Consider the following 57,671-nt stretch of genomic DNA (forward strand, 5'->3'; position numbering starts at 1 on the left):
CCTCCATCGCTCCTATTTTTGTATAGCTTCGTTTGCTCATAACAATACCCCCTGATGTAGTTCTATTATCCTACATCAGGGGGCATTTTGTCATTGTCCGTTTTTACTGGGGCTGTTCAACGGATGGGGCTGCTTTTTTTCAAGAAGCCGCGCCCTATCCGTCATGCGTCCTTCTGACAAAGAACCCCCGGGGCTTCTTTGTCAAGCTGAGGAAAAACGGCGCCCCATGCAGAGCATGGGGCGCCGTTTTTTCTATTTGGGTCCCGTCACATCAGCGGCGCGAAGACCCGCAGCACCGCCCGCAGAAGCCTGCGGCCCACCGAATGCTCCCGGCAGCGCTCCAGGGTGATCTCCTGGCACTTGTTCTGCGTGTTCAGAAAGTCGGCCTTCACGTCCAGCACGGTGGGATCGCCGCACAGCCAAACCCCGTCCTCAAAATGCAGGAACATGCTGCGGTAGTCCATGTTGATGGACCCCACGGTGGCGTACTTGTCGTCCACTGCGAAGTTCTTCCCGTGGACGAAGCCGGGGGTATACTCGTAAATCTTGACTCCCGCCTCCAGAAGCGGCTCGTAGTGGGCCCGGGTGACCTCGAAAATAATCTTCTTGTCGGGGATGTGGGGCGTCATGATGCGCACGTCCACCCCCTCCTTGGCGGCGTTGCACAGGGCGGTATTCACGCTGTCGGAGACGATGAGGTAGGGCGTGGTGATATAGACGTAGTCCCGCGCCTTGTTGATGAGGTTGAGGTACACCGTCTCCCCCACCGGCTCGCCGTCCAGGGGGCTGTCGGTATAGGGCTGGACATAGTACCCCGCCCCGGCCCCGGACGCCTCCGGCAGGTGGGCGGGGCGGTATTTGTCGTAGGGCTCGTCCACGCCGCAGATATAGTCCCACATGGTGAGGAACATCACCGTCATGCTCCACACCGCCTCGCCCTGGAGGCGGATGGCGCTGTCCTTCCAGTGTCCGTACTTCCCCCGTTGGTTGATATACTCGTCGGCCAGGTTGATGCCGCCGGTGAAGCCGGTATGGCCGTCCACAATGCAGAACTTCCGGTGGTCCCGGTTGTTGAGCCGCACGGAGAGCACTGGGACGAAGCGGTTGAAGACACGGCATTTGACGCCCTTGTCCTCCAGCTCCGCCGGGTAGTTCTTGGGCAGGGTGTAGAGGGAGCCGATGTCGTCGTATATCACCCGCACGTCCACCCCGGCCTTCGCCTTCTCCTCCATGATGTCCACAATGGAGTCCCAGAAGACGCCGTGGTCGATGATGAAGTACTCCAGGAATATATAGCTGCGCGCCCTTCGGAGGGCCTCCAGCATATCCGGGAAGGCGTCGTCCCCCAGGGGGTAGTACCTGGTGGCGGTGTTGGTGTAGAGCGGGCAGTGGGCATACTGCTCCAGATAGCGGGACTGGTTCACCGCATCCTTGCCGTAGGGGGCCAGGTCCTCCGCCTTATAGTCGTCGGAGAGGACCTCCACCAGCTTGCGGTCCATGCCCTCCATCTTCCGCCGGGTCCGGGCGGAGAGCTGGTTCCCGCCGCAGAGGAGGTACACCAGGCCGCCGAAGACCGGGAAGACCAGAATGGGGATAATCCAGGCGATCTTATAGCCCGGGTCGCTGCGGGCGTTTACAATCCACAGCACCACCAGCACCGAAACCGCCACGCACAGGATGTAAAACTGCACGAAGTAGTCGGCGAAGCCCACCATCATCACCACCAGCAGCACAACCTGCACAACGAGCAGCAGGCCGACAAGGGCCGTCCGGTGGAACACCAGGGAGGCAATCTTTTTCAGTAAGGTCATCGTTTCCTCTCCAAATACACGTTTTGCGGGCAGGATACGCAGAAGAAAAACCCCTCCGGGCGGCTTTTCGCTCCGCTCCCCGCTTAGTCCCCTGCTCACGGGCGCTCGGCGCTTCTCCTTGTCACGCCTCGCACCCTCCGCGACGGGTCCTAAGCCGTACGACTGCGCAAAAATCCTCCGGACGGCTTGCGTGGGACGCCGCACTGCGGCTTTTCACTCCGCTCCCCGCTTAGTCCCCTGCTCACGGGCGCTCGGCGCTTCTCCTTGTCACGTTCGCGTTGGGCCCATGGCCGGGGCGATAAGCCGCCATTCCGCGAAAAATGCCGTTGGGCTTGCGTGAGACGCCCAACCTGTTTTTTCGGCTCCATGCCGTCTTATCTCCCCTATGCGCCTACGCTCACGCTTCCTTGTCACGCTCGCGTTGGGCCCATGGCCGGGGCGCCTTCCCGACGACTCCGGGCAAACCCGGACAACGCCTCGCGGGGTCCGGCCTTTTCCGGCTTTCCCCGTCGCTCTGGTCCAGGCTCCCCTATGCGCCTACGCTCACGCTTCTTATTTCACCGCCACGTTCTCCTCCCCCAGCATGTCCCGCAGCTCCTGAATCAGGCTGGGATGGACCATGCAGGGGATGGGCGGCGCCCACTGCTGGGCGTCCAGGAATTTGGCCTTGAAGGACTCCTGACCGGGGAAGAGCTCCAGAATGAGCTGAATTTTCCGCCACCTGGGGTCGTCGGCGGAGGGCAGGCGGACGAAGAGCTTCTGCTGCGCTTTGCCGCTCTCCCCGCCGTCTCCGGCGGGAGGTTCTCCGGCCTGGGTCAGGGGACGCACCGAATCGGTCATAATCTGGGGCGCTTTTTCGTCCCGGACGGAGATCTTTCCCGTGACCAGCACGGGGGAGTTCTCCTTGATATAGCTGCCGCTCTCCCCCAGCACGCGGGAGAAGACCAGCAGCTCAATCGCGCCGGTGTCGTCCTCCAACGTCACATAGGCCATCAGCGTGTTGTTCTTGGTGGTCTTGGTCTTGGACGCGGTGACGACGCCGGCCAGGGTGACCTTCTGGTCGTCCCGGTAGTTTTCCGGCCCGTCCTCCCGGGCGAAGTCGGCCATGATGGCCCCGATGGGGGCGGCGTGGCAGCGCCTGGCCGTCTCCCGGTACTGGTCCATGGGGTGGCCGGTGAGGTAGAGGCCGGTGGTCTCCTTCTCCATGGTCATCAGCTCCTGGGCGGTGAACTCGGGGATGTTCTTCAGCGCCATGGCCGGGGCGGAGGACTGGACCTCGTCCGCCCCGCCGCCGCCGAAGAGGTCGAACTGCCCCTCCAGATTTTTCTTGCGTATTTGGGCGATGGAGTCCACCACCTGGCCGTAGGCCTCCAAAAGCTGGGAGCGGTAGACGCCGAAGCCGTCGAAGGCCCCGCACTTGATGAGATTCTCCAGCACCCGCTTGTTGAGGTCTGCGTCGTTCATCCGCTGGCAGAAGTCGGGGAAGGAGGTGAACGCCCCGTGCTCCTCCCGCTCGTCCAGCACCTTCTGGATGATGCCCCAGCCCACGCCCTTGACGGCCGCCAGGCCGAAGCGGATATTCTCCCCCGAGACGGTGAAGGACGCCCCGCTCTCGTTGATGTCGGGCGGCAGGAGGGCGATTCCGCAGTCCCTGCACTCGGCGATGTACTCCGCCACCTTTTCGCTGGAGTCCAGCACGGAGGTGAGAAGGGCCGCCATATATTCTCTCGTAAAATGGCATTTGAAATACGCGGTCTGGTACGCGACGATGGCATAGGCCACCGAATGGGCCTTGTTGAATGCGTACTGGCCGAAGGCCTCAATCTCGTCGTAGATGGCCTCGCCGACGGCGGCGGGGATGCCGTTTGAAACGCAGCCGCAGATGCTGCGCTCGCCGTCCCCGTGGACGAAGGCGCTGCGCTCCTTGGCGATCTGGGCCTTTTTCTTTTTGGAGATGGCCCGGCGCACCATGTCGGCCTGGCCCAGGGAGAAGCCGCCCAGCTTGCGGAAGATCTCGATCACCTGCTCCTGGTAGACGATGCACCCGTAGGTGACGCTCAGGATGGGCTCCAGCATGGGGTGGCGGTAGGTCACCTTCTCCGGGTGCTTGGCGCACTCCAGGAACCTGGGGATGGAGTCCATGGGACCCGGGCGGTAGAGGGCGATGATGGCGCAGATGTCCTCAATGCTCTTGGGCTTGAGGCCCACGCCCACCGCCGTCATGCCGCCCGACTCCATCTGGAACACGCCGGAGGTTCTGCCCTCGGAGAGCATCTTGAAGACGTCGGGGTCGTCGTCGGGGATGCTTTTCAGGTCAAAGCCGGGGATGCGCTTCTTCACCAGCTGAACCGCGTCGTCCAGAACGGTGAGGTTGCGCAGGCCGAGAAAGTCCATCTTGAGCAGGCCCAGCTTCTCCAGCGTGGTCATCACGTACTGGGTAACCACCGATTCGTCATTTTTCGCCAGGGGGACATACTCGTACACCGGCCGCTTGGTGATGACCACCCCCGCGGCGTGGGTGGAGGCGTGGCGGGGCATCCCCTCGATGGCCTTGGCGGTGTCGATGAGCCGGCGGATGCGCTCGTCCCCCTGGTAGGAGTCCCTGAGCTGCTTGGAGAGCTTGAGGGACTGGTCCAGGGTGATGTGGAGCGCGCCGGGGCCGCTGGGCACCTGCTTGGCCACCACGTCCACGTCGGCGTAGGGCACATTCAGCGCCCGGCCCACGTCCCGGATGGCGCCCCGGGCGGCCATGGTGCCGAAGGTGACGATCTGGGCCACATGGTCCGCGCCGTACTTGCGCTGCACGTAGTCGATGACCTCGCCCCGCCGGCGGATGCAGAAGTCGATGTCGATATCGGGCATGGTGACACGCTCGGGGTTCAAAAACCGCTCGAAAAAGAGGCTGTACTTGACCGGGTCCACGTCGGTGATGTCCAGGCAGTAGGATACCATGCTGCCCGCCGCGCTGCCACGGCCCGGGCCCACGGGGATGTCCCTGCCCTTGGCGTAGCCGATGAAGTCGGACACGATGAGGAAGTAGTCCACAAAGCCCATCTGCTCGATGACGCCCATCTCGTACTCCAGCTGCGCGCGGTACTCGTCGTTCCCCCCGGGGTAGCGGCGCTGGAAGCCCGTGCCGCACAGGTGGCGGAAATAGGCGGTGGGGTCGGTCCAGCCCTCGGGGAGCTTGAACTCGGGCAGGTGGTATTTGCCAAACTCAAAGTCCACATTGCACATCTCTGCGATTTTGGCGGTGTTTTCAACCGCCTGAGGCCAGTCGGGAAAGAGGGCGGCCATCTCCGCCTCGGATTTGATATAGAACTCCTCGGTCTCGAACTTCATGCGGGTGGGATCGTCCACCGTCTTCCCCATCTGGATGGCCATGAGGGTGTCCTGCATGGCGGCGTCCTCCCGCCGGGTGTAGTGGGCGTCGTTGGTGACCACCAGCGGGATGCCGGTCTCCTGGTGGATGCGCGTCAGGCCCCGGCATACCTCCATGTCCTCGGGCAGCTTGTGGTCCTGAAGCTCCAGATAGTAATTCCCCTCGCCGAAGTGCGCCTGCATCTCCAGCGCCGCCCGCTTGGCCCCCTCGTAGTTGCCCCCGCGGATCAGCCGGGGGATCTCCCCTGCAAGACAGGCGGAAAGGGCGATGAGGCCCTCGGTGTGCTGCCACAGCAGCGCCTTGTCGATGCGGGGCTTGACGTAAAAGCCCTCCAGGAAGCCCTGGGAGACCAGATAGCAGAGGTTGCGGTAGCCCACCTCGTCCTTGCACAGGAGCACCAGATGGTAGGCCGAGCTGTCCAGCTCGTGGACCCGGTCGGTCATCTTCCGCGGGGCCACATAGACCTCGCACCCGATAATCGGCTTCACGCCCTCGGCCTTGCAGGCGCGGTAGAAATCCACCGCGCCGTACATCACCCCGTGGTCCGTGACGGCCACGGCGGACTGCCCCAGCTCCTTGACGTGCTTCGCCAGCCCCTCAATCCGGCACGCGCCGTCCAGCAGGCTGAATTCGGTATGGACATGCAGGTGGACAAAGGACATAGAGACCTCCTAAGTAAATAAAAAAGGTAAAAGGAACCGTGAAAGCGCCGGGCAGGCCCCCGGAGGGTCCGCCCGCCGGCGGCCTTCAGGGCCTCTGAGGCGCCCCGGGCCGCCCCGCCGTCTTACTCCAGCGGCATGGTGGCGCCGCAGTGGGGGCAGCGGATCATCCCCACCGCCATGCTGCCGCTGTCGAGCATCCGGCGGTTCAGGCTGCGGCGGCAGTTGGGGCAGCGGAAATTCTTCCACATGAGGATGGCGCTGACCACTTCCAGCACCATGCCGCCCGCCACCAATGCCACGCCCGCCGTGAACATGCCCTGCTCCAGGATCACGATGCCCGCCAGCAGGCAGACCACCAGCACCACCCAGCTGAACAGGAACTGCGTGCTCCAAAATTTCTTGACCTTCATTTCCTTATCCTCCTTGAGCGCGCCCATTCGCCGCGCCCTAAATTTGCCGTCGTTCAGATCCGCATCTTCAGCCGTTCCTCGCCAGCTCCATGAGCTTTCTCAGCCGGTGGTTCAGGCAGCTCTTCGTCACCGGCGGGTCGCACAGCTCCGCCAGCTGGGTCAGGGTCAGCTCCGGGTTCTCCACCCGCAGACGGGCGGTCCGGGCCAGCTTGTCCCCCAGCTCGGAGAGGTCCATCCGTTTTTCCAGCGCGCGGATGGCGGCAATCTGCTCCATGGCGGCGTCCACCGCCTTGTCCAGGTTGGCCGCGTCGCAGTTGACCCGCCGGTTCACGCTCCCCCGGAGGTTCTTCTCCAGCTTGGCGTTCATTATCTCCATGGCGGCAAGCGGCGCGCCGATGGCGGTCAAAAAATCCTCAATGTACTCGCTCTGCTTGAAGTATGTCATATAGTTGGACTTGCGGGTGGTCTCCTTGGGGCGGAAGCCCGCCTCCTGGAGCAGGACCGGCAGCTCCCGGCTCACATTATAGTGGGAGGTCACCAGCTCCAGGTGATAGCGCTTGGCCGGGTCGGTGACGGAGCCCCCCGCCAGAAACGCCCCCCGGAAGAAGGCGGTGCGGCAGTGCTCCTCCTCCAGGACGGCGAAATTGATGTGGTGGGCCAGGGCGTCCGCCGGGTCCTGGCCGAACGCGGAGAACACGGCGGCCAGCTTGTCCGGCGCGGCGATGGTAAAGGCCCGCTTTCCCCCCTCGCCGCCGGCCGGCGCGCCGTCGAACTCCACGCGGAAGCCCTTCCTGAAGAGCTGCGGCAGCCGGGCTGCGAAGTCGGCGCTCTCAGTGATAATCCGCACCTCCCGGTGGGTGAAGCTGTTGCAGAACAGGAGCACGCCGTAGGCCTCCGCCTGGGCGCAGCACCGCCGCGCCAGGGGCACCCGGCACAGCTCCGCCTTGGTCTGGCTGGCAAAGGACAAAGAAACACCCCCAAATATCAGAAAGGCAAAGAGAGAAAAACGCGCGATGGGGACAGCGCGCCAAGGCCCCCGATGCGAAAACCGCCGGCAGTTATGGCCTGCCGCCGGGGCGCGCCCCTCCCGTTCTTCATTTTTCCCGCCGCCCTTTTCGTCAGAATACTCTCGTCTCCGCCCGTTCGCTGTAGATCTCCATCACCGCCGCTGAGAGCCGGGCGATGGAGTGCCGGGCGTAGTCGGACGTCTCGGAGGAGAGGGGCCGGGTCACCGGCTCCACGCCCAGGGCCTCGATGTCCGCCTTGTCCACCGTGATGGGGACGGCGTCCTCCTCCCGGTAGCGCTCCACCAGCCGGGGACGCACGGGCGCGGAGTTGCACAGGCACACATCCACCAGCCCCGGCCCGGAGTGGGTCAGCAGGGCCCTTACGTGGTCGGAGGCCGTCATGCCCTCCGTCTCTCCGTCCTGGGTCATAATGTTGCAGATGTACATCTTCAGCGCGTCGGAGGCGCAGATGGCGTCGGCCACGCCCTCCACCAGCAGGTTTGGAATCACGCTGGTGTAGAGGCTGCCCGGACCCAGCAGAATGAGGTCCGCCTGCGCGATGGCCTGGAGGCTCTCGGGCAGGGCGGGGGGACGCTCGGGCAGGAGCCGCACGTTTTTGATGCGGCAGTCCTGGGCCTTCTTGAACCGGCAGATTTTGGACTCGCCCACCACCGCCGTGCCGTTTTCAAAGGTGGCCTCCAGCTGCACGTCGGCGTTGGTCACGGGCAGAATCCGGCCCGAGATGGCCAGGACCTGGCTCATCCGGGCCACGGCCTGGTCGAAGGAGTCGGAGATGCCGTTGAGGGCGGCCAGAATCAGGTTGCCGAAGGACTGCCCCGCCAGACTCCCCGAGTCCTTGGGGAAGCGGTACGACAGCAGCTCCGACATGATGGGCTCGGCGTTGGCCAGCGCCTCCATACAGTGGCGGATGTCCCCCGGCGGGGGCATTCCCAGGTCCTGGCGCAGCACGCCGGACCCGCCGCCGTCGTCGGCCACGGTGACGATGGCGGTCAGGTTTTTGGTATAGCTCTTCAGTCCCCGCAGCATGGTGCTCAGGCCCGTCCCGCCGCCGATGGCGACAATCCTCGGCCCAAACTCCCACCGCCGGTCTGTGCGGCTATAGGGTTCGGTCATTTGCACACCCCCAAGTCAATCGGAAAACGCGCGCGCCGAGCGAGAGCCGCCCGCGGGCGCGGGCGGCGGCTTATACCGGCCCTTGCCCGCTTCGCCCGGGCGGTCTTCCCGCTGCCGTTCATTTTTAAGCTCTCGTCATATCCCTGTGGTTCTCGCCGGCGCTGTACCCCTTCTGCTTGACGAACTCGGCCAGGGCCCGGGTGACGGCCACGCTGCGGTGCTGGCCGCCGGTGCAGCCCACGCCGATGACCAGCATGGTCTTTCCCTCCTCCACATACCGGGGCAGGAGGAAGCCCATCAGGTTTTCCAGGTGCTTCATAAACTCCCGGGTCTCCTGGTAGCCGAAGACGAAATTATAGACGCTCTCGTCCAGGCCGGTCTGCTCCCGCAGCTCTGCGATGTAGTAGGGGTTGGGGAGAAAGCGAACGTCGAATATCAGGTCCGCCTCCAGCGGAATGCCGTACTTGAAGCCGAAGGAGATCACGTTGACGCTCATGGCCGGGGTGGCGTCCCCGCTGCCGAAGAGGCGCAGAATCTCCCCCCGGAGCTTGGCCGCGGACAGCGCCGAGGTGTCCACAATGTACTCCGAGCGCTGGCGCACCGGGGCCAGGTCCGAGCGCTCCTGCCCCACCGCCTCGGCCAGGGTCCGGCCCCGGCCCAGCAGGGGGTGAATCCGCCGGGTCTCCTTATAGCGCTTGATGATGGTCTCGGTGGTGGCCTCCACAAAGAGGATTTTGTAGTTGCAGCCCATTTTCTCCAGGGCGGTAAGGGCCTCGAACAGGCCGTCAAAGGTCTGTCCCCCCCGGATATCGGTCACCAGGGCAACCCGGTCGTACTTCCCCGGCCCTGCCATGCACAGCTCCGCGAACTTGGGGATGAGGGGCGCGGGCATATTGTCCACCACATAGAAGCCCATATCCTCCATGAAGGAGGCCGCCTTGCTCTTCCCCGCCCCCGAGAGGCCCGATATTATCACAAATTCCATAACCTATCCCCCGTCGTCGCAAAGTCCGTGCCCTTCAAAACGGCCTTACGGCCATCCCGCGCGCCGCGTCCCTGCCGCTCCTCTCCCCGCGTCCGCCCGCTTCGCCGGGCCTGCGGGGGCCTTGTTCGGCCCGGCGTCCTTCGTCGCCTTCAGCTGATTCCCAGCGTGCGCACTTCCATCTCCAGCGTCACGCCGGTCTCCCGCAGCACGGTCTCCCGCACCAGCTCCGCCAGCGCCAGAATGTCCGCGCAGGTGGCGCCGCCCCGGTTGACGATGAAGCCCGCGTGCTTCTCGGAGACCTGCGCGCCGCCCACGCGCCGCCCCTTCAGGCCGCACCGGTCGATGAGCGCGGCGGCAAAGTGCCCTGCCGGCCGCTTGAAGGTGCTGCCCGCGCTGGGGTACTCCAGGGGCTGTTTGCTCCTGCGCCTCTCCATCAGCTCGTCCATCCGGGCCTGAATCGCCGCGCCGTCGCCCCTTTGGAGCTGAAATTTCGCGCCCAGAATCAGCCTTGCGCCGCCGGAAAAGGCGCTGTGCCGGTAGGAAAAGTCCTGCTCCTCCCCGGCGACCGTCTCCAGCTCCCCCTCCGGGGTCAGGACCGTGGTCTCCACGCACACCTGGCGGATCTCGCCGTCGTAGGCCCCGGCGTTCATGGTCACCGCGCCGCCCACCGAGCCGGGAATCCCGTGGGCGAACTCCAGTCCCGTAAGGCCCAGCTCCCGGGCGAAATTGGCCAGCCTCACCAGCAACACGCCGCTCCCGGCGGTGATGGCGCTCCCGTCCGCCTCCAGGGCGTCCAGGCCGGTCTGGGTCTTGATGATGAAGCCCTCCCAGCCCCTGTCCGCCGCCAGCAGGTTGGAGCCGTTGCCCATGAAAAAGGGGGTAATCCCCAGCGCGCGGGCGGCCTTCACCGCGGCGGCGGCCTCCGTCCCGCTCTTCGGCAGGGCCATCAGCCGCACCGGCCCCCCCACCCGGAAGGTGGTGTGCCGCGCCATGGGCTCGTTCTCCCGCAGCTCCAGGCCGGGACAGGCCGCACGCAGATCATTTGTAAGGGTGGAATAAGAATCCATTCCCTGCCTCCAAAATCCGTTATTGAGTATAGTCGTGCCAATTATGATATTATAGCAGAAAAGGGAACAGATTAGAATAGAAGCTGAAAAGAAATGCGAAAAGGAGGGGAGGGCCTGCACAGGCCCTCCCCTCCCCACGCCGGGCACCGGGCGAAGGCCGCCAGCTATCCGCCGCCGCCGGGGGCAGGAGAAAGTCCTCGCTGTCTATGTACGGTACAGGCCGGAAGGTCTCCTGTATCGTGTTTTCCGGGAGGGCGTCGGCCGCAAAGCGCGGCCCGTCGTTGTCGGACCCCGGGGATGCGGGGCGCGTCATGGCGCGCAGCTCTTCCGGGCCGCCCCGGAAGACGTTCAGGTCGATATACCGCTCCGTGCCGTCGTAGCCGTCCAGGACGGCGTGGTGGCTGTACTGCCAAAAGGTCCACTCCCGCCAGAACGGGGAGAGGATGGGGAAGCTGCACCAGAGGGGGTAGCCGCCGTACCGGCCCGCAACGTAGAGTCGGTAGGACTCATTGGTCACGTAGAGGATGGGCTTTTGTCCGTAGTGCGCCTCCAGACGGACCAGGAGCGCGTCCAGAATGGGCCGAACCTCCTCCGCGCTCTTGGGATGCTCGATATAGTCCCCATAGAACTCGATATCCACCACGGGCGGCAGCGCCCCGGGCGATACAGGGACCGTGGCGATAAAATTGTCCGCCTGGGTCTCGCCGGGGCTGTCGTAGCTCAGGAAATGGTACGCCCCGGCCAGCACCCCCGCCGAGCGTGCATTCTCCCAGTTGGCGGAAAACCGCTTATCCACCAGGGAGCTGCCCTCGGTGGCCTTGAGGAAGGCAAAGTCCACTCCCTGCTCCGCCAGGGCGGGCCAGTCCACGGTCCCCTGGTAGTTGGAGACGTCCACGCCGAAGACCTCGTACCGTCCCGGCGCGGCCTCGTCCCAGAACAGAATCGCCCCCTGCCAGCGCAGGAGCATATAGATTGCCAGCAGCGCCGCCGCCAGCACCAACAGGATTTTTATCATCCGTTTCATGTCATCACCGGAGTCTATTATGGTCAGATTTTCCACGGCTGACAACAACAAAACAGAAACAAAACAGGTTTTTAATTGCCGCCGCCGATAACGCCTACCCGGGTTCTGACAAAATGCGGCCCGCCCGGGTGCGCCCCCGGGTAAGGGCGTGGGCCGGGAGGGCCGCGCCGGTAAAATCCGTCCGTCCAATGCGCTGAGCGCCCGTTTTCCCGGCAAAGCAAAGAGGGGGGCACAGCCGGCACAGCCGGAAAACCGGCGGGGCCGGCCATGCTCCCTCCCATGGCCTGGACTGTATTTACAGCAGCTTGACGATGCGCTCCACGGCCTCCTCGGTGGCCTCCGCGCCGCCGAAGGCGGTGAGGCGGATGTAGCCCTCGCCCGCGGGGCCGAAGCCCGCGCCGGGGGTGGTGACCACGCAGGCCTTGTGGAGCAGGGTGTCGAAGAAGTCCCAGGAGCCCACGCCCTCCGGGGTGCGGGCCCAGATATAGGGGGCGTTCACACCGCCGTAGACGGTGAGGCCCGCCTGCTCCAGCCCGGATTTGATGACCCTGGCGTTGTTGAGGTAGTAGGCGATGTTCTCCCTGGTCTGGGCCCGGCCCTCGGGGGTGAAGACGGCCTCCGCCGCCCGCTGGACCACATAGGACACACCGTTGAACTTGGTGCCCTGCCGGCGGCTCCAGAGGGCGTTCAGGCTGACGCCCTCCCGCTCCAGCGCCTTGGGGACCACGGTGTAGGCGCAGCGGGTGCCGGTGAAGCCGGCGGTCTTGGAGAAGGAGCGGAACTCGATGGCGCAGGTCCCGGCCCCCTCCACCTCATAGATGCTGTGGGGGATGCCCGGCTCGGTGATGAAGGCCTCGTAGGCGCTGTCGTAGAGGATGATGCTGCCGTGGGCGTTGGCGTAGTCCACCCAGGTCTTGAGCTGCTCTTTCGTCGCCGCCGTGCCGGTGGGGTTGTTGGGAGAACAGATATAGATGAGGTCGGGCACCTTCCCCTGGGGCAGCGCGGGGAAGAAGCCGTTCTCCGCCGTGCAGGGCAGGTACACCAGGTCGGTCCACTTCTCGCCGTCGAAGTCCCCGGCCCGGCCCGCCATGGCGTTGGTGTCCACGTAGACGGGGTACACCGGGTCGCACACGGCCACCACGTTGTCCACGCTGAAGATGTCCCCGATATTGCCGCAGTCGCTCTTGGCGCCGTCGGAGACGAAAATCTCGTCGTCGGCAATCTCCACGCCGCAGTCCCTGTAGGAGCCCTGGATGGCGAAGCGGAGGAAATCGTAGGCGCAGCCGGTCTCCTCGCAGTAGCCGCGGAAGGTCTCCCTGCGGCCCATCTCCTCCGTGGCCTTGGCCATGGCCTCCACAACGGCGGGGGCCAGGGGCAGCGTCACGTCGCCGATGCCCAGCTTGATGAGGGGCATGGGGGGATTCTGGGCGGAGAAGGCCTTCACCCGGCGGGAGATCTCGGGGAACAGGTAGCCCCCGGGCAGCTTGAGAAAGTTCTGGTTGATATGAGTCATCCTTGACTCCTCCTTAGTTGAATTGACCCTCGAACACCGTGACGGCGGGGCCGGTCATATAGATGTGATTATCCGCGATATCCCAGCGAATGTCAAGATCCCCGCCCCGAAGCTGGACGGTGGCGGCGCGCCCGGACCGGCCGCTGAGCGCCGAGGCGCAAAGCACCGCGCAGGCCCCGGTGCCGCAGGCCAGAGTCTCCCCGCTCCCCCGCTCCCAAACCCGCATTTTCAGACGGTCCGGGGAGACCACCTCCACAAATTCGGTGTTGGTGCGCTCCGGGAACGCCGGGTGGCGCTCGAACTCCGGGCCCAGGGCCGCCAGCTCCAGGCCGTCCACGCCGGTGAGGTAGGTGACGATATGGGGGTTGCCCACCGAGATGGGTATGACCTCCCACTCCCTGCCCCGGACCGTCAAAGTCCGGGGCGGCGCGGGCGCGGGCTCCCCCATGTCCACGGTGACGGTCTCCACCGCGCCGTCCCGGGCGTGGAGGGTCAGCCGCTTGACCCCCGCCAGGGTCTCAACGGTCAGCTCCGTCCGGTTGGCGAGGCCCTTTTCGTAGACGTATTTGCCCACGCAGCGGATGCCGTTGCCGCACATCTCCCCCTCTGAGCCGTCGGCGTTGAACATACGCATCCGGAAGTCCGCCCGGCGGGACGGAAAGATGCAGATGAGGCCGTCGCTCCCCACGCCGAAGTGCCTGTCGGACAGCCTGACGGCCAGCCCCGGTAAATTCCCCGGCGTCTCTTTCGTGCAGTCCAGGTACACATAGTCGTTGCCCAGACCCTGCATCTTGGTGAAGCGCAGCATGAAAACCTCCTGTTTCCGCACAGTGATGGGAGTGAGACGGAAAAAGCGGCGCGGGTCTGAGCCGCGCGCATCGGTTACGGCGGGCGCGGGAAAAACGCTTCACGCCTGTCTCCCCGCCGGACAGCGCCCCGCTGCGTTTTTGCGTCTCAACTCTCACTCAGGCCCCCGCCCCTTCCCGGCTGATGAAAAGCCGGGCGGCAGTCGCTTGGGACTGCCGCCCGGCCGGACCGACTTCACTGCCGCATATCCGGTTGTGGGGGCGCACAGTCAATCCTATGCGTTCCAGGAGCCGTCCAATACCATCTGCGCGGTCTGAATGAGTTTGGCGCCGGTGTCCATGCTCCGCTTCTGCAGGAAGCGGTGGGCCTGCTCCTCCGTCATGCCGTTGCGGCCCATCAGCACCGCCTTGGCCTCGCTGATGACGCTCCGCTCCTCGTCGCTGCGGCGGGGCCGCACGAATTTCTCCAGCCGACGCCCCATCTGGAGGAGCAGCCGCACCGACGCCGCCAGGTCCCCCTTGGACACGGGGGCGGCCAGCTTGAAGATGTCCTCGTTTTCGCACAGCTCCAGCAGGCTCCGGGGCGCCACCAGCAGCATGGCGCAGCTGGCGGGCAGGTCGTCGAAGAGGTCCTCGGCGGACTCGTCCGGGAATTTATAGCCGCAGACCACGGCGGTGATATGGAGCTTGTTCACCACCCGCTTCACCTCCGCCGAGGAGCGGCAGACGATGCAGGAGGCCGTGCCGGCGGCCTCCAGTATATCCTTGATGCGCCGGCAGCTCTTGTCGCTCTCAAAGGCGACGATTACCTTTTCCATAGTTCTTCAACTCCTCTTCGCTAAGGAGTCGCCGGAGACGCGGGACGGCGCGAAGGCCGTCCCCTACAAGACGTAGGGCGGGGGCTCTGTCCCCCGCCGCGCAATCACCTGCGCGCCGGGTTTAATAGTTGATGATGTACTTCTCCCGCTCCCAGGAGCTGACGCGGGTGCGGTATTCCTCCCACTCCTTCTTCTTGCCCTCCAGGTAGTTCTCCGCCACATGGGCGCCCAGGGTGTCCAGCACGAGCTGGTCGGACTCCATGGCCCTGATGGCCTCCTCCAGAGAGCCGGGCAGGTTGTCGATGCCCCTTGCGGCGCGGGCCTCCCGGTCCATCTTGAAGATGTTCTCGGTGATCTCGGCGGGCGGGACCATGCCCTTCTCAATGCCGTCCAGCCCGGCGGCCAGGCAGACGGCCAGCTCCAGGTAGGGGTTGCAGGAGGGGTCGGGGGAGCGCAACTCCACCCGGGTGCCCTGGCCCCGGCTGGCGGGGATGCGGATGAGGGCGGAGCGGTTGGAGGCGGACCAGGAGAGGTAGCAGGGCGCCTCGTACCCGGGCACCAGGCGCTTATAGGAGTTGACAAGCGGATTGGTGACGGCGGCCATGCCCTTCACATGGCGCAGCAGTCCCGCGATAAAGGCGTACGCCTCCTTGGAGAGGCCCTTCTCGCCGTCGGGATCGCAGAACACGTTTTTCCCGTTCTTGAAGAGGGACATATTGGTGTGCATGCCCGAGCCCGCCACACCGTAGATGGGTTTGGGCATAAAGGTGGCGTGGAGGCCGTTCTTCTGAGCCAGAATTTTGACCGCCAGCTTGAAGGTCATGATATTGTCGGCCGCCTTCAGCGCGTCGGTGTATTTGAAGTCAATCTCGTGCTGGCCCTCGGCCACCTCGTGGTGGCTGGCCTCGATTTCAAAGCCCATCTGCTCCAGCGCCATGCAGATCTCCCGGCGGGTGCCCTCTCCGTGGTCCAGAGGGCCCAGGTCGAAGTAGCCGGCCTCGTCGTTGGTCTTGGTGGTGGGCTTGCCCTCCTCATCGGTCTGGAAGAGGAAAAACTCGGCCTCGGGCCCCACGCAGAAGGAGTCGTAGCCCATCGCCTCGGCCCGCCGCAGGACCTGCTTGAGCACGCCCCGGGGATCGCCCACAAAGGGCGTGCCGTCCGTATTGTACACGTCGCAGATGAGCCGGGCCACCTTGCCGTGCTGGGGACGCCAGGGGAATACCACGAAGGTGTCCAGATCGGGATAGAGGCACTGGTCGGACTCCTCCAGCCGGACGAAGCCCTCGATGGAGGAGCCGTCGAACATAATCTGGTTGTTGACGGCCTTTTCAATCTGGGAGGCTGTAATGGCCACATTCTTCAGCTGGCCGAAAATGTCGGTAAACTGGAGGCGGATGAACTCGATGTCCTCTTCCTTTACCATTCGGATGATGTCTTCCTTGGTATACGCCATGATGGGTATCCCCTTTCCTCTTATAATAGAGTGGACATTCGTGAAATTTGCCTCTCCCGCCCCATCGGCAGGTATGAAAAGAAGGCGCTCCGCCCTTAGGTGGAACGCCTTCGTCCTCAACTGATGCTATGAGTATAAGGACTTCAGCGCTCTCTGTCAAGTCTGATTGGAAGGTTTTATCGCTTTCCTGCCAACAACAGGACCTTATCCCGGGCAGCCCCCGCGCCGATGCGGCGTCACAGGGTGTATGCTGCAAATCCGGGAGAGCCGGCCGCCAGGCCGGAGACAGTTCCGTACCATGAAAAATACTAACACAGCCCAACCGTGTTTACAATCGGCAAATCTGTGCGCTTTTTTGGTCAATTGTCCAATGTTTATGGTTTTGTTGACAGTGTGGGGCCGGTCGGCGGGGACCGTATACGGCGCATGGCGCACCGGGAATTTGACAATTTCCGACAAGCACCGTATAATCGTTACAGGCGGCAAGTATCCCGGCCCGCCTGTCAATGTCCCCGGCCGCCGGAAGCGGCACTATAATGAGAGGACGTATGAAGTATGAATCGGAAAGCTCTTGCCCTGCTCCTGAGCGGAGCGCTCTGCCTCACCCTGGCCGCAGGCTGCAGCAGCGACGGCGGCGGTAACGCCGCTAAGGACAGCACGCCCCCCAGCGCCGCCCAGCAGACCCCCTCCGCAGCTCCCTCCCCCTCCGGCGACCCCGCCCCTGTGGAGACCCCGGACGCCGCTCCCGGCGACACGCTGGAGAGCAGCGGGACGCTGGGGGATTACGGCGTCGAGATAAAGGATTTCGCCCTGGCGAAAGACTACACCGGCGCGAGCGCCATCGTTATTACTTACACCTTCACCAACAACAGCGAGGAAGCTGCCGCCGCAATGGTCGCGCTGAGCGAGATTGCCTACCAGAACGGCCTGCAGCTTGACGCCGCCGTCATCGCGGACTCCAGCGTGTGCGACCCTCAGAGCGCCATGCTGGAGGTCAAGACGGGCGGCTCCATCGACGTTCAAAAGGCCTACGTTCTGGTCAGCGAAACCGCGCCGGTCAGCATTGAGATCGGCGAGCTGTTCAGCTTCTCCGGCGATAAGCTGGGCAAGACCTTTGAAATCTCAGAGGGCGGCGTCACCGAGCTGGCCACCATCGATGTGCCCGCCGACGCCGTGACCGGCTCGGTCGGCGATTATGAGGTCTCCATCATCTCCTGCACCGCCGTGAAGGACTACGAGGGCGCCGACGCCGTCGTGATCACCTACGGCTTTACCAACCACAGCGACAAGGCCGCCAACTTCATGACGGCGGTCCGCGACATCGCCTATCAGGACAGCGTCCAGCTGACCTCGGCCGTCATCGGCGATACCGACGTGCACGAATCCACCGACGTTATGCGCAACGTCCAGCCCGGTGCGTCCGTCATCGTCACCTCCGCCTACACCACCACCAGCACCTCCCCCATCGAGGTAGAGGTGGGCGCGCTGTTCGGCGGGACCTCGATCACCCGGACCTTTACCCTGGAATAACAGAAAAAACAGCCCGCTCCAAGTGGAGCGGGCTGTTTTTAAATATCCGTGTCTTACTCCCATTCGCCAAGTCAACTCTGGTTCTAAACGATATTGTTTAGAGGATTTGACTTCTTTTTGCTTGATTTGATACCGATTATCCAACAAACACAGTGTTGCCGGATTCCTGTTATCAAAAAATGATCAGTCCGTTGGTTATCAAAGATGTTGATTTTACCGTAAAATGCGGAAAAGCGCAAACTACACTTTTCCGCATTTTCTACCCCGTTTTCTATCAATATAGGCCCGTAATAAGTTCAACACACTTTTCAATACCGAAAATACCGCTGTCCAAGGAAATATGATAATTGTCCGCAACGCCCCATTCTGTATCCGTGTACATCTGATAATAGACTTTGCGCCGCTTGTCCTTATCCAGTAATCGCTGCTCTGGCTTTTCGTCACGCTCTCCATAGAGCTTGACGATCCGTTCAGCTCGTTTTTCCTTAGAGGCATGGATGAACACAGTAAGGCAATCCGCGGTATCCTTTAGAATGTAATCTGCGCATCGGCCCACAATCACACAGGGGCCTTTTTCTGCCAGCTCTAAAATGATTTCCCGCTGTATTTTCCATAAATCATCACTGATAGAGTGTCCGTTATAGTCCCGGCCCCCAAACATATTTACAAACCAGTTGACAGAGGGGGCATACTCGCCCCTATCTGCAATATACTCTTTGGCGAAACCACTTTTTTCGGCAATTTTATTGATTAGTTTTTCGTCATAGCAAGGGATACCCAACTTTTCAGCAACCTCCTTGCCTATTGTTCTTCCGCCACTGCCAAATTCACGACTGATGGTAATAATACGGTTTTTCATAGTGTATTTACCTCTTTTCTGTTCAGTTCTTTGAAAGTGCCAACAATCAACAATACCGCAACAATAAAGGTGAGAACGTCTGAAGTGGGCATGGAATACAGAACGCCGTCCAACCCAAAGAAAGCAGGCAGCAGGAGTGCAAATCCCACGCCAAACACCACTTCCCTGATTAGCGAGAGGATTGTTGATGCGGCAGCCTTTCCCATTGCCTGCAAGAAAATAAAACAAGCCTTGTTGATGCACGCCAAAACAATCATACACAGATAAATGCGGAAAGACTTCAAGGCAAACTCTGTATAATAGACGCTTTCATTCGCTGCACCAAAAATGGAAATAAGCTGTTGGGGGAAGAACTCAACAAGGACGAAACCAACAGCGCCAACGATGGCCTCTGAAATCAGCAACTTTGTAAACAGCTCCTTGACACGCCCCTTTTTTCCCGCGCCCATATTGAAGCCGACAACGGGGATACAGCCAGCAGCCATACCGACAACGATAGAAATGACAATCTGGAAGAACTTCATCACGATTCCTACCACCGCCATGGGAATCTGCGCGTATTGCGCCTGCCCAAACACAGCATCCAAAGCGCCGTATTTTCGGAGCATATTGTTGATGGCAGCCATAGCGGCCACCAAGGAAATCTGCGAAAGAAAGCTGGTCATACCAAGGAGAAGCGTTCTCCCGCTGATTTTTCGATCTATTGAATAATCAGCTTTGGCAGGCCGGATTAATTTCATGTTGAGCAAATACCAAATGGCTAAAACAGCGGTGATGATCTGCCCAATCACGGTTGCGACTGCGGCACCCATCATGCCCCAACGGAACGTGAAAATAAAAATGGGATCGAGGATGATATTTGCCACGGCGCCGGCCAGCGTGGAAACCATCGCAAACTTTGGATTACCATCGGCTCGGATAATGGGATTCATGGCCTGCCCAAACATATAGAACGGAATGCCAAGGCTGATATAGAAGAAATATTCTTTGGAGTGGCGGAATGTTTCTTCGCTGACCGTTCCTCCGAACATGCCGATGATCTGATCAGAGAAGATCAAGTAGAGAGCGGTCAACACCAAACTGCTGCACACAGCGATAACGACAGCGTTTCCAACGCTCCTTTTTGCCGACTGCCCATCGCTTTTCCCCAAGCTGATGCTGACGAACGCGCAACAACCATCACCAATCATCACAGCGATAGCCAGAGCCACCACCGTCAACGGAAACACAACGGTATTGGCTGCGTTGCCATAGGAGCCGAGATAAGCAGCGTTGGCAATAAATATCTGGTCAACGATATTGTATAAAGCGCCGACGAGAAGTGAGATGATGCAGGGAACGGCGTATTTCCCCATGAGCTTGCCGACCTTTTCGGTGGAAAGACATTGATTTGGTTCTGACATTTTTGGTTTACCTCCCGTTTTGCACAAAAAAATAATGCGTAAGTCCGGATAGTCCGGACTTACGCATTTGCGGCTCGACATAGATATTATAGTATTTGACAACGGTTTTTTCAAAGGGTATTTTTCACAAATTATCTTATGCGTATATTTGAAGAAACTGTGCCTGTAAATATAGTTCTGTAATGCCCTGTTATTTCAAATAATCGCCCACAGGGGCGCTATTGTACTGCTTGATGACCTTGACCATGATGGAGCCATCCGGCTGGACAGACTGGCCGACCATCTTGTATTGGGTATGGTTGCGCTCCAAGTTTTTCCTGTACTGCTCAACCTCCTGCTCAACTTGCTTCACGGCCAAATCATGTGCAACATCTTCCTTCAGCAAGAAGTGAAGTGTCTGACAGATACAGGCTGCTTTCACGCGTTTCATAATAACTGTATCCTCCTTTGATATCATATACAACGCCGATTAAGAAAAGTTGTCGCATATCCTATAAATATTATAGTTAATTTTTTGTGCAAATTTCAAAGGCCATTTTCACCAAAATTTAGCACGTTAAAGTTGGCTATATTAAATGCTTTTTCTATCAGCGAAAAAAGACTTGAAGAAATATTAAATGAAGCAGACGAGTAGTTTGCTATTTGGAAAAGGCATATTACAAGACCGCATGTAAATCAACTTGCTTACCGAGTGTCATGGTCTAAAGAGCGCCGGGGTCGTTTCCGTATTTTCTCCGCCTGCTCCCGCTGTTTGTCGGCCTCAACCGCCTGTTCTACCTCCTGGGAGCCAAAGGCCCGCCTGACCCGCTCGTAGTTAGCGGAGACACCCCGCATGGTCTTGTTCTCCATCTTCAACTCCTGCAAGCAATCTGACAGGCGCTCGTTGCTCTCCCGCACCCGGCCATAGTCCCCTTGCAGACACTCAAACTTTCCCTTTAGGTCGATATAGGCCCGGTACAAGGAACGCAGCACCTTGACGATTTGGGCCAGCAAAGGCTTTGCTTTTTTCTCCCGGTAGGCCCGTCCCGTTTCCAGCGCCCCCGGCTCCGGTAAAATCTGCTCCGGGTCTGCCGAAAACTCCGCCGCCAACCGCTCCATATTCTTCACAGCCGGGGCCAGCTCCTTTCGCCTTTGCTCTTGCTGCTCCACCTGGCTCTGTTTCTCTGTTTTTTTCCATTTTCAGGGCGGCGGTCTTCTTGCGCCCTCTGCTCTTTCTTATCGTCCAGCACGGACAGGTGTTTGTCGTTATCCTCCCGCTCGATGCCGTGGCACTCCATCACAAGGGAAAGCTGTTTTTCTCCGAGCGCACCCACTGGTTCCACTCCGTGTCCCCCCTGGCGGCGCATACTTAGCATATAAGTTTAAGTAAAAATTTATATAGAATATTACCAACACACAAAAAAGAGCTGACTGGCACTCAAAACCAATCAGCTCTTTTTCTATGAATAGTTTACAATCGTGTTGTCGATGTTGCCAAATCGTTGCCAAGAGGGAAATTGCAAATCCACAAACGGCTATTTGCAAGGCTTTGCGGACTTCACAGGGTCATTCCCACTCGATGGTGCCGGTGGGCTTGGGCGTAAGGTCGAAGAGCACGCGGTTGACGCCCTTCACCTCGGCGGTGATACGCCCGGTGATGTGCTGGAGCAGCTCAAAGGGCACGTTCTCCACGGTGGCGGTCATGGCGTCCACGGTGTTGACGGCGCGGATGATGACGCACCACTCGTCTGCGCGCCTGTTATCCCGCACGCCCACGCTCTTGATATCCGGTATTGCAGTGAAGTACTGCCATACCTTGCCCTCCAGGCCGTTCCTGGCGAACTCCTCCCGGAGGATGGCGTCGGACTCCCGGACGGCCTCCAGCCGGTCCCGGGTGATGGCCCCCAGGCAGCGCACCCCCAGGCCGGGGCCGGGGAAGGGCTGGCGGTAGACCATGGCGTCGGGCAGGCCCAGGGCCTTGCCGCAGGCGCGCACCTCGTCCTTGAAGAGCATCTTCAACGGCTCCACCAGGGCGAAATCCAGGTCCTCGGGCAGACCGCCCACATTGTGGTGGGACTTGACCGCCTTGACGGTCTTGGTGCCGGACTCGATGATATCGGGGTAGATGGTGCCCTGGCCCAGGAATTGAATGCCGCAGAGCTTACGGGCCTCCTCCTCGAAGACCCGGATGAACTCCGCGCCGATGAGCTTGCGCTTTTGCTCGGGATCGGCCACGCCGGAGAGCTTATCGAGGAAGCGGTCCACCGCGTCCACATAGACCAGATTGGCGTCCATCTCGTCCCGGAAGACCTTCACCACCTGCTCCGGCTCGCCCTTGCGCAGGAGGCCGTGGTTCACGTGCACGCAGGTGAGCTGCTTGCCGATGGCCTTGATGAGGAGGGCGGCCACCACGGAGGAGTCCACGCCGCCGGAGAGGGCCAGGAGGACCTTCTTGTCCCCCACCTGCTGGCGAATCAGCTCCACCTGGTCGGCGATAAAGTTGTCCATGTTCCAGTTGGCCTCGGCGCCGCAGACGCCGAACACGAAGTTGGAGAGGGCGGTTTTCCGCTCCGCGTCGTCGGCGGGCCAGGGCTTGTCCCCCTTGTGGTCGGCCAGGAGGACGGGCGCCTCGTAATTATAGATATCCCTGGAGACGTCGATCTCCACGCCGTCCACCACCCGGTTGGGGCCGCCGTTGAGGATGACGCCCTTCACGCCCGGCAGGGCCTTCAGCTCCTCCAGCGTGATGTCGTGGGGGTGGATCTCGCTGTACACGCCCAGCGCGCGGATTTCACGGGCCAGCCTGGCGTTCTCCTCGCTGCCCAGGTCCAGAATGACAATCATGTCCTGCTTCATTGCAGTACCTCCATCTTTTTATTGAATAGGCCGGGGGAAAATACCTGCGCCCTGCAGCGGCCGGTCCAGCGCGATCCAAGCGCCGTTGTCCAGCTTGCAGCGGCTGAGAAAGCGGTTGTCAAGCACCTCCACGCCGTCCAGAAAAGCCCGCACGGAGGAGATGACGGCGCTGTGGCAGGCCACCAGGGCCGTGCCCCCGCCTGCGTTCTGGAGGCGCGCCAGGGCGGGCAGCACCCGGGCGAGCAGCTCCCCATAGGACTCCCCCTCCGGAGGCCGGACGGTCCGGCGGTCCGCCTGGTAGGCGGCGTACTCGGCGGGCCACTGCGCCTCCACCTGTGCCCAGGTGCGGCCCTCCCAGGCCCCGAAGCTGACCTCCCGCAGGTCCTCCACTATGGTGATTTCGTCCAGCTCCAGCGCCCGGCAGGCGATGCGGGCCGTCTCAAGGGCGCGGATTTTCGGACTTGAGTAGCAGCGTTCGATCTTCTCTCCGCTCTCCCGGAGCCGCCGCCCCAGTTCCTCCGCCTGGGCCCTGCCCCGCCCGTTGAGGGGGACGTCGTGATACCCCTGAATCCGCCCGTCGGCGTTCCACTCGGTCTCGCCGTGGCGGGCCAGCAGCAGCCGCATCATGGTCTCACGCCCCTTTCCGCCGTTTTTCGCCTTTAACCGTATTATCCTACCACAAACACCCCCGGGACCGCAAGAAAAAAAGCGGGGCCGGGCCTTATTGGATAAATGGCAATATGCCCGGCGGCGCGGAATTTTTTCGGCCGGCAGGCAGCTTTTTCGCAGAAATCCTGACGGTTTTAAGGAAAACAGCGCCGTATAGTCGGGAAAAGGCCCGCCGGTTGGGCGTGTTGATATGTTTCAGAAAAGTCCTAGGCGCGCTCCGTCCCAATCTCCAGCCCGGCCGTGTCGTACATCACCCTGGCGTGGTTCTCCCGCAGGAGCAGCCGCTCCTCAGCGGCGCCGGTGGCAGGGTCCAGCGCGGTGCGCCAGACCTGGCCCACCCGCCACACCGCCCCGTCCTCCCGGACGAAGCCCTCCCCCGCGGCGCAGATATGGTACTTGAGGGGCTGCGGGGCGTCTGCGCGCAGCTCGCCGCAGAGGTGCCTGTCCGTGATGTGGACGAGAATCTGATAGGTCCGGTCCGTGGAATTGCGAAAGCGGTAGTCCAGGTAGTTATAGAAGATGGAGGTCCCCGTCCCGAAGGGGATCTGGCGGTTGAAGTCCGGGAAGAGGTCGTACCCGTCGTGATGGTGGTGCTCCACAATCTCCAGGGGCGTGTGGAGCACCATCCAGTGCAGGAGGTTGGTGAACTGGCACATCCCGCCGCCCACGCCCCGCCGGGCCTCACCGCCCCCGATGGTCAGCCCCTCCCGGTAGCCCCGGCGTGCGGTGGGGTTGCCCACCAGCCGCCAGAAGGAGAAGGTCTCCCCCGGCCGGATCAGAATGCCGCTGACCCTCGGCGCGGCAAGGGCCAGATTCACGGCCTTGTTCTCCTGCAGCTGCATGTCTACCTGGCCCAGCCGGCGGCGGATGAGGGAGTTGTGCCGGTAGATGACCACGGGCAGCGGCTCCGGGCTCCTGTCCGCCGCGAAGCGCCCGCCGCGCACCGTGTCCGACAGGCGGCGCACTGCCCGGCATTTGGCCGTGGAGATGGCGTAGGCCGCCGGGCCCAGCTGATAAAATCGCTTATGTGCCACGTCGCGCCGCTCCTCCTCCCCAGTGCTCCGGCCTGCGCAGGGCGGGCGGCAGCTTGGTTTTTTCATCCCCCCTGGCCCCGTTCACCTGCCCCTGGGTGAGAAAGACGCACTCCGAGAGGTCCGCGCCGGAGAGGTCCGCGTCCCGCAGGTCGGCCCCCAGCAGGCTGGTCCCCCGGAGGGAGCAGCCCCGCAGATTGGCGGCGATCAGCAGCACCATGCTCAGATCCCGCCCGGCTGTCTCGTCTCCCCGCAGCCGCCTGCCGGCCAGATCCCCGCGCCTGGGCCTGCCCCTGTCGCACACCAGGGCGACCGCCCGCTTGAGGACGGCGTTCACACGCTCCTGAAAGGCGTCGATATCCTCCGCGCCGCCGCTCTCCGCCATCAGCGCGTCCAGCTCGTCCCGCAGGCCGCCGCAGGGCTTCAGCGAGGCCGCCTGCGCCAGATACCAGCGCATCTGCCGCAGGCGGAAGAGGCGGTGGAAGTCCCCGCCGCCCTCACAGGCGGCCTGACCCGCGCCGAAGCAGTCGTAGGCCATGCAGCCCTTCAGCCCCCGCTCCGCCAATTCGCCGTGGATATCGCAGCGGAAGCCGGCCGTCAGATGAGCGCAGGGCACCCCCGCGGCCTTGTCCGCCGGAAAGCCGTCGCACCGGGAGAAATAGAGCTCCGTGCAGCACAGGCCCCGGCACCGGCTGCAGTCGGCGGCCATTTCACCCATCAGCGCGGCATAGGGGCTCTCCCCTCTGATCTGTCCCATTCCCATGGCTCCTTTCACAGCGGCGCTCTGCCGGGCCAAGGGTCCGGCCCGGCGCATAACGGGTACATTATAGCGCATTCGGCCGCAAAAGGAAAGAGCGGCCCATATGGAATCAGAGCGGAACGGGCCGGGACCTATTCAGAAGGTCCCGGCCCGTTCCGGCTCTATTCCACGTTCAGCGGGTCCACAGTCAGCTCGGACCGGGCGCGGATTTGGCCTTGAGCGTCCGTGATGACGAGGCGCACTGTAAAAAGGCCGTCCGCCTGACGATAGCTGACCTCGGCGTCGGCCCCCAGGCCGCTGGTATAGGCCCCGTCCCCCACCAGGGGCAGGCCCCCGATGGTTATTTTTCCGCTGCCGTCCGTGCCGAAGGACACATTGCGGCCGAAGGCGGCGCTGTCGAACTGCGCCGCGCCGCCGTTCTCTCTGGGCGCGGCGGCATACCGCAGCTCGTCGGCGATGGCGGTGGAGAGGGTGGAGCAGAGAACCTGGGCCTCCGCACTGGCCGTCACCTGGCGGTAGGCCCGGACGGCCGTGGGCAGGCCGACCCCCAGGGCCGCCGCAATCAGGCCCAGAATCGCCACGGCGGTGAGCAGCTCCGTCAGGGTGAAGCCCCCTTTGGAGCGGAGCTTCCTTCTCAAGGCGCCACCTCCACGCCGGCCAGCCGGTAGGATTTCAGCTCGCCGCTGCCGCCGGAGATGACAACCGGCAATTCTCCGCTGCTGCCGCCGACGGTCAGCGTAATCGCGGCGTCCCCGTCCTCTCCGCGGCCCGCCTCAGCGGCGCTCAGCTCCTCATAGAACTGCGCGTCTGCCGCCTCGGCCCGCTTGGTGAGCCGGGCGGAGACCCCCACCATCGTGGCCAGCAGGGCCGAGGCCATGGCGATAATGAGGATGGACACCAGGGTCTCGGTCAGGGTCTCGCCCCGTTTGCTTTTGAGCTTTTTCATGCGGCGGCCCCCTTTGTGATGGCGCCCCTGGGCCATGTAATCTTTTCGACCGACCGGTAGGTGTCCGTCTGCACGGTTTCACCCGTGGCCGGATCGTTCTCCGTCACATGGCGCTCCTCATCGTGGGACGCCGAGGCGGCGGGGACGGTCAGCGTCACGCTCTGACGGCCGCCGTCCGTCCCGTCGCCGACGCTGAGCGTCACGGTGACGGTGTATTTGTCATCCCCCAGACCGTCGCTGACTGTGAGGCGGGCGGACACATCGTCCAGCCCCTCCGCCTCTATCGTCAGCTCGACCGGAGATGCCGTTTCCCCCTTGGAAACAGCAGCGGCCGCCGCCGCCAGCGCGGGCTGTAAGGCCTTCGTTTCGGCGGTTTCCAGGTTGCGGGACACGATGCTTTCCTCGCGGGGAATGCCGTCTGCGCCGGTCACCACGGTCGTGGTGGCGGTGATGGTAAAGCTGGTTTCATTCAGGATATCCCGCAGCGCCTCCGCCGCGGAGGAGGCGGTCAGGTAATCCTGCTGGGTCTGCCGCTGGCTTGCGATCCGGCCCGCGCTGGCGGTGGCGGCGGTGAGGACTACGCCGCCCACTGTCAGGCAAAGCAGAAAAAAGACCATGGCCAGGAGGATGGAGGCCCCCCTCTCGCTCTTCAGTTTGGCCCGCAGGCAGTTCATGGGGCCGCCTCCTCTCCCTCTTATTTCCACCAGCTCCCCCAGTGGGTAAACGGCTTCGTCCCGCAGCCCGCGCCGGAGAGCGCGGGATAGGGGTATTTCTCCCGGCTCTGGTAGTAGAGCATATTTTCCAGGGCCGGTCCCATGGAGGGGAAGGCCTTCAGCCGGTTCTCCGCTTTGGCAAAGTCCCCGTCCGTCCAGCGGGTAATCCCGATGTACCCGTAGTCGCAGTAAGGGTCGGCCCCCGGCGCGCCGGCGCCGTAGTTGACCGCCCCGCCGGCCCCGCCCGGCTCGGTATACCGGAAATAGCCGTTGATGGTCATGGTGGCGGGCATGTCGTGGGGCTTCCAATCCATCGGCGGGTCCGCCTTCAGGACGTAGTAGCGCGTTCCATAGGCATTGGAGGTCCCCACATTCATAAAGCCCTCGTAATACTTTTGCTCCGAGTTCACATAGCGGTAGGCCGGAATACGCGCGCTTTTCCCGGCCTCGGCCTTCCCGGCGTACGCCTCCAGGTCCTCCGTGCACCAGTACACCACAATGTCCTTCCCCTCTCTGCGGGCCATCCAGGTGCCGTCCTGAAGCTCGGGGTAGCGCTGCATGGTCTGAACCACGTTCCAGGTGACCGCGCCGCCGGGGGATTTGACCAGCCCGGTGCCGCGGTCCCACTCCCCCTTGACCAGGCGCTCCTCGCCCACGACGTTGGAGTCAATCTGGATGGTGCTGTCGGCCAGGTACTCGGTCACGCTCCTGCAGTCGTCGTCGTTGAAGGTGACGCTCCCGTCGTCGTGGAACTCGGCGGTGGCGGAGGAGTCCATCCGGTTGATGACCTTGGTGGTCTGGAGCACATTGTAGAAGGTCGCCATCGCGGCCAGGATATGGTTCTTTTCGGTCTCCTCGGCGGCCAGGCCCACGCCCTCGCCCAGGAAGCCGCCGGTGCTGCCCGACCGTGCGCCGTCCGGGACGGTCACCGTGCCAACGGAGTAGGCGGACAGAATCGTCCCCGCGTCGGAGCGGCCCACAAAGCCGGCGGCGGCTCCTTCGCCGGACACCGTCACGTTTCCTGCGGCATAGCAGCCCGTCAGCAGCGGAATTACCCCGCCCTCCCCGCTCCCCTTCAGGGTATGGCCCACAAAACCGCCGACCAGGCCGCCCTCAGCCTCTACCCGCCCGGAGGCGTAGCTCTGCTCCACGCGGCCGGAGACGACCTGCCCGGCAAAGCCGCCGGTGCCGCCCTTCTCCCCGCTCACCGGGACGGCGGCGAAGCATTCCAGGATATCGGCCTCTCTGCCCGTGAGGGAGCCTGCGAAGCCGCCGGTGCCGCCCGACCCGTGGCCGGAGACCACAATCCCGCCCTGGGAGCCCCGCGACTTCAGCCACCCGGACATGCGCACGTCGCAGCTGCGGATTTCGCCCTGGGTGATGCTGCCCACAAAGCCGCCCGTATCGCCCCAGCCCTCGACCCGCTTCACATTGTCCACGGAGCAGTCGGAAAGGATGCCCGCGCTGGCGCCCACAAAGCCGCCGGTGCCGCCGCTGCCGCCCGTCACGGAGAGCATCCCGCTTTCTTCATTTTTACCGCAGAGCACTGTATTTGCGCCCAAAAGCACCGTATTCCCGCCCAGACGGCCCAGGAAGCCGCCCACGTCGGCGGTCCCGGTACGGCTCAGGTCCAGACTGACGCCCGCGAGGCTCCCGCCGGGAAGGGTGACGATCAGCTTGTTGGTGCTGTCCGCGCCCGCGCCGGCTGCCAGCGAGCCGATGTATCCGCCGAAAGCCGCGCCGCCGGCGCCGCCGGTCTCCCCGCTCCAGAACAGAGCGCAGTCTTCCGCCTCCAGGCTCTCTTCCGTCAGGGTGATGGGGCACAGCGCCCGGATGCGGCCGAAGAAGAGGCCGTAGGCGCTCTCCCCCTCCGCTCCGGAGGCATAGACCTCGCAGCCGTCCAGCTCCACACTGCCCAGGGTCAGGACGGCGTCCTTGCGGTCGTTATAAAGGTTGCCGATGAAGGCGGCGCCGCCGTGGCCAATCAGGTTTTTGCTGCCCGTCATCCCCTCCACCGTCACCTTGGTATCCTCCACGGAGATCTCCTCCAGGGAGACCGCCCCTCCGCCGCGGGTGTTCAGGATGAGCGCCCCGGCAAAGCCGCCGGTGCCGAAGGTGATGTTCCGGTCGCTGCTGGTGCCGACGGCGGGGATTTCGCTGAGGGTGCTCACCCGGGCGTCCTCCAGCTCAATGTCGCCCTCCAGCGAGATCGCCGCCTCGTTGATGATCTGGCCGAAGACGCCGCCGGCCAGGCGGGATGCGGCGACCGCCGCGCCGGTCACCTCCAGATCCGCCACCGTCCCACCGGACAGCCGTCCCACCGCGCCGCCGGCCAGAGCGCCGGCGGTAATTTCGGCCCGCTTTACTTCAATGTTCTCCAGAACGGTCTCCGCACCGCTGACACTGCCCGCCAGCCCGCCAGCCCGGGTGCCGGACCGGTGGCTGACGGATACGTTTTCCACCGTCAGGCCGGTAATCTGCGCGTTCCTCACATAGCCGAACACACCGGAGCCGTCGGCGGCGGTATAGGTCAGATTGGCGAGGGTTCTCCGGGACTTTTCCCCGTCCTCCCCTTCCGCCGCCTTGCCATGGTAAGCGCCCTGGAACTCCACGGCGGCGGAGCCGATGGGGTCGGTCAGCACCCGGTACGGCTGATAGCTGGCGTCGGCGGTCAGGTTGGCGTCGAAATAGGTGGTGGTATACCGGCAGTCCTCTCCCAGATCCAGATCCCGCTCCTGCACGTAGGTGCGCTGCGCACCCCAATAAGCGCTGTTGACCTGGGCCGCCAGGGAGGCGAAGTGCCGCTCCGTGCGGATACAGGCGGTGACGCCGCCCTCCACCGACGGCTCCTGGTTGACCGCAATGGCCGACTTGGCAAAGTGGGGGCTGTACCAGAAGGTGCGCTCCCGCCCCGCGGCGTCCCGGACGGTCAGGTACTGGTAGAAGCGGCGCTCCGCCGTCCCGGCGGACACCGTCATCCGCCCGGAGAGGAACAGGGGCAGGTACTCCGCCTGCACGCCGTCCTTGGTGAGGCTGATGGTCTTGCCGCTGCCCAGCGGCTTCCCTCCATACTCCACGTCTATGTTCTTCTTGGCGTCATGATAGGTAAATTCCGCGGCGGTCTTCAGGTAGTTTCTGGTGAGCACGGTGCCGGCTCCGCTGCGCCAGCTGGCAGTGAGGTATTTCTCATTGGTCAGCTGAGGGAAGGGGATGCCGTTGTAGTGATTGCTGTTTTTCCCGTCCTCCCGGAACAGCAGCGCATAGCCGTCCTGGATGATGGGCAGGTCGTCCCGCAGCTGCGACTCATCCAGCCCCAGGCCGGGATGATAAAACGCGATGGTGTAGCGCCCGTTCTTCTCCCGATAGACCTCATAGTACGCCATCTCCAGATTGGCAAGGTCGCTCAGGGGCCAGTCGCCGTAGTGGTCCAGGGCGGAGATGAGGGGGAAGGGGTACGTCTTGCCCTTCAGGGAGGCGGACTCCGGATGGGACCGGGCGGCGGTGGCCTTGGTCCAGGACGCGCCCAGATTCAGGGCGCTCAGCTCGTCATAGCTCATCGGCACGCCGGCCTCGGCCCTGGTGCTGGCGCTCAGGTCCTCCTGCTCCAGATAATAGCAGCTTCCGATATTCAGGGACCCGCTTTTGTACATAAAATTGTTGATTTCCCTGCCGGAGATGGAGGAGAGCGCGGCATAGCACCGGGACAGGCTGCCGCCCCATGAATTCTCCAGCAGGAAGCCGGCTGCACTGTCGGCGGCCTCCACGCTGAGCAGGGCATAGCAGTCGCTGATGGCGCCGGTACTGCTGACGGCGAAGCCCGCAGCCTGCCTGCCGGAAACATGGTTGTCGGCGTAGCTGCCCTGGACTGCACCGTTGACGACGCCGCCCACCAGTCCGGCGGCGGAGCCTTCCGGCGCGGCGACTTCGGCGTTTGCCGCAAAGCAGTTGACGATTTTGCCGTCCCTGCTCTCGCACACCAGCCCGGCGGCCATGCCGCCGGAGGCCTTCACGCTCACGCCGTCGACCCCGCAGAAGCTTATATTGCCGTTTATGTTTTGACCCACCAGCCCGGCGGCCGCGCCATTGGGAACGCTGATGGAGGAGTCGGCCACGGTGCAGTTTAGGACGGAACCGTTGTTGAGCTCGGCCAGAATGCCGCCGCTGCCGCCATTCAGAGTCATATCCGCCCGCTCGATACGGATGTTCCGCACCGTGACGCCATAATTTATGCCGGCAAAGAGCGGCTGGTCCAGCCCTGTGATCTTCTGGCCTTCTCCGCCGTCTATCACGCTGCCGCTCCAGGTCGTCGGGGTGACAGAGGTCCACTGCTCCATCCGGATATCATGGGTCTGGAGCCAATAGGAATTGCCGCCCGCCTGAATGCTCATATTGGAAATCTGGGGCTGAGTCCTCAGCTCAAACGGATAGTCCGAGGTGCCCAGCTTACCGACGTCCTCCCCGCTGACAACAGTTTTCGCAAACAGGGGGTTAAAATAATAGGTTGCCGCCAGCTTCCCCGACCAGAAGCCCTCCTCTTTCTGCTCCAGAGCCACATAGCGGCCGGAATTGGTTTTCTTGGAGAGGATATTCAGCGTCTCGTCTGTAAAGGGATAGAGGACTCCGGCCTCCTCCAGCGGTATCGCGGCTGCGAACAGATTGGTAAGGGTGGCGCCGTCAGCCACATAGTAGTATTTATCCGGGGCGGCGCCGCCGCTTGAGGCCAGAATGCCGTACGACGCGTGGATAATGGATACCTCGTTGCCCTTCAGCGTGGACACGTACTGCCCGCCTGCGAGACCCGCCAGGCCGTAGGCGCCGTCGCTGTACGCTTCATAGTAGACGACCCCCTTGAACGCGCCGTCATCCTCGGGCTCCGGCTCGGCGGGCCAGTCGCCGTAGTGGATTAGGCCCCTCAGCCCCGGGAAGGGATAGCCGCCTGTGCCGCCGTAAGGCTTTGAGGTCATGCTTGCGGCGGCAATCCATGCGCCGCCGTTGGCGGCAAAGCAGGTTTTCAGCTCGCCGTAGGTCAGCGCCCTGCCGAAGCCGTCGGCGCTCTGGCTGGGTTCGGACCCATCCCAATAAAAGGAGTTGAACGCGTACCCGCCCGGGGCGAGGCCGTAGGTTCTGCCGCTCCCCGGGGCGAACCGGGCGGCGCTGTAGCAGTCCGTTATCTGTACGTCGCTTCCGCCGGTCAGCAGGCCCGCCGCCACGTCGCCCTTGAGCTGTCCCAGGGCGTAGCAGTTTTTCACATCGGCGCTGCCGAGCGCCGTGCCAGCGAGCCCGCCGGCGTTGCTCCCGGAGGAGACGCCGCCCTGCCACACTCCGCCGTCCAGCCAGCCGCTGTCGGCATAGCAGTTCAAGACGCCGCCCCCCGTCAGCAGCCCCACGAGGCCGCCCGCGGTGCTGCCCGCACCCGTGGCAACGACGGACGGCACGCTGGCGGAGCAGTTCCTAATCTCGCAGCCATCAGCGGCGCCGATCAGACCGCCCACCGCCCCCGCCGCGGTGATCCGGCGCCCGGCGAAATCCCCCTCGGCATAGACCTGGCAGTTTTCCACCGTGGTATTCCGGGCGTACCCAATCAGGCCCCCCGTGGAGCCGGACGCCCCCGAGATGGAGATATTCTTCAGGCGGACGTTGGCCACCTCTCCGCCTCTCATCTCGGCAAAAAGCCCCCCGTTCCCCCCATCGCTTTGGATGGAAAGGCCCGAGATGCTGTTCCCCCGCCCGTCAAAGGCAGTCAGGGCTTGGTTGACAATCGGCTGAAAATTTCCGGCGCCGTCCCAGATAATCTCTTTGTTCTGGACGGCGGCGGCGACCCCCGCCTCCACCCCGGAGAACGCCCGGCTCAGATTCTGCAGGTGGCGCCTGTTGGCCACATCCACCGTCCCGCCTTCTCTGCCGCCGAACAGGCTGTTTGCATACCGATTGCTCTCCGCGCCCGGCCAGTCGGCCTTATCCGTGCCGGTGGCGGCGACCGATACGGTCACGCACAGGTCGGCCCCCGGCGCGATCCCGCTGCCGGAATACAGCGCTTGAAACTGTTTTCCGCTTTCGAGGCTGTCCAGCAGGAGCTTATAGTAAGCGGCGCCGTCTCCGGTCTCATACGTCAGCAGGCCCGGGTATCGGTTCCAAACCTGACTCTGATCGCTATCCCGGAAGCGAAATACCGCCGCTTTGCCGGGGTCGCCGGCGTCCGCCACGGTAACGGTGTATTCCGTCGCCTGGGCCGGTATCAGCTTGACGTAGAACTGATCCTTCTCCCCGTCGTCCAAAATGTAGAAGTCCGGCAGATCGCACTGGCCGATCTCCGGCCGCTTGACCGCGGAGCCGCCGTAGTAGCCCAGCATGGGCGAATGCGTCCTGCGCTCTCCCCTGTCCTCCCGCGGTAATCCGCCGGGGTATCCGGTTATTTCCGCCTCGGCGTAAAAGACGCCGTAGACCATGGCGGTCTCCCGGTTGTACTCAATGATGTAGAAGCCGCCCCGCACCGTCTCGTCGATGGACCCGGCGGGCAGGAGCGCGCCGGCCCCGTCCTGGGTGACGTAGCGGTAGCCCCTGCCCCCGCCCCAATCCAGTCCGGTGACGCCGAAGTCCCCCGGCTGCTCCATCTGCGTCCCGTTGAGGCTGTCCAGCGCCCCGGCGGAGCGCAGGGCGGTCAGCCGGTTCTGGGCGGCTGCGAAAATCTCCCTGGCGCAGTCGTCCAGCTCGGTCATTTTCAGGTTCGCCCGGATTGAGACGACGGACGGTATTGCCACACCCAGCAGAATCACAAGGATTCCGACGGCCACCAGCATCTCCGCCATGGTAAAGCCGGCCCGGCCCCTGCCGCCGCGTTTACCCACATCCGCTCACCCCTTGCCGACATCTTTTCTCTTGTGCTTCAATATAACATCAATGAGCCGAAATGTAAACAAAACCATCTTCTGTGGAATCCCTGCGCTTTCCTGTGATTTTCCTTGCATTCCGAAGGGCGGACGAGTATAATTAGAAAAAAATTTGGTTTTTCGCCTTGATACTTGTAACTGGGAGCCGCCCGGGGAGGGAGCTGCGGACATGGCATACGAACGCCTGGGTGATCTGCTGATGAATATCGGCCTTATCAGCCATGAGGAGCTGGACCGCGCGCTCTCGCTGCAGAAGGGCTCCAAAAAGCGCCTGGGCGACATTCTGACGGAAAACGGCTTTATCACCGAGCAGCAGCTTATCGAGGCGCTGGAGCTCCAGCTGGGCATTGAGTTCATCGACCTCTCCAAGACCGTCCCCCCGCCGGAGATGGCGCAGGTGCTCTCCAAAAACATCGCCAGGAAGTACGACGTGGTCCCGGTCCGCGTGGACCGCGACTCCATCTATCTGGCCATGAGCGACCCGCTGAACTTCGTCGCCGTGGAGGAGGTCAAAACCGCCACCCGCAAGCGGGTGGTGCCCATGATCGCCACCGGCGAGGCGGTGTCCCGGGCCATTATGACCCTCTACGGCAACGAGGGCGCGGCCCGGGCCATTGAGGACATGAAGCGGGAGGCCCGTGACAGCGACGCGGCCCCCGTCAGCAGCGTCAGCATTCTCGACAGCGACGTACAGTCCGCCCCCACCGTGCGGCTGGTCAACTCCATCATTGAGCGCGCCGTGGTGGAGCGGGCCAGCGATATTCACCTGGAGCCCCAGGAGGGCGAGGTACGGGTCCGGATGCGGATTGACGGCCTGCTGCGCAACATCCTCACCGTGCCCAAGAGCCTGCAGTCCTCGGTCATCTCCCGGCTGAAGGTCATGGGCGGCATGGACATCGCCGAGCGGAAGGTCCCCCAGGACGGGCGGGCCAACATCACCGTCCGCCACGGCGAGGTGGACCTGCGCATGTCCACCCTCCCCACCATCTACGGGGAAAAATTCGTCATCCGCCTGCTGGACAAGAACGTCCAGCTTCTGGATACCGCCGCCCTGGGCCTTGCCGGACTGGACCTCGCCAAGTACAATGAGCTCATGACCGCCCAGAGCGGCGTCCTCCTCATTGTGGGCCCCACCGGCTCGGGCAAATCCTCCACCATGTACACCATGCTCCGCCAGCTCAACACCGAGCAGGTGAATCTGGTCACCCTGGAGGACCCGGTGGAGTACCACCTGGACGGCATCAGCCAGGTGCAGATCAACGAGAAGACGGGCATGACCTTCTCCGAGGGCCTGCGCTCCATCCTCCGCCAGGACCCGGACATCATCGCCGTGGGCGAGATCCGGGACGGCGAGACCGCCAGCATCGCCATGCGGGCCGCCATCACCGGCCACCTGGTCCTCTCCACCGTCCACACCAGCAACGCCGCCGCCGCCATCGACCGCCTGCTGGACATCGGCGTGGAGCCCTATCTGATTGCGGGCGCCCTGCGGGGCGTCATCTCCCAGCGGCTGGTGCGGCGGGTCTGCCCCCAGTGCCGCCGGGAATATACGCCTCCCGAGGCCGATCTGGAGTCCCTGGGGCTGGACGGCAGCCACACCTTCTACCACGGCGTGGGCTGCCCCATGTGCTTCCACACCGGCTACCGGGGCCGGACGGGCGTGTTTGAAATCCTGCCCATCCGCCGGGAGCTGCGCCGGGGCATCGCCGACGGGCTGGACCGGGAGCGTCTGCGCGCCCTCATCGGCCAGAGCGATTTCGTCTCCCTGGCCGACAACTGCCGCCGGCTGGTGCTGGAGGGCGTCACCACCGTGGGGGAGGCCCTGCGGGTCATCAACTCCGCGGATCTGTGAGGTAATAGCTGATGAGCGAATATACTGTGGACGCGCTGATCGCCGCCGCCGCGGAGCGGGGCGCGTCCGATCTCCATCTGGTCTGCTCCCTGCCCCCCCAGCTGAGGGTGGACGGGACGCTCTCCGCACTGGAGGGGGCGGCCCCCCTGACCCACGAGGACTGCGAGGCCTATGCCGACGCGCTGTCCTGCGGCTGTGCCGAAGCCATCCGCGGGTGCGGCGAGCTGGATTTGGCCCGGACCGTCGGCGGCGTCCGGGTGCGCATCAACCTCTTCCGGCAGCAGGGCCATGTGTCCGCCGCCGTCCGCCTGCTCAGCGACAGGATCCCCCGGCTGGACCGGCTGGGCCTCCCCCCCGCGGTCACGGGCCTGACCGGGCTGCGCCGGGGCATCGTGCTGGTCACCGGCGAGACGGGCAGCGGCAAGTCCACCACCCTGGCCGCCCTGCTGGACGACATCAACCACCGCCGGGGCGGCCACATCGTCACCCTGGAGGACCCCATCGAATACCTCTACACACCGGACAAGGCGGTTATCAACCAGCGGGAGGTGGGCCGGGACACCGCCAGCTACGCCGACGGCCTCCGGGCCGCCCTGCGGGAGGACCCGGACGTGGTCCTCATCGGCGAGATGCGGGACCTGGACACCATTGAGACCGCCCTGGCCGCCGCGGAGACCGGCCACCTGGTCTTCGCCACCCTCCACACCGGCTCCGCCGCCGACTCGGTGGACCGGATAACCTCCGTCTTCCCCCAGGGCCGCCAGCAGCAGATCCGGATGCAGCTGTCGATGACGCTGCAGGCCGTCCTGTCCCAGCAGCTCCTCCCCCGGGCGGACGGCGCCGGCCGGGCGCTGGCCTGCGAGGTGCTGATGGTCAACTCCGCCGTGCGCAACCTGATCCGCGAGGGCAAGACCCCCCAGATTGCAAACACCCTGGCCACCTCGGCCAGGGACGGCAGCCTCACGATGGACAACGCCATCCTCAAGCTGTACCAGAGCCGGACCATCTCCGCCGCCACCGCCCGGGCCTGGGCCCGGGACCCGGAGTACCTGAAAAAAACCATCCCCGGATAAAGGAGCGCTGATGCGATGGCCGCATTTAAATACAAAGCCATTTCCCGGGACGGCGCGAACGTGACCGGCGTGGTGGAGGCCTACGACGAGTTCGAGGCTGTGGAGAAGATTAAGGAGACCTGCCGCATCGTCACCTCCATCTCGGAGGCCACGGCGGCCGCCGGGTTTCTCCAGAAGGAGATCGTCCCCTCCAAAATCAGCCAGAAATCCCTGGCCCTGCTCTGCTCCCAGTTCTCCATTATCCTCACCGCCGGTCTGCCGGTGGTGAGGGCCGTCGAGCTTATCGCCGTCCAGACGGCCGATAAGCAGCTCAAAAAGCTGCTCAGCCAGGTGGCGGAGGATGTGGCCGGAGGCTACAGCCTGGCCCAGAGCTTTGAGAACAAGGGCGGCAAGCTCCTGCCCTCCACCCTCATCGAGACCCTGCGGGCCGGCGAGGAGTCCGGCACGCTGGAGATCGCCTTCCAAAAGCTCCACGTCTACTACGACAGGTCCTACAAGGTCAAGGCCAAGGTCCGCTCCGCCATGATGTACCCCATCTTCCTGTGCGTGCTGGCCGTGGCGGTGATCGCTTTCATCATGGGGTTCACCATGCCGGTCTTCACCGATATGTTTTCCTCCATGGATATCGACATGCCCCTGCTGACCCGGGCGCTCATCGGGTTTTCCCGGTTCTGCGGGCGGAGCTGGCCGCTGCTGCTGGCTGTTGCGGCGGGCTTGATAATCGGGCTCAAGTACTACTCCGCCACCGAGGCCGGGCGGATGCGCCTGTCCCGGCTGCAGCTCCGGCTGCCCGCGCTGGGGAAGGTGGCCGTGATGAAGGGGGCCAGCCAGCTTGCCAACACCATGTCCACCATGCTGGCGGCGGGCCTGCCCGTCATCCGCTCCGTGGCCGCCACCGCCCGGGTGATGGATAACTACTATATGGGCACCCGCCTGTCCTCCGTGGTGGTGGGGCTGGAGGAGGGCCGCCGCCTGGGCGACTGCCTGAGGGAGTGCGGATGCTTCCCGGACATGCTGGTGGAGATGGCCTCCGTCGGCGAGGAGTCGGGCTCCCTGGAGGAGACGCTGGACACCATCTCCACCTACTACGACAGCGAGGTCACCGTGGCCACGGAGCGGGCGCTGAGCATGATTCAGCCCGCCATCACGGTGGCGATGGGCGCGATTATCGGCGTGCTGGTCATCGCACTCTACCTGCCTATGTTCAGTATGTATAACGGTATGTAACCGTATATTCTCCGGGCAAAGAGGACCCCGGTCAATATAGAGCAAAATCATAATTATATAGAGGAGTGGATTCCCCATGAAAACGGTCCTGGCAAACAAGCTGCGCAAAAACAAAAAAGGTTTTACCCTGGCGGAACTCTTGGTCGTCGTCGCAATCATTGCTGTACTGGTCGCTATTGCTATTCCCACTTTTAGCAGTTCTCTTGAGAAAGCCAAGGTAGCCACCGATCAAGCAAATGTTCGTGCATGGTATGCAGAGTGCTTAATCTCTAACATGACCGATGATACCGCGCTCCCAACTGCCTACCCCAATGATGATAGCCTCGTCGCTGATGGTGCAAAGGTTGAAGTTACCGGAACAACTGCTGATACATTCAAAGTTACTTACACTGCTAAGAGAGATGGCAGCAGTGTTACTTTCCCTGACAAGTAATATATCAGTCCCCCCGCGGAAGCGGGGGCAAAGGACCCGCCTTCGGGCAGGCCCCTTGCCCGCGCTTCCGATTTGTTGTCGCCCAGTCCTTCCGCGCCACTGCCGGTTTCCTATTGCTTATCTCTTATTACTTAGAAAGAGGCTGCGCCGTGCTGCTGTATGACTCCCCGGCCCTGACGGCCTATCTGCTGCTGCTCACCGCCCTGCTGGGGCTGGTCATGGGCAGCTTTCTCAACTGCCTGGCCTGGCGGCTGGCCCACGGCGAGGCCGTCTCCAAAGGCCGCAGCCACTGTCCCGCCTGCGGCCATACCCTGGCCGCCCGGGATTTGATTCCCCTCTTCTCCTGGCTGCTGCTGCGGGGCAGGTGCCGCTACTGCGGCGGGCGGATCTCCCCCCGCTACCCGGCGGCGGAGCTGGTCACCGCCCTGGCCTACGTGTCGGTGGCGGCCCGGTACGGCCTGACCCTGGACGCCCTGCGGGGCCTGGTTCTGCTCTCCCTCCTCATCGCCGCCTCCCTGGTGGATCTGGAGGAGGGCTGGATTCCCGACCGGCTGGTCCTGGCGGGGATCGGGGCCTTTGTGCTCCTCGCCCTGCCCGACGCCGCGCCCCTGGCGGCCCTGGGCCGGGGGCTGTTCGGCGCTCTGGCGGTCACGCTCCCCCTGCTGGCGCTGGTGCTGCTGGCGGACCGGCTCCTGGGGCGGGAGACCATGGGCGGCGGCGATATCAAGCTGCTGTTCATGCTGGGGCTGTACTTCGACTGGAAACTGAATCTGCTGCTGCTGATCGCGGCCTGCCTGCTGGGGCTGGGGCTGGCGCTGATTCTGGGCAGGGCCCGGCCGGGCGCCCCCTTCCCCTTCGGCCCCGCCCTGGCCGCCGCCGCGTGGTTCGTCCTGCTGGCGGGCCGGGGCGTGCTGGACTGGTATCTGGGGCTGTTTTTTTAGATAACCGCTGTCAGCGCGCCCGCGCTTTCAATCCGCTCTGCGCCTGTGAGCAGGCGCTCCAGACCAAGGAAAGGCCTGATTCCCGATGAAACAAATTCCCATCGGCATCGATATCGGCGAGAGCGAGATCAAGTTCGCCCTCTGCGACGCCGGCTCCATCCGGCGGCTCATCTCCGAGCCGGTCCCGGAGCAGCTGGTACGGGAGGGCAAGGTGGTCTCGCCCGAGGCCATGTCCTCCTTCCTGCGGGAGACCGCGGCCAGGCACCGTATCTCCGGCCGCTGCTGCGCGGTGGTCCTCCCCGCGGCGCTGGCCTTCACCCGGCGGACGGTGATGCCCGCCATGACGGTGGAGCAGCTGCGCATCAACCTGCCCTACGAGTTTCGGGACTACATCACCCAGGAGAAGGACAAGTATTTTTATGACTACGCCCTGCTGAACATGGAGTACGGCCCGGACGGCGAGCCCAGGCAGATGGAGCTGATGGCCGCGGCGGCCGCCAAGTCCACCATCCGGGAATACCTGGAGATGTTCCGCCGGGCCGGCTTCCAGATGGCGCTGGCCGCGCCGGAGGAATTCGCATACGCGGCCCTCATCCGCCTCTACGAGAAGCGGAATCCCAAGGCGGCGGGCCAGGAACACTGCTTCATCGACCTGGGCCACAGCGCCGTGCGGGTGCATATCTACACGGGCGCCCGCTTTGAGGTCACCCGGGTGGTGGACCGGGGCGGGGCCGCGCTGGACGCCGCCATCGCCGACAGCCTCAACGTGGACGAGCATATCGCCCGGACCTACAAGCTGGCCGACCACAACGGCTGCCTGGGCCTGGAGGCCTGTCAGAGCGTCTACCGGAGCATCGCGGTGGAGATTATGCGGGCCATCAATTTTTACGGCTACAACAATCCCTCCAGCGCCCTCGGGCACGCATGGCTCTGCGGCGGCGGCACGCACAACGCCCTGCTGCTGGAGCACCTGCGCGAAATTATCAAGCTGGAGCTGCGCCCCATCGACGAAATGCTGCCCCCGGTGAACGCCGACAGCGGCCTGACGGCGCTCTGCCCGGCCGCCGTGGGCATCACCCAGCAGTAAAGGAGGGCGGCACATTGGTCCTGACGAAAAAGAAAAAATACCCGTCCAAGACGACGGTCAACCTGGCCATCCGCGAGCGGTCGCCCCGGCGGATCTCCCGGGTGGTGTGCTTCCTGGCGATTCTGGCGGTTCTCGTGGGCCTGTTCTCCAAGTTTGCGGTCATCGACCGGCTCAGCGCCGCCAACCAGGCCCAGGCCGACGCGGCCCGGGCCCAGGCGCTGCTGAACCAGCTCCTGGCGAACAATTCCGACTACGAGTCCGTCCGTGTGGAGTACTCCCGGTACTTCTCCGCCGACCTGACGGAGAACGGCGCAGCCGCGGTGGACTGCATGGAGGTGCTGGAGCTCATCGAGTCCCGGCTGATGCCCCGGGCGGGCATCTCCTCGGCCAGCTTCTCCGGCAGCCAGCTCTCCCTCCAGCTGGTGGGCATCGATTTGGACGGCGCCTCCGCCCTGCTGGCCGATCTGGACGACAGCCCCATCGTGGCCGGCGTGGAGCTCTACACCGCCGACGCGGGGGACGCCCTCGCCCCCAGCGCGGACGCCTCGGTCTCCATGACCATCACCCTCATCCCGGAAGGGGGCGGTGCGCAATGATGACCAGAAAGCTGACCCTGCGGGAGAAAATCCTGTTTTTGATTCTGGCCCTGCTGCTGGTCTCCTACGGGTACTACCTGCTGGTCCACCAGCCGGTATCCGCCGCCATCGCCGACGCGCAGATCCGGCAGGCCGACGCGGAGACCCAGATCATGGTGGAGCAGATCAAGGCCCAGCGCCTCCAGGAGATGGAGGACGCGCTGGCCCAGCTGGCGCTGGAGCCCCAGGGGACCGTCTCGGAAATCGCCACATACGACAATGTGCAGAATGTGGTGCGGACGCTCAACAGCGCCCTCTCCCCCGCCGACAGCTATAATCTGGTGTTCAGTCCGGTCACCTTCGAGGGGCATATCGCCAGCCGCACCATCGACATGCTCTTCTCCTGCGGCAGCTATACCGACGCCCGGGGCATCATCAGCCGGCTCTACGCCTCGCCCTACCGGTGTGCCATCAGCGCCCTGAGCCTGACGGCCCGGAACACGGACGGCGCGCCCCGGCTGGACCGGGACGGGGTGTCCGTCAAGCTGACGATTACCTTCTTCGAGTATGCGCAGCAGGCGGCGGCTGAATAGAGACGGCGAAAAGCGGGTGGGAGCAATTGCTCCCACCCGCTTCAGACACGCAAAAAATGCCGGAGGGATTTCCCTCCGGCATTTTTGACGGGCTTTACAGGTTTGCGTCCAGAATGGCGGTATAGGCGTCAGCGGGCATCACGCCCACCTTGCGGTCAATCTCCCTGCCGCCCTTGAAGAAGATGACGGTGGGGATGCTCATCACGCCGTACTCGCCGGCCAGGGCCTGCTCGTCGTCCACGTTCACCTTGCCGATGACCGCCTTGCCCTCGTACCTGCCCGCCAGATCGTCAATCACGGGGGCCAGCATCTTGCAGGGGCCGCACCAGGAGGCCCAGAAGTCCACCATGGTAATGCCGCCGGCGGAGATCGCCTTGTCGAAACCTTCCTTGTTGAAATGCAAAGTCGCCATAATCGTTGCTTCCTTTCTGAATAAAAAATAGATTATTTATGTTTGTCAAGGTATTCCGCCGCGCGGTGTCCGGCCACCAGGCCCTCGCCCACGGCTTTGGAAATCTGGAGGGGCAGCCCCGTGCAGTCTCCCGCCGCGAAGACGCCGGGGATGCTGGCGGCCATGTCCCGGTCCACGGCCACATAGCCGTCCCGCAGGGCCAGCCCCGGCAGCAGATCCGTGGGGGCGATGGCCGCCCGGAGGATGAAGACCCCCGCGCAGGAGAGCTCCCGCCCGTCCGCCCGGACGCCGGTGACGGCCTTCTCCCCCAGCACTTCAATCCGGACGCCCTTCACGAAGGGGATGCCGCCGTGCAGGCCCTCGGGCTCCCTTGGGGCCACATAGGTGACGCGGCAGCCGATCTCCTGCAGAAAATTGGCCTCCTCGGGCGCCTCGCTGGACCTGCCCACCACCACCACGTCCCTGCCGCGGTAGAGCATTCCGTCGCAGGTGGCGCAGTAGCTCACGCCCGCGCCGAGATGCTCCGCCTCGCCGGGATACTTGACCCCCCGGGCCACGCCGGGGGCCAGGACGACCGCCCCGGCCTGGGCCATGTCGCTGCCGATACTGATGTAGAATGCGCCGTTCATCTGCATGATATTCAGCGCCCGGCCCGTTTTCCGCTCCACGCCCATGGAGTCCGCGTGCTTTCGGAACCGCTCCAGCAGCTCCGGCCCCCGTATCTGGGGCAGGCCCAGGTAGTTGTCGATCCGCTCGGTCTTGTAGATGGGGCCGTCCCGGTCGTCGCCGCTGATGACCACCACCGACTTGTTCCGCTGCCGGGCCTGGACCGCCGCCGACAGCCCGGCGGGTCCGCCGCCGATGACGGCGATGTCATACGCCATGCTCCTCCTCCTTCCTGCCGCCGAAGAGCGCCGCCACGATGGCCGCAATGTGCTCCCGGTCGTCCACGTCGTAGTATACCTCGTTGCCGGAACGGGATGCCTTCACAATGCCCGCCGCCTTCAGGCGCATCAGGTGCTGGGAGATGCAGGACTGGGACTGGCCGATGTTGGCCTCCATACAGCCCACGTTGTGGCATCCGGTGGTCAGCAGGCCCCGGACGATGCGCAGCCGCACGGGATGGGCCAGGGCCTTCAAAAGCTCCGCCTTCTCCTCGTACAGTGCGAGAGAGTCGTTCACGTTCCTCACCTCACATTCGTTTTTTCTAATATCATTATATTCAAATATTCTAATTTGTCAACACCTGTTTTACAAAATTTTTCGGACAGGGCCGGAGGCCGCCTTCCGGCGGGCGGAGCGCCGGACAGACGGGGCATCCCGCCGCCCCGGAGGCTGCGGCGCTCCGGGCCCCCGGCGGCGGTTTTCTGTTGGCAGCGCCTCATGATTTTGGTATAATCGTATCAACTGAGTAAAGAGAGGTGCGGCCCCTTGGAACAGCCGATGGTAAGTATTATCGTACCCGTCTATAATGTGGAGCCCTACCTGGGCCGGTGCCTGGACAGCATCCGCTGCCAGACTTTCCGCGACTTCGAGGTGCTGATGGTGGACGACGGCAGCACCGACGCAGGCGCCGCCCTCTGCCGGGCCTACGCCCAGGGGGACCGCCGCTTCCGCCTGCTGGAGCAGCGCAACGCCGGGGCCTCCGCCGCCCGGAACCTGGCCATGGACCACGCCCGGGGGACCTACCTCCAGTTTGTGGACGCCGACGACTGGCTCGCCCCCGACGCCACCGCCGTCTTTCTCCGCCTGGCCCAGTCCACCGGGTGCGATCTGGCGGTCTCCTGGTTTTACCGGGTGGACGGGGAGCGCTGCGCCGCCCGGGGCCATATCCGGGGCGGGCAGGTCCTCACCCGGCAGGAGTACGCCGAGCACATGGTAAAGGCCCCCGCCAATTTCTACTACGGGGTTCTGTGGAACAAGTTCTACCGCCGGGCCATCGTGGAGGCCCACCACCTGCGCTGTCCCGCGGACGTGAGCTGGTGCGAGGACTTTCTCTTCAACCTGGACTACATCGCCTGCTCCCGGCTCGTCGCCACCGTCCAGGAGCCGCTCTACTACTACCGGAAGCGCTCTGCCAGCATCGTCAACACCCAGGCCACCCTGCGCAGGACCATCGAGACCAAGCGCATGACCTTCAACGAGTACAAGGAGCTCTACCGCCAGCTCGACCTCTACGAGAAGCGCAAGCCCCAGATCTACCGCTATCTCCTCTCCTCCGCCACCGACGGCGGCGTGGGGCCCCTCTCCAGGCCCCTGGAGCCGGAGGATGGGGAGCGGGAGGGCGCGGGCCGGGCATAGAGGGCGCAGGCGTTCCCGCCCCAAAACCGCGTAAGGCGCCCGGGCGGTCCATTGGGACCGCCCGGGCGCCTTACGCGGTTTCATCTGTGCTAATGTCCACGGTGCTTTTCCTTGCGCTTTTCTTGGCGGATTTGGAACTTCCGCTCCTCCTCCGCCCTGTCCCTGTCCCGGCTCCTCTCCCGCCGCTCCCGCTTGTTCTGCTCCCGTTGGAGCTGGAGGGCCCGCTGGGCCCTGGTGCCCACGCCGGCGCGCTCCAGCTGCTCCGCCGCCCGGCGCTGCATACGCTTGGGGTTGGGCCTGTCCGGCCTGCGCGGGGCCGCCGCAACGGGCGGGCTGAACGCCAGCGTGTGCCAGTGCGAGAGCAGGAAGCCGTAGACCTCGCAGTCCCTGGGCTCCGCGCCGAAGGTGATCTTGCACACCTCCAGCGCGTCCTGGTCCTCCCGCTCGCAGACGGCCACCCAGAACGGTTCCTCGAAGCAGACGGTGAGCCTTGTATAGCCGCAGTCCATATTCAGTTCCTCCCATTCGATTTGCCTGCGGAGAAGGGACAACCCATGGGAGGGCAGGTTACTGAGGCGCTGAACCGGTGGGACAGGCCGGCGGCGCCCGTCCGGATTACCGACCGGACCATGTTTTTATCTCCGCGCAACCATCTTAGCACCCCGGCCCCGAAAGCGCAAGGGCCTGGCGGGGCAAGCGCCCCGGAACGCGCGGCAGTGTCATAAATTGAAGGCATTCGGCGCGCGCGCTGTCCAAGACCTTTCATTCAGATCCGGTGCGCACAGAGGGGCCGTCACAGGGTCCATCTCCGCAGCACCTGGACCAGCAGCGCCATGTCGATGGGCTTGGGAATATGGTCGTTCATGCCCACGCTCCTGGCCTTGCTGATGTCGGAGACGAAGGCGTTGGCCGTCAGCGCCACGATGGGCACCCGCTCCGCGTCCTCCCGGTCCATGGCGCGGATGGCGGCTGTGGCGTCATAGCCGTTCATCACGGGCATCTGGATGTCCATCAGGATGGCGTTGTAGTACCACGGCGCGGACGCGCCGAACAGTTCCACGGCCCGGGCGCCGTTTTCCGCGCACTCCACCGTGACGCCCTGCATCTGCAGCAGCTCCGCGGCGATCTCCCGGTTCAGGTCGTTGTCCTCCACCAGCAGCATCCGCTTCCCCAGCAGCCCGGAGGCGGGCTCCTCCTCCCAGTCGCCCGCGTCCTCCGGCCTGCCGCTCTCGCAGAAGAGCTGCAGCACATGCAGCATCTTGGACTTGAAGAGGGGCTTGGTGATAAAGGCGTCGGCCCCGGCGCTTAAAAATTCGTCCTCAATGTCGGAGTAGTCGTAGGCCGAGATGATGATGATGGGCACATCCTCGCCCAGCTCCCCCCGAATGGCCTTTACGGTCTCCAGGCCGTCCATCCCGGGCATTTTCCAGTCCAGGATAACGGCGAAATAGCCGTCCCCCCTCTCGTGGGCCAGCGCCACCCGCTCCAGGGCCTCCGCGCCGGACAGGACCCATTGCCCCCTCATCCCCAGCTCGTCCAGGAGCATCGCGGCGTTTTCGCATACGATCTGGTCGTCGTCCACCACCAGCACGCTCAGGCCCGCCAGCTCGTCGTCCCGGGCCACCTCCTCGGCATGGTACTGCAGCGGCACGGTCACGGTGAATCGGCTCCCCTTCCCCAGCTCGCTCTCCACGTCGATGGTGCCGTTCATCATGTGGATGATATTCTCGGTAATGGCCATGCCCAGCCCCGTGCCCTGGATCTTGCTGATGCGGCTGTCCTCCGCCCGGGTGAAGGGCTCAAAGATATGGGGGAGGTAGTCCGGGGCCATGCCGATGCCGTTGTCGGTAAAGACGAACTCAAACTGTCCCTTGCCCGGAATGGAGGACTCCTTCTCCCGGATGACCAGGGTGATTTTCCCGCCGTCGGGGGTGTATTTGACGGCGTTGGAGAGCAGATTCATAAAGACCTGCCGCAGGCGGTCCCCGTCGGCCACAATCTTCTCGTGCCTCACCTGCCCGACGATGACCTTCAGCTCCTGCCCCTTCTCGGCCACCAGGGGCTTGCACATATCGTAGACGCCCTCCAGCAGCTTGGGCAGGTCGATGTCCTCCGGCGAGAGGTCGATTTTCCCGCTCTCGATTTTGGACATATCCAAAACCTCGTTGATGAGGCTGAGCAGATGCCTGCCGGACACGTCGATCTTGCCCAGGCAGTCCCGCACCCGGTCCGGTGCGCTCAGATTCGCCCGGGCAATCGCCGTCATGCCCATAATCGCGTTCATGGGGGTGCGGATATCGTGGGACATGGAGGAGAGAAAGTCGGTCTTGGCGGAGTTTGCCACCCGGGCCGCCTGGTAGGCCTCCTCCAGCGCCCGCCGCTGCCGGCCCTGCTCGGTGCGCTCCTCGGTCACGTCCAGGCCGATGGTGTAGAAGGAGGGGATGCCGTCCCAGCTCTCCTCCCCGCTCACGTAGCACAGCGTGATGGTGACAATCCGCTGCTCGCCCGAGCGCCGGATCAGCCGCACCTCGTAGACCAGGTGCTGCCCGGTCTCCCGGATGCCCCGCAGCCCGTCCAGCATCCGCTCCAGGTCGTCCGGGTGGACGTAGCCGCACTGGGAGTGGAGCTCGCGTTCAAACTGCTCGGCGGTATAGCCGATCATCTCCAGGAAGTCGGCGCCGTACCAGAGGATGGTGCTCATGTCCCGGGCGTCCAGCCGGGCCAGGCCGCCGGGGATGGTCCGCAGCAGCGCCGCCCTCTCCCGATCCTTCTGGGCCAGCTTGTACTCCGCGCTGTACATATCGTGGGACAGCTCAATCCGGGCTCTGTGCCCGTGCCAGTTCACAATGCGGTTTTTGATCATGAAGGTCCGCTCCAGCACCGGGTTGTCAAACTGCCACTCGTACCACGCGTCATAGGTAAGCCTGTCGTTGGTGCAGAAGGGGCAGGGCGACGTCCGGCCCTGTATGACCTCGTAGCACTTGCGCCCGCACACCTCCTCGCTGGTGCGCTTCAGCGTGCTGGCGGCCTCCCGGTTGACATAGAGCAGCTCGTAGCTGTCCATGTCGCAGATGTAGACGTTTCCCGCGTACTCGTCCATCATCATCCGGAAATACCGGTCCCTCTCCCCGCAGCTTGCGGCCAGTTCGCTCACGTCGGTGAGCACCAGGTAAAAGACGGGGCAGCCGTCCGCCCGCCCGCCGTCCAGGGTGGCGGTCATGCGCAGCCAGGCGGCCCCGCCGTCCCCCCCGGGGGCCCGGCAGGTCCAGGCGGCGCTTTGTGCCCCGTTTTTCAGCATTTCCGCCAGCTCCGCCTCAATCACGGCGAAGTCGGCGGGGTATTCCCCGTAGAGCCGCCCCAGCGACCGCATACGGGAGGGGACCTCCGCCTGTGTGCAGCCCAGCGCGGCGCAGAAGCGCCCGTTGGCCCACAGGAAGGGGTAGTCCTCCTCCAGCAGCAGTCTGCCGGCTGCAACCCCCACCCGGTCTAATAAAGCGCCTTGCTCCCCGGCCGTCCATTCACGCTGCTTCATACCTCGCATTGCTCCTTCCGCCCTCCGGCGCTCCGCCGCGGCAGTCTGGGACAAAAAGCCCTGAATCATATTATATCTAAACCGCTTTCCAAAAGCAACGAGGGATCGCGCCCTGGGATCAAATTTCTTCGGAAAACACGTCCAAAAAAGGGGAGGGAACCGGGTAAATACGCCCGGTTCCTCCCCTTTTCGCCGTTCACCGCTACCGGATGCCCCAGGCCAGCAGGCTGGTGGCGTCGATTTTCCGGCACTCCCCGCCGTGGAAGCCCGCCGCGTCCAGCAGGCCGCGCAGCTCCTTCCGGCCGTAGAGACGCACATCCCCCTCACGGCTGAGGGGCAGCAGCAGGTTCATCAGCCCCCGGACCGCGCCGGGCGCGGTGCAGTCCCCCAGGAGGAACACCCCGCCGGGGCTGAGCACCCGGGACACCTCGGCCAGCACCGCCCGGGGATCGGGGTAGTGGTGGAAGGAATCGCTGCACAGCACCACGTCGAACACGCCGTCGCCGAAGGGGAGCCGCTCCGCGTCCCCCCGGACCAGCTCCGCCCGGTCTCCCAGCTTCTCCCGGGCCACGGAGAGCATCCCCTCCGAGAGGTCCAGCCCGGCGCACCGGGCCTTCGGCGCCTGCTCCAGAAAGCGGGCGAGCAGCTCCCCCGTGCCGCAGCCCAGATCCAGCACCGCGGCGTGGGGAATCTGCATCACCTGTGACAGCAGCACGCCGTAGAGCTTCCGGGCGTGATCGCCGAAATGGCCCGTGTCATAGTCCGCGGCCTGCCCGTCAAAGGCCCTGCGGGATTTCTCTTGGTAGTCGTTCATAATCCATACTCCTTTATTGAATTTCGTTCATTGAATCTCGTTCACTCATTTGCCGGTTTTTACCCCGGCGCGGCTCAGCCGCGCCGGGGCGTGGTCATCGGTCGTTCAAAATCAGCTCGGCGTATCGGCGCAGAAGGGCGACCCGCGCCTCCATGGGGGTCTCCCCCTCCCCCATCAGCCCCACCTGGGCGTGGAGGAGGTAACTGGCCGTCACCTCCGGGTGCTCCAGCCGCAGCTCCCCCCGGGCGCAGGCGTCCCGGAACTCCTCCGCCACATGGGGCAGGAGATAGTCGCACATCTGCATGCTGAGCCGGTCGTGGATGGCGCGGTTCTCCGGGCGGTGGTAAAACTCCCGGTAGCGGGCGCGGCCGTCAAACCGGCGGCTGGGGTCCTCCCCCTCCGGACGGCCCCGGCGCTGGTCCCGGCGCTCGGCCCGCTCCTCTCTCCGGCCCTCCCGGCGCTCTCCCCGGCCCGGCCCGGCCTCGGGCAGCTCCATCGCCAGGGTCAGCTCCGCCATGGCGTCCATCCGCGCCGCGATGGTGCGGCCGCGGTCGTGGATGATGGGCAGGGCGGCGGCGCAGCACTCCCGCACATACTGGCCCATCGCCTCGTGAAAGAGCTTCTGCTTGGAGTCGAAGTAGCGGTAGCACAGCCCCTGCACCACGTCCATCTCCCTGGCGATATCGGCCATGGAGGTCTCCTCGTAGCCCCTCTCGGTAAACAGCCGCATGGCCGTGTCCAGAATCTCCTGCCGCCGCTCCTCCGGCGGCTTTGATATCCGCGGCATTCTTCTCACCTCTCCGTCAGTATAAACCGGCGCTGAACAAAAGTCAATGACTAATATTCACTCGTTATTTATTGACTTTTTGCCCCGGGCTGTTATGATAACTTTACGGAAATCATATCACGCCCGGAGGTATTTAACTTATGAATCAAAAAACGGTGGTGCTCAACGCCGCCAAAATGGATTACGACGGGAGGCTGGACCTATCCCAGCTCTCCCCCGATCTGACCGTCTACCCCGACAGCGCGCCGGAGCAGATTTTGGAGCGCATCCGGGGGGCCGCGGTGGTGGTCACCAAGGAACTGGTCATTGACGCCTCCCTCCTCTCCCGGTTCCCCGACTCGGTGAAGCTCATCTGCGAGGCGGGCACCGGGTACAACAACCTCGCAATGGACGCCGCCCGGGCCAAGGGCATCACCGTGTGCAACATCCCCGCCTACAGCACCCAGCGGGTGGCCCAGACCGCACTGATGCTGATGCTCAACCTCTCCTCCTCCATGGGCGCCCAGCTCGCCATGCTCGCCCGGGGGGACCGCAGCAATTTTACCGACTGTCTGAAGGTGGACCATGTGGAGCTCAACGGCAAGACCCTGGGGCTTGTGGGCACGGGCAACATCGGCAGGGCGGTGGCCCGGGCGGCCCAGGCCCTGGACATGGAGGTGCTGGGCTGGGCCCGCACCCCCCGGCCGGACGCCGGGGGCATCCGCTATGTCCCCATGGAGGAGCTGCTCAGGCGCAGCGACTACCTCTCCCTCCACTGTCCCCTCACCCCCGAGACCCGGCACCTCATCGGCGCGGACAGCCTGGCCCGGATGAAGCCCACCGCCTTCCTCATCAACACCTCCCGGGGCGCGCTGGTGGATGAGGCCGCCCTCATCGCGGCCCTCCGGGCGGGGACCATCGCGGGCGCGGGACTGGACGTGCAGGAGACCGAGCCCCCCGCCCAGGACAGCCCCCTCTACACGATGGAAAACGTCATCCTCACGCCCCACATGGGCTGGAAGGGCCTGGAGACCCGCCGCCGGCTCGTCTCCCTCCTGGCCGGGAATATCCGGGCGTTCTTCGGGGGAAGGCCCATTAACGTGGTGTCGTGATATGAGAAAAATGTCCCGGTTTTGGGCCAGGCTCTGCGTCATACTCGTGGCGGTCTTCTGCGCCGGCCTCCTGCTGACCTGCCTGCTGCCCCGGCCCTGGATGATCGCCCTGGACATACTCAGCCTGGCGGGCTTTCTGTGCGTCAAGTTTCTAGCCCTGCGCTGCCCCCGCTGCGGCTGGGGCGGTGCGGTCCCACAGTGGTCCCGCAGCGGGACGCTCCACTGCCCGAAGTGCGGCGGCCTGCTGGAGTATGACCGTTAGCGCCCTCCCGCCGCGGGCCGGGCGGCCCGCCGTTTCTGCGCACGCCCGTTAACGCCGCGGCGGCGCGGATGAACCAATGCTGTGTTTTGAATATTTAAAGAAGCGCGAGGTACCTTTTTCATGAGAACAACCGGATCAACGCCCGGAAAACGCCTCTGGCCCAGGGTGCTGGCCGCCGTCCTGGTGCTCCTGGCGGTCCTGGCCGCCGCCGTCCTGGCCCTTGTGGGCAACTACTTCTACAATTTCGCCCTCAATCCCCGCTCCCCCGCCGCCTTCGCCCCCACCGCCGACGTGGTGGGCAGCGACGCGGGCACCTCCGGAGACGGGGCCACCAAGAGCGACAACCTGTGGCTGGTGGAGAACGCGGAGGACGTCTCCCTCACCAGCCGGGACGGCCTCGCCCTCCACGCCTACCGGGTGGAGGGCGCGCAGCCCCACCGCTACGCCGTGGTCTGCCACGGCTACCAGTCCAACGCCTCCCAGACCGGCGGCTTCGCCCGGCGGTTTCACGACATGGGCTATACCGTCCTGGCCCCCGACGCCCGGGGCCACGGCCTCAGCGGCGGGGACTATATCGGCATGGGCTGGCCGGAGCGGCGGGATATTGTGGACTGGTGCGCTCAGATTGCCGCCCAGGACCCCCTGGCGGAGATTGTCCTCTTCGGTATCTCCATGGGCGGCGCCACCGTTATGATGGCCTCCGGGGAGGCGGACCTCCCCGCCAATGTGAGGGCCGTCGTGGAGGACTGCGGCTATACCTCCGCCTGGGACGAGTTCGCCGGGCAGCTCAGGGAGCTGTTCGGCCTGCCCGCCTTCCCCATTCTGGACGTCACCAATCTGGTGACCCGGCTCCGGGCGGGCTGGGACATGAGGGAGGCCAGCGCGGTAAACCAGGTGGCCAGATCCGTCACCCCCACCCTCTTCATCCACGGCGACGCGGACACCTTCGTCCCCTTCTGGATGCTGGACGCGGTCTACGGGGCCGCCGCCTGTGAGAAAGAGAAGCTGGTTGTCCCCGGCGCGGCCCACGCCCAGGCCGCCGCCGTCGACCCGGAGCTCTACTGGGGCACGGTGGAGGAATTTCTCGCCGGGCACGTGGGCTGACGGCGGGAGGCCCCGCCGCCGCCCTTCCCCGCCCGTGGGGGCTGTGAGCTCCGCCGGGGCAGGGGCATCATGTGAAAGAGGTGGAACGCTTGGATATCCTGCGCAATTTTGCCGCCACCCTCACCGCCGGGGTCACGGTGGGCTTTCTGTTCGGACTCGTGAAGTACCTCTCCCGCCCCAGCTACACGCCCAGGCAGGTGGAGGCGGCGGACAAGCTCAAGCGGCATATCTCCTCCGCGCTGAAATTTCTCACCGCCTTCTGCCTGGTGGTGGGCCTCATCTGGACGGTCTATTACCTGGTGCTGGGCGTGCTGGACCCGGCGCAGGCGGAGTATGCCACCAACCTGTCCCAGCTCATTGTGTCCGTGCTGACCGTCATCTCCATCATCTTCGCCTTCTTTGAGTTCCTGCGCCGGTGAGCCTTTCATGCTGCGGGTCTCTTGCCGGCGCGGGCGGAAGGAATGTAAGCCATACCAGACAAACAGAGCGGGGCGGACCAGATGGTCCGCCCCGCTCTCTGCTTTTCAGTCTGCTGTGCCTTAATAGGCGGTGCGCGCCTCGACATAGCCGTTAGGGTATGTGTTGCCGCTCATCGTAAGCGCAGCGGCGCTGTAGTTCTTGGCATATCCGAGGATACCGCCCACAGGGTACGTCCCCGCCGCGCTCGTGATTGCGCAGTCGCTGTCCACCGTGCAGCCGGAGATGGTAATTGCCGTGTTGCCGCCGCAGGTGGCCTCGCCCACGATACCGCCGGCCGCAGGGCCGGACTTCGTAATCCTTGCAAGGAACTGGGAGGTGGTGTTTGTCGTATGGACTTGGGTATTGACTGCCCGGCAGTCCACGACGCTGTTCCCATACAGAATGACGCCGGCCACCCCGCCGGCCTGGCGGGTGGCGGTGACGGAGCTGTTGCTGACGGTGCACCCGGAAAGCGTGATGTTCCCCTCGCCGAGGAAGCCGATCATACCGCCCACGTTGTCCCCGTCAACGGTGGTGGTCTTTTTTGTCGCGGTGATAACGGCGCCGTCCACCGTGCAGTCTGTCATCGTGCAGTACCCGGACCCGACCAGCCCGCCGGCATACTGGTTCCCCGTCACCGTGACGTCCTTTGCGTGGCAGTTGGTAATCCGCGCAGTGTACCCCTGTCCAACCAGCGCGCCCAGATACCGCTCGCCGGTCAATTCCACGTTGGTAAGGCAGATGTTCTGGAAAACCGGGGTCCCGGCGCTCTCGCCAAAGTTGATGTTGCCGAATAACCCCGCATAGTCGCCGGCGGCGGAGACGGTAAAGTTGGAGATGGTAACGTACCCGCCCTCACCCGCGTCTGCCGGCACGCCCTTGAAGGTACCGTGGAAGTTGTCAATCGGCGTCCACGCTTGATGATTGAGATCGACGTCCGCCGTTACGTTGAGCGTGTAACCGGAGAAGGCGGCGGGGATGTCCGCGTTATCGGTGTCCGCCCCTCTGGAGTGGGCCGACACCCAGGCCAGCTCCTCTGCGGTGGCAATCGTAATCTCACGGTCGGAAATCACAGGCACGGAGTAGGTCTCTCCGTCCCACCCGTCTGCCGACGGCGTTTCCGGCACATAGGCGGCGAAGGATGGAATTGCGAGAAGGGATGCTGCCAGGGTAAGGGCAAGGAACAGTGCGAGGGCCTTTCCTGTGTGTTTCATGGGAATACCTCCTTCATTTCACTGACGGTCTCCGTTTTTATTTCAGCGTAGGATAATCCGCGCCGGTTTTCAGTTCCCAGATTTCGGCGGAAAAACCGGAGAGGTTGGACAAATCTATAAATTGCTCACTGCTAATTTCCGTTACTTTCAGGTCTTCGTCCATGGTCAGATCTGATTCCGGCCCAAATTTATTGTTTCCTGTGATTGCACCGCTTCTGGTATAGCACCCTGTGCACAGGACACCGTCCATGGGCACCGCAATCATGCCCGCCCCAAAATTTGACGCCGCATCCTCGCCCACTGTGATGCCTCCATAATTAAAGCAGTGTTTGAGGGTTGTAACTAACTCATTGGCATTATCGGTGCTTGCCATAATTCCGCCCGCAATTTCGCCTGACAACGCGCCTGCGTTGTAGCAGTCGGTAATGTGAATAGCAGCGTTATATTCGGCCACAGCACAGGCTGTAATGATTCCAGCTACACTCTGTCCGCTGACAGACGCCTGGTTCCAGCAGCGCTCTATGGTGGTCTCATCTACTGCCAAACAGATCAAACCACCGGCCATACTGCCCAGGTTGTCGTTGTCAGACGGGACCGTCAGGTTCGCAATACTTCCGCCGAATCCGCACCCGGTCAGCGACACTTTCTCAGCATAGCACACCAGTCCGGCGGCGGCCAGGAATTTACCCGACAGCTCGCCCTCCACATAGAGGTCTTTAAGCGCCGCCGCCCTGACGTATCCGAAAAGCGCGGCCGGTGTCTCTCCATACTCTTCTCTGGTAATGGAAAGTCCCACAATGCTGTAACCGCCGCCGTCAAAGACGCCGCTGAACGGCTTTGCCTGTGAAGGACTGAATATGTCGCCCGACCCGATGGGCGTCCACCCGTGTCCGCCCAGATTGATGGCGGCGGTCAGGGTGATGGTCTTCCCCTCAAAGGTGTTGCCCCCATTTACAAGCCGCGCCAGCCCCGCCAGCTGCTCGGGGGTACTGATGCTGAACGCAGAATCGGTATCGTTATACCAGCTTGTATCCACACTGGTCCCGTCCCAGGGCTGGGGAACCGGAAGCTCCGCGCCGGGGACATTCTCCCAGGCCAGAACGGGATTGCTCTCCGCCACGGTCCGCCACGCCGCCGCGTCCGTCATATCGCCGTTGTTGAGGGCCACGGCCAGGCCGACGCTCTTGAGCTCCTCCGCCGTCTTGGCCTCAAACTGTCCGGCGATATCCGCCGCGCCGGTCAGCATCGCACCGGACCCGCCGGACAGCACATAGCCCGAGCACGCACCGAAATCGGCGGTCCCGGAAAGGTAATAGTTATTCCGGAACCTTGTGGACAGATTGCCGCCGGTGGAGCCGTAAATCCCCGCGCTGGTGGTTTTGCCCTCGCGCTCGTTTGTCGTCGTAACGGCGCCCGTGCTGTAGCAGTACTGAACCAGTCCACCGCCTGTGGCGTCCGCGCCCAGAATGCCGCCCGCCGCGGAGTGCAGGCCGTCCACCGCGCCTAAATTGTAGCAGTTGGCGACGAAAACCTTCTCGTCGATGCCGCTGTTCAGCGTACCCACGATGCCGCCGGCCACCGCGCCGGCCACCGCGCCCTTGTTGTAGCACCGGTCAAAAGAGGTCATGCCGGACAGGCCGGTAATACCGCCCGCATACGCTTCAGCAGCAATGCTGCCCTCATTGCCGCAGCGCTCCACGGTCAGATAGCCGGTGCCGTTTGTCCGCGTATAGCCTGCGATGCCGCCCACCTGGTCCTTACCGTTGACGGAGGCGAAGTTCATGCAGTCCTGAATGCTGCCGACATTCTGTCCCTTGGACCCTTCCACGCGGATCATGCCCGCGATGCCGCCGGCGGTGCGGCAGGAAGTGCTGACCGCGCCCCTGGCCGTAACGCCGCTGAGGTCGATGAAAATGCCCTCGGCCACCACCAGGGCGGTGTACCTGCCGTTGTCGTCGTGGTCCTTGTCAAACACATACTCATTGGCCACCGTGCCGGAGACCGTCACGTCCTTGATGACGGCATGCCGCTCCGCCGTGCCCGCCGCCCGGCCGAAGAGGGCCAGATGGCCGTACTCCGCGTCGCTGGTGATGGACAGGTTCTCCACGGTCTTTCCATTGCCGTCGAAGCTGCCCTCAAAGGCGTGGTCTCCGTTGCCGATGGGGGTCCAGTTCTGGTTGTTCAGGTCGATATCCCCGCCCAGCCTGACGGTCTTGTCCTTGAAGGTCTCTGTGCCGCTGTTCACCTGGGCGGCCACCCAGGCCAGCTCCTCCGCGCTCGATACGGTGTAGACCCCCTCCACGGGGGTGACTTCCTTCACGCTCGTGCCGTCCCAGCTCGGCGGGACATAGCTCCCCCCGCCCGTGCCGGTGGAGGGCTTGGCGCCGCTCTCGGTGGTGGTGGAGGTGCTGCCGCCCTTGAGCGTCTGATCGTTGGCCTTGGTCCCCTCGGCGTTCTTATCCACGGTGACCTTGGTCCCCACGGTGTTCACGCTGTTGTTGTCGCCCTCCACCTTGGCGCTGGCGATTTTGCCCTCGCCCTGGATGGCCGCACCGTCCGCCTTGGAGGTGACGGACTGGATGGCCGCGCCCTTGTCGGCCTGTACGGTGGCCCCCTCGGCCTTCTCGGTCAGGGTCACCTGGTCCACCTTGCCGCCCTCTCTTGCCACGGCGGCGGCGGCGGGGGCCTCCACGGTCACGCTCTTCACCTGACCGGCCACCACCACCTGCGCGCCCTCGGCGCTCTCCGCCACGGAGGCGGTCTGGACCTTGGAGTCCTTCTCCACCACCAGCACGGCCTTCTCGCCGGTGATCTCAGCCTTGCCGATGTCCGCGCCCACGGCGTTGACCGTCACGCCGGGAGCCGCCAGGGTGAGGCTGCCCAGCTCGCCCACCACGGTCACGGCGTCCGAGCCGTCGGGGATCAGCACCGCGTCCACCGCGGCGCCCTTCTCCACCCGCAGGCGGAGCTGGCCGTCCCGGCGGGCCAGCACGACCTCGCCCACCTTGGTGGAGCCGGTGAGGATGATGGAGTGCGCGCCGCCGCCTCTGGCCAGCAGGCGGCCCTCCACGGTCACGCCGTCCAGGGTCACCTCCCCGTCGCCCACGCCGTCGCCCAGGATCAGGTCGCCCTTCACCGCCGTGTCCTTCAGGGTGACGCCCGCCGTGTTCACCAGCACGCTGCCGTCGCCCAGGTCCGTCACCTCGCCGGGCGCGGATATGTAGCGCTTGACCATATTGTCCATCATCTGGGCAAACTCCGCCCGGGTGATCTCCGCCGTGGGCGAGAGCAGTCCCCCGGACCCGGAGACGCAGCCCGCCTCCACCAGGCCGCTGACGGACGCGCGGGCCCAGTCGGCCACCTGCGCGCCGTCCTGGAAGGCGTCCAGCGCCTTGCCGTCCCCGGCGGAGAGGTGGAACGCCCGGGCCAGGACGGTAAACGCCTCCTGGCGGGTGATGCGCGCCTCGGGCCGCATGGCCGCGTCTACCTTGAAGGTGCCCATGGCCGCGGCCTTCCCCATGTCGGCGGCGTACCAGGCATCCGCCGCCACGTCGGCCACGCCGGTCAGCTCCGCCGCCTTCTCCGCGCCGAAGGCCCGGTTCACCACCGCGGCCAGCTCGGCGCGGGTCAGCGCGTCGCCGGGGCGCAGCCAAAGCGCTCCGTCCCGCTCGCTGCCCCGGAGCAGGCCGTTCTCCACCGCGCGCTCCAGCGCCCGGGTGGACCAGTCGTCCGGCATGTCCGCAAAGCCCTCCGCCGCGAAAGCCCCCGGCAGACAGCACAGCAGCAGCGCCGCCGTCAGGATGATCGCCAGTGTCTTCTGCAATCGTTTTTTCATACCTGTTTTCCTCCTCTATTTTAGATAGCACACATTGTCTTTTGCTTCGCAAAAGACAACAGACAGATATCTGTCTGCCCATGTGATCCGGTTACACACATTCTAGCTCATCCGCGCAGATTTCGCAACATATATTTCCATAAAAGTTTATATTCTGTCAATCCGTTTTCTATTTTCCCTTTCTCCGCCCGCCGGCGCAAAAAATGCCTTTACCCATTGCAATTTCTCCCACCACGGGGTAAAATATGAAGGTTCTATTAAACGAAGGAGTGAAAGAAATGCCAGAAGAACTGAAGCCCGCCATGGCCCAGAATTTTATCCATGATTTCATCGACGAGGACATCGCCCAGGGTGGCCGGTTCCAAGGTATGCAG

At 63.9% G+C, this 57,671-nt stretch carries 48 protein-coding genes (1 of these 48 running past the window's edge); 15 read left to right on the forward strand and 33 right to left on the reverse strand.

The genetic code is table 11. The features are described 5' to 3' along the window. Positions 1 to 266 precede the first annotated feature (266 nt). From cls to glnA, 12 genes are all read right to left on the reverse strand, one after another. Positions 267 to 1,802 carry a cardiolipin synthase gene (cls, locus tag H8S62_RS10870; protein WP_480175895.1) on the reverse strand — a complete coding sequence of 512 codons (1,536 nt, stop codon included), beginning with the start codon at positions 1,800 to 1,802 and terminating at the stop codon, positions 267 to 269. A 561-nt stretch (positions 1,803 to 2,363) separates the two neighbouring features. Next, positions 2,364 to 5,855, reverse strand: a complete 3,492-nt coding sequence (locus tag H8S62_RS10875; RefSeq protein WP_186919331.1) for a DNA polymerase III subunit alpha — start codon at positions 5,853 to 5,855, stop codon at positions 2,364 to 2,366. Between the two features lie 122 nt (positions 5,856 to 5,977). After that, positions 5,978 to 6,265, reverse strand: coding sequence for a hypothetical protein (locus H8S62_RS10880; protein ID WP_155151981.1), 288 nt, complete (start codon positions 6,263 to 6,265; stop codon positions 5,978 to 5,980). A 67-nt stretch (positions 6,266 to 6,332) separates the two neighbouring features. Next, positions 6,333 to 7,232, reverse strand: a complete 900-nt coding sequence (gene whiA, locus H8S62_RS10885) for a DNA-binding protein WhiA (RefSeq protein ID WP_186919332.1) — start codon at positions 7,230 to 7,232, stop codon at positions 6,333 to 6,335. Positions 7,233 to 7,383: 151 nt separating this feature from the next. Next, positions 7,384 to 8,406 (reverse strand): gluconeogenesis factor YvcK family protein, encoded by a 1,023-nt coding sequence (locus H8S62_RS10890; RefSeq protein WP_155152937.1) that lies wholly within the window; start codon positions 8,404 to 8,406, stop codon positions 7,384 to 7,386. 124 nt (positions 8,407 to 8,530) lie between these two features. Beyond that, positions 8,531 to 9,391, reverse strand: a complete 861-nt coding sequence (gene rapZ, locus H8S62_RS10895; protein ID WP_155151975.1) for an RNase adapter RapZ — start codon at positions 9,389 to 9,391, stop codon at positions 8,531 to 8,533. Positions 9,392 to 9,540: 149 nt separating this feature from the next. Continuing rightward, complete coding sequence (gene murB / locus H8S62_RS10900; protein WP_155151973.1) at positions 9,541 to 10,458, reverse strand: UDP-N-acetylmuramate dehydrogenase; 918 nt, start codon at positions 10,456 to 10,458, stop codon at positions 9,541 to 9,543. A gap of 49 nt (positions 10,459 to 10,507) precedes the next feature. Continuing rightward, positions 10,508 to 11,482 carry a GH25 family lysozyme gene (locus H8S62_RS10905; protein ID WP_186919334.1) on the reverse strand — a complete coding sequence of 325 codons (975 nt, stop codon included), beginning with the start codon at positions 11,480 to 11,482 and terminating at the stop codon, positions 10,508 to 10,510. Between the two features lie 295 nt (positions 11,483 to 11,777). Next, complete coding sequence (locus tag H8S62_RS10910) at positions 11,778 to 12,995, reverse strand: LL-diaminopimelate aminotransferase (protein ID WP_186919336.1); 1,218 nt, start codon at positions 12,993 to 12,995, stop codon at positions 11,778 to 11,780. A 13-nt stretch (positions 12,996 to 13,008) separates the two neighbouring features. Then, complete coding sequence (gene dapF / locus H8S62_RS10915; RefSeq protein ID WP_186919461.1) at positions 13,009 to 13,800, reverse strand: diaminopimelate epimerase; 792 nt, start codon at positions 13,798 to 13,800, stop codon at positions 13,009 to 13,011. A gap of 276 nt (positions 13,801 to 14,076) precedes the next feature. After that, positions 14,077 to 14,619 carry an ANTAR domain-containing response regulator gene (locus tag H8S62_RS10920; protein ID WP_155151968.1) on the reverse strand — a complete coding sequence of 181 codons (543 nt, stop codon included), beginning with the start codon at positions 14,617 to 14,619 and terminating at the stop codon, positions 14,077 to 14,079. A gap of 121 nt (positions 14,620 to 14,740) precedes the next feature. Then, the gene (gene glnA, locus H8S62_RS10925) at positions 14,741 to 16,075 is read right to left on the reverse strand and encodes a type I glutamate--ammonia ligase (RefSeq protein ID WP_341481055.1); all 1,335 of its coding nucleotides are present in this window, start codon (positions 16,073 to 16,075) and stop codon (positions 14,741 to 14,743) included. Between the two features lie 552 nt (positions 16,076 to 16,627). Between glnA and H8S62_RS10930 the strand changes: the two genes are divergently transcribed. After that, positions 16,628 to 17,602, forward strand: a complete 975-nt coding sequence (locus tag H8S62_RS10930) for a DUF5067 domain-containing protein (protein WP_155151961.1) — start codon at positions 16,628 to 16,630, stop codon at positions 17,600 to 17,602. Positions 17,603 to 17,876: 274 nt separating this feature from the next. Here H8S62_RS10930 and H8S62_RS10935 read toward each other — a convergent pair whose 3' ends face one another. The 12 genes from H8S62_RS10935 to H8S62_RS10990 all read right to left on the reverse strand — a co-directional run bounded on the left by H8S62_RS10935 (position 17,877) and on the right by H8S62_RS10990 (position 33,663). Further along, a complete protein-coding gene (locus H8S62_RS10935; RefSeq protein ID WP_186919337.1) occupies positions 17,877 to 18,461 on the reverse strand; it encodes a cytidylate kinase-like family protein in 585 nt (194 codons plus the stop codon). Then, the gene (locus H8S62_RS10940) at positions 18,458 to 19,864 is read right to left on the reverse strand and encodes an MATE family efflux transporter (RefSeq protein ID WP_186919339.1); all 1,407 of its coding nucleotides are present in this window, start codon (positions 19,862 to 19,864) and stop codon (positions 18,458 to 18,460) included. The genes H8S62_RS10935 and H8S62_RS10940 overlap by 4 nt, the downstream gene beginning before the upstream one ends. Before the next feature lie 190 nt (positions 19,865 to 20,054). After that, on the reverse strand, positions 20,055 to 20,294 hold the full coding sequence (locus tag H8S62_RS10945) for a hypothetical protein (RefSeq protein WP_186919340.1): 240 nt from the start codon (positions 20,292 to 20,294) through the stop codon (positions 20,055 to 20,057). A 254-nt stretch (positions 20,295 to 20,548) separates the two neighbouring features. After that, a complete protein-coding gene (locus H8S62_RS18085) occupies positions 20,549 to 20,971 on the reverse strand; it encodes a hypothetical protein (protein WP_243255611.1) in 423 nt (140 codons plus the stop codon). A gap of 438 nt (positions 20,972 to 21,409) precedes the next feature. Next, positions 21,410 to 22,699, reverse strand: a complete 1,290-nt coding sequence (guaA, locus tag H8S62_RS10955; RefSeq protein ID WP_186919342.1) for a glutamine-hydrolyzing GMP synthase — start codon at positions 22,697 to 22,699, stop codon at positions 21,410 to 21,412. Between the two features lie 18 nt (positions 22,700 to 22,717). Further along, positions 22,718 to 23,326, reverse strand: coding sequence for a histidine phosphatase family protein (locus H8S62_RS10960; protein ID WP_155149547.1), 609 nt, complete (start codon positions 23,324 to 23,326; stop codon positions 22,718 to 22,720). 248 nt (positions 23,327 to 23,574) lie between these two features. Then, positions 23,575 to 24,402, reverse strand: a complete 828-nt coding sequence (locus H8S62_RS10965) for a VanW family protein (RefSeq protein WP_341481050.1) — start codon at positions 24,400 to 24,402, stop codon at positions 23,575 to 23,577. After that, on the reverse strand, positions 24,392 to 25,156 hold the full coding sequence (locus tag H8S62_RS10970) for a pentapeptide repeat-containing protein (protein WP_207723506.1): 765 nt from the start codon (positions 25,154 to 25,156) through the stop codon (positions 24,392 to 24,394). The genes H8S62_RS10965 and H8S62_RS10970 overlap by 11 nt, the downstream gene beginning before the upstream one ends. A 164-nt stretch (positions 25,157 to 25,320) precedes the next feature. Then, positions 25,321 to 25,797, reverse strand: a complete 477-nt coding sequence (locus H8S62_RS10975; protein ID WP_207723507.1) for a type II secretion system protein — start codon at positions 25,795 to 25,797, stop codon at positions 25,321 to 25,323. Then, a complete protein-coding gene (locus tag H8S62_RS10980) occupies positions 25,794 to 26,105 on the reverse strand; it encodes a type II secretion system protein (RefSeq protein WP_186919343.1) in 312 nt (103 codons plus the stop codon). The genes H8S62_RS10975 and H8S62_RS10980 overlap by 4 nt, the downstream gene beginning before the upstream one ends. After that, a complete protein-coding gene (locus H8S62_RS10985; protein ID WP_155149555.1) occupies positions 26,102 to 26,779 on the reverse strand; it encodes a hypothetical protein in 678 nt (225 codons plus the stop codon). Before H8S62_RS10985 ends, H8S62_RS10980 begins: the two co-directional genes overlap by 4 nt. A 20-nt stretch (positions 26,780 to 26,799) precedes the next feature. After that, complete coding sequence (locus tag H8S62_RS10990) at positions 26,800 to 33,663, reverse strand: GLUG motif-containing protein (protein ID WP_186919345.1); 6,864 nt, start codon at positions 33,661 to 33,663, stop codon at positions 26,800 to 26,802. A 211-nt stretch (positions 33,664 to 33,874) separates the two neighbouring features. On the opposite strand from H8S62_RS10990, the gene H8S62_RS10995 reads away from it, so the two are divergent. The 8 genes from H8S62_RS10995 to gspM all read left to right on the forward strand — a co-directional run bounded on the left by H8S62_RS10995 (position 33,875) and on the right by gspM (position 41,486). Further along, positions 33,875 to 35,557, forward strand: a complete 1,683-nt coding sequence (locus H8S62_RS10995; protein ID WP_155149558.1) for a GspE/PulE family protein — start codon at positions 33,875 to 33,877, stop codon at positions 35,555 to 35,557. 11 nt (positions 35,558 to 35,568) lie between these two features. Further along, positions 35,569 to 36,630, forward strand: a complete 1,062-nt coding sequence (locus H8S62_RS11000) for a type IV pilus twitching motility protein PilT (RefSeq protein ID WP_186919346.1) — start codon at positions 35,569 to 35,571, stop codon at positions 36,628 to 36,630. Positions 36,631 to 36,645: 15 nt separating this feature from the next. Beyond that, positions 36,646 to 37,857 (forward strand): type II secretion system F family protein, encoded by a 1,212-nt coding sequence (locus H8S62_RS11005; RefSeq protein ID WP_155149563.1) that lies wholly within the window; start codon positions 36,646 to 36,648, stop codon positions 37,855 to 37,857. A 76-nt stretch (positions 37,858 to 37,933) separates the two neighbouring features. Further along, positions 37,934 to 38,290 (forward strand): prepilin-type N-terminal cleavage/methylation domain-containing protein, encoded by a 357-nt coding sequence (locus tag H8S62_RS11010; protein ID WP_186919347.1) that lies wholly within the window; start codon positions 37,934 to 37,936, stop codon positions 38,288 to 38,290. Between the two features lie 149 nt (positions 38,291 to 38,439). Beyond that, a complete protein-coding gene (locus H8S62_RS11015; protein WP_207723508.1) occupies positions 38,440 to 39,231 on the forward strand; it encodes a prepilin peptidase in 792 nt (263 codons plus the stop codon). An 85-nt stretch (positions 39,232 to 39,316) separates the two neighbouring features. Continuing rightward, on the forward strand, positions 39,317 to 40,318 hold the full coding sequence (gene pilM, locus H8S62_RS11020; RefSeq protein ID WP_155149569.1) for a pilus assembly protein PilM: 1,002 nt from the start codon (positions 39,317 to 39,319) through the stop codon (positions 40,316 to 40,318). A 14-nt stretch (positions 40,319 to 40,332) separates the two neighbouring features. Then, positions 40,333 to 40,914, forward strand: a complete 582-nt coding sequence (locus tag H8S62_RS11025) for a hypothetical protein (RefSeq protein ID WP_186919349.1) — start codon at positions 40,333 to 40,335, stop codon at positions 40,912 to 40,914. Then, entirely contained in the window at positions 40,911 to 41,486 is a 576-nt protein-coding gene (gene gspM / locus H8S62_RS11030; protein WP_155149573.1) for a type II secretion system protein GspM, read from the forward strand. The genes H8S62_RS11025 and gspM overlap by 4 nt, the downstream gene beginning before the upstream one ends. A gap of 94 nt (positions 41,487 to 41,580) precedes the next feature. On the opposite strand, the gene trxA is transcribed toward gspM, so the two are convergent. From trxA to H8S62_RS11045, 3 genes are read right to left on the reverse strand one after another with little or no spacing between them, the layout of a single operon-like run. Further along, a complete protein-coding gene (gene trxA, locus H8S62_RS11035; RefSeq protein ID WP_155149574.1) occupies positions 41,581 to 41,898 on the reverse strand; it encodes a thioredoxin in 318 nt (105 codons plus the stop codon). 32 nt (positions 41,899 to 41,930) lie between these two features. Continuing rightward, positions 41,931 to 42,782 (reverse strand): NAD(P)/FAD-dependent oxidoreductase, encoded by an 852-nt coding sequence (locus tag H8S62_RS11040; protein ID WP_155149576.1) that lies wholly within the window; start codon positions 42,780 to 42,782, stop codon positions 41,931 to 41,933. Then, positions 42,772 to 43,080, reverse strand: coding sequence for a metalloregulator ArsR/SmtB family transcription factor (locus H8S62_RS11045; RefSeq protein ID WP_186919351.1), 309 nt, complete (start codon positions 43,078 to 43,080; stop codon positions 42,772 to 42,774). The genes H8S62_RS11040 and H8S62_RS11045 overlap by 11 nt, the downstream gene beginning before the upstream one ends. A gap of 249 nt (positions 43,081 to 43,329) precedes the next feature. Between H8S62_RS11045 and H8S62_RS11050 the strand changes: the two genes are divergently transcribed. After that, positions 43,330 to 44,199, forward strand: a complete 870-nt coding sequence (locus H8S62_RS11050; protein ID WP_186919352.1) for a glycosyltransferase family 2 protein — start codon at positions 43,330 to 43,332, stop codon at positions 44,197 to 44,199. Between the two features lie 89 nt (positions 44,200 to 44,288). Here the strand turns inward: H8S62_RS11050 and H8S62_RS11055 are convergent, their stop codons facing one another. The 4 genes from H8S62_RS11055 to H8S62_RS18090 form a co-directional block, all read right to left on the reverse strand. Continuing rightward, the gene (locus H8S62_RS11055; RefSeq protein ID WP_186919354.1) at positions 44,289 to 44,708 is read right to left on the reverse strand and encodes a YjdF family protein; all 420 of its coding nucleotides are present in this window, start codon (positions 44,706 to 44,708) and stop codon (positions 44,289 to 44,291) included. A 284-nt stretch (positions 44,709 to 44,992) separates the two neighbouring features. Then, positions 44,993 to 47,731, reverse strand: coding sequence for a PAS domain-containing hybrid sensor histidine kinase/response regulator (locus tag H8S62_RS11060; RefSeq protein ID WP_186919356.1), 2,739 nt, complete (start codon positions 47,729 to 47,731; stop codon positions 44,993 to 44,995). A gap of 202 nt (positions 47,732 to 47,933) precedes the next feature. Next, the gene (locus tag H8S62_RS11065) at positions 47,934 to 48,545 is read right to left on the reverse strand and encodes a class I SAM-dependent methyltransferase (RefSeq protein ID WP_186919357.1); all 612 of its coding nucleotides are present in this window, start codon (positions 48,543 to 48,545) and stop codon (positions 47,934 to 47,936) included. 94 nt (positions 48,546 to 48,639) lie between these two features. Beyond that, positions 48,640 to 49,332: a helix-turn-helix domain-containing protein gene (locus tag H8S62_RS18090; RefSeq protein ID WP_243141934.1), complete on the reverse strand. Its 693-nt coding sequence runs from the start codon at positions 49,330 to 49,332 to the stop codon at positions 48,640 to 48,642. 140 nt (positions 49,333 to 49,472) lie between these two features. Here H8S62_RS18090 and H8S62_RS11075 point away from each other — a divergent pair, with 140 nt between their 5' ends. The 4 genes from H8S62_RS11075 to H8S62_RS11090 all read left to right on the forward strand — a co-directional run bounded on the left by H8S62_RS11075 (position 49,473) and on the right by H8S62_RS11090 (position 52,208). Next, the gene (locus tag H8S62_RS11075; RefSeq protein WP_186919359.1) at positions 49,473 to 50,423 is read left to right on the forward strand and encodes a 2-hydroxyacid dehydrogenase; all 951 of its coding nucleotides are present in this window, start codon (positions 49,473 to 49,475) and stop codon (positions 50,421 to 50,423) included. A 1-nt stretch (position 50,424) separates the two neighbouring features. Then, positions 50,425 to 50,685 (forward strand): hypothetical protein, encoded by a 261-nt coding sequence (locus tag H8S62_RS11080; protein ID WP_155149588.1) that lies wholly within the window; start codon positions 50,425 to 50,427, stop codon positions 50,683 to 50,685. Positions 50,686 to 50,805: 120 nt separating this feature from the next. Continuing rightward, the gene (locus H8S62_RS11085; RefSeq protein WP_186919361.1) at positions 50,806 to 51,789 is read left to right on the forward strand and encodes an alpha/beta hydrolase; all 984 of its coding nucleotides are present in this window, start codon (positions 50,806 to 50,808) and stop codon (positions 51,787 to 51,789) included. A gap of 71 nt (positions 51,790 to 51,860) precedes the next feature. Beyond that, positions 51,861 to 52,208, forward strand: a complete 348-nt coding sequence (locus tag H8S62_RS11090; protein ID WP_155149592.1) for a transporter — start codon at positions 51,861 to 51,863, stop codon at positions 52,206 to 52,208. 120 nt (positions 52,209 to 52,328) lie between these two features. On the opposite strand, the gene H8S62_RS11095 is transcribed toward H8S62_RS11090, so the two are convergent. Beyond that, entirely contained in the window at positions 52,329 to 53,462 is a 1,134-nt protein-coding gene (locus H8S62_RS11095; RefSeq protein ID WP_186919362.1) for a GLUG motif-containing protein, read from the reverse strand. A 37-nt stretch (positions 53,463 to 53,499) separates the two neighbouring features. Continuing rightward, the gene (locus H8S62_RS11100) at positions 53,500 to 57,297 is read right to left on the reverse strand and encodes an S-layer homology domain-containing protein (protein ID WP_186919364.1); all 3,798 of its coding nucleotides are present in this window, start codon (positions 57,295 to 57,297) and stop codon (positions 53,500 to 53,502) included. Positions 57,298 to 57,575: 278 nt separating this feature from the next. On the opposite strand from H8S62_RS11100, the gene H8S62_RS11105 reads away from it, so the two are divergent. Further along, a protein-coding gene (locus H8S62_RS11105) for a glutamine--tRNA ligase/YqeY domain fusion protein (RefSeq protein WP_186919366.1) crosses the window boundary here: on the forward strand, positions 57,576 to 57,671 show its beginning. Its footprint extends 1,587 nt past the window's final position; 96 of the gene's 1,683 nt are visible here — the first part of the coding sequence; it begins with the start codon at positions 57,576 to 57,578; the stop codon falls past the right edge of the window.

Source organism: Lawsonibacter faecis (assembly GCF_014287675.1).
In the GTDB taxonomy this organism is placed as follows: Bacteria; Bacillota; Clostridia; order Oscillospirales; family Oscillospiraceae; genus Pseudoflavonifractor; species Pseudoflavonifractor faecis.

Bases quoted from the DNA above. Each gene is read 5' to 3' on its own strand.
- H8S62_RS10970 (WP_207723506.1), bottom strand. From the start codon at position 25,156: ATGGGACAGATCAGAGGGGAGAGCCCCTATGCCGCGCTGATGGGTGAA.
- H8S62_RS11065 (WP_186919357.1), bottom strand. From the start codon at position 48,545: ATGAACGACTACCAAGAGAAATCCCGCAGGGCCTTTGACGGGCAGGCC.
- H8S62_RS11055 (WP_186919354.1), bottom strand. From the start codon at position 44,708: ATGGACTGCGGCTATACAAGGCTCACCGTCTGCTTCGAGGAACCGTTC.
- H8S62_RS10875 (WP_186919331.1), bottom strand. From the start codon at position 5,855: ATGTCCTTTGTCCACCTGCATGTCCATACCGAATTCAGCCTGCTGGAC.
- H8S62_RS11100 (WP_186919364.1), bottom strand. From the start codon at position 57,297: ATGAAAAAACGATTGCAGAAGACACTGGCGATCATCCTGACGGCGGCG.
- pilM (WP_155149569.1), top strand. From the start codon at position 39,317: ATGAAACAAATTCCCATCGGCATCGATATCGGCGAGAGCGAGATCAAG.
- trxA (WP_155149574.1), bottom strand. From the start codon at position 41,898: ATGGCGACTTTGCATTTCAACAAGGAAGGTTTCGACAAGGCGATCTCC.
- H8S62_RS10920 (WP_155151968.1), bottom strand. From the start codon at position 14,619: ATGGAAAAGGTAATCGTCGCCTTTGAGAGCGACAAGAGCTGCCGGCGC.
- H8S62_RS10905 (WP_186919334.1), bottom strand. From the start codon at position 11,482: ATGAAACGGATGATAAAAATCCTGTTGGTGCTGGCGGCGGCGCTGCTG.
- H8S62_RS11060 (WP_186919356.1), bottom strand. From the start codon at position 47,731: ATGAAGCAGCGTGAATGGACGGCCGGGGAGCAAGGCGCTTTATTAGAC.
- H8S62_RS10930 (WP_155151961.1), top strand. From the start codon at position 16,628: ATGAATCGGAAAGCTCTTGCCCTGCTCCTGAGCGGAGCGCTCTGCCTC.
- H8S62_RS18090 (WP_243141934.1), bottom strand. From the start codon at position 49,332: ATGCCGCGGATATCAAAGCCGCCGGAGGAGCGGCGGCAGGAGATTCTG.
- H8S62_RS10980 (WP_186919343.1), bottom strand. From the start codon at position 26,105: ATGAAAAAGCTCAAAAGCAAACGGGGCGAGACCCTGACCGAGACCCTG.
- H8S62_RS10890 (WP_155152937.1), bottom strand. From the start codon at position 8,406: ATGACCGAACCCTATAGCCGCACAGACCGGCGGTGGGAGTTTGGGCCG.
- H8S62_RS11040 (WP_155149576.1), bottom strand. From the start codon at position 42,782: ATGGCGTATGACATCGCCGTCATCGGCGGCGGACCCGCCGGGCTGTCG.
- H8S62_RS11080 (WP_155149588.1), top strand. From the start codon at position 50,425: ATGAGAAAAATGTCCCGGTTTTGGGCCAGGCTCTGCGTCATACTCGTG.
- murB (WP_155151973.1), bottom strand. From the start codon at position 10,458: ATGGATTCTTATTCCACCCTTACAAATGATCTGCGTGCGGCCTGTCCC.
- H8S62_RS10940 (WP_186919339.1), bottom strand. From the start codon at position 19,864: ATGTCAGAACCAAATCAATGTCTTTCCACCGAAAAGGTCGGCAAGCTC.
- H8S62_RS10995 (WP_155149558.1), top strand. From the start codon at position 33,875: ATGGCATACGAACGCCTGGGTGATCTGCTGATGAATATCGGCCTTATC.
- H8S62_RS10935 (WP_186919337.1), bottom strand. From the start codon at position 18,461: ATGAAAAACCGTATTATTACCATCAGTCGTGAATTTGGCAGTGGCGGA.
- H8S62_RS11085 (WP_186919361.1), top strand. From the start codon at position 50,806: ATGAGAACAACCGGATCAACGCCCGGAAAACGCCTCTGGCCCAGGGTG.
- rapZ (WP_155151975.1), bottom strand. From the start codon at position 9,391: ATGGAATTTGTGATAATATCGGGCCTCTCGGGGGCGGGGAAGAGCAAG.
- H8S62_RS11005 (WP_155149563.1), top strand. From the start codon at position 36,646: ATGGCCGCATTTAAATACAAAGCCATTTCCCGGGACGGCGCGAACGTG.
- H8S62_RS11075 (WP_186919359.1), top strand. From the start codon at position 49,473: ATGAATCAAAAAACGGTGGTGCTCAACGCCGCCAAAATGGATTACGAC.
- H8S62_RS11095 (WP_186919362.1), bottom strand. From the start codon at position 53,462: ATGAAACACACAGGAAAGGCCCTCGCACTGTTCCTTGCCCTTACCCTG.
- gspM (WP_155149573.1), top strand. From the start codon at position 40,911: ATGATGACCAGAAAGCTGACCCTGCGGGAGAAAATCCTGTTTTTGATT.
- H8S62_RS10985 (WP_155149555.1), bottom strand. From the start codon at position 26,779: ATGAACTGCCTGCGGGCCAAACTGAAGAGCGAGAGGGGGGCCTCCATC.
- H8S62_RS10880 (WP_155151981.1), bottom strand. From the start codon at position 6,265: ATGAAGGTCAAGAAATTTTGGAGCACGCAGTTCCTGTTCAGCTGGGTG.
- H8S62_RS11000 (WP_186919346.1), top strand. From the start codon at position 35,569: ATGAGCGAATATACTGTGGACGCGCTGATCGCCGCCGCCGCGGAGCGG.
- H8S62_RS10960 (WP_155149547.1), bottom strand. From the start codon at position 23,326: ATGATGCGGCTGCTGCTGGCCCGCCACGGCGAGACCGAGTGGAACGCC.
- H8S62_RS11010 (WP_186919347.1), top strand. From the start codon at position 37,934: ATGAAAACGGTCCTGGCAAACAAGCTGCGCAAAAACAAAAAAGGTTTT.
- H8S62_RS10945 (WP_186919340.1), bottom strand. From the start codon at position 20,294: ATGAAACGCGTGAAAGCAGCCTGTATCTGTCAGACACTTCACTTCTTG.
- H8S62_RS10910 (WP_186919336.1), bottom strand. From the start codon at position 12,995: ATGACTCATATCAACCAGAACTTTCTCAAGCTGCCCGGGGGCTACCTG.
- guaA (WP_186919342.1), bottom strand. From the start codon at position 22,699: ATGAAGCAGGACATGATTGTCATTCTGGACCTGGGCAGCGAGGAGAAC.